56 protein-coding genes, 2 tRNA genes and 2 pseudogenes (2 of these 60 cut by a window edge) are annotated in these 57,224 nt (G+C 49.1%); 49 read left to right on the top strand and 11 right to left on the bottom strand.

The window, feature by feature from the left end:
• The 8 genes from xseA to BUB13_RS19015 form a co-directional block, all read left to right on the top strand.
• Positions 1-1,185, top strand: partial view of an exodeoxyribonuclease VII large subunit gene (xseA, locus tag BUB13_RS00540; RefSeq protein WP_072904798.1) — the 3' portion only. 18 nt of this gene lie to the left of the window's left edge; only the last 1,185 of its 1,203 coding nucleotides appear in the window; the start codon falls outside the window, past its left edge; it ends in the stop codon at positions 1,183-1,185.
• Positions 1,186-1,265: 80 nt separating this feature from the next.
• Complete coding sequence (gene xseB / locus BUB13_RS00535) at positions 1,266-1,496, top strand: exodeoxyribonuclease VII small subunit (RefSeq protein WP_072904797.1); 231 nt, start codon at positions 1,266-1,268, stop codon at positions 1,494-1,496.
• Positions 1,486-2,388, top strand: a complete 903-nt coding sequence (locus BUB13_RS00530) for a polyprenyl synthetase family protein (protein ID WP_072904796.1) — start codon at positions 1,486-1,488, stop codon at positions 2,386-2,388. Before xseB ends, BUB13_RS00530 begins: the two co-directional genes overlap by 11 nt.
• 58 nt (positions 2,389-2,446) lie before the next feature.
• Positions 2,447-4,345 (top strand): 1-deoxy-D-xylulose-5-phosphate synthase, encoded by a 1,899-nt coding sequence (dxs, locus tag BUB13_RS00525; RefSeq protein WP_072904795.1) that lies wholly within the window; start codon positions 2,447-2,449, stop codon positions 4,343-4,345.
• 182 nt (positions 4,346-4,527) lie between these two features.
• Complete coding sequence (locus BUB13_RS00520) at positions 4,528-5,622, top strand: phosphotransacetylase family protein (protein WP_072904794.1); 1,095 nt, start codon at positions 4,528-4,530, stop codon at positions 5,620-5,622.
• A 14-nt stretch (positions 5,623-5,636) separates the two neighbouring features.
• The gene (locus tag BUB13_RS00515; RefSeq protein ID WP_072904793.1) at positions 5,637-5,858 is read left to right on the top strand and encodes a GSU3473 family protein; all 222 of its coding nucleotides are present in this window, start codon (positions 5,637-5,639) and stop codon (positions 5,856-5,858) included.
• A gap of 80 nt (positions 5,859-5,938) precedes the next feature.
• Positions 5,939-6,124, top strand: a complete 186-nt coding sequence (locus BUB13_RS00510; protein WP_072904792.1) for a GSU3473 family protein — start codon at positions 5,939-5,941, stop codon at positions 6,122-6,124.
• A 178-nt stretch (positions 6,125-6,302) separates the two neighbouring features.
• Positions 6,303-6,506 carry a GSU3473 family protein gene (locus BUB13_RS19015; protein WP_072904791.1) on the top strand — a complete coding sequence of 68 codons (204 nt, stop codon included), beginning with the start codon at positions 6,303-6,305 and terminating at the stop codon, positions 6,504-6,506.
• A 56-nt stretch (positions 6,507-6,562) separates the two neighbouring features.
• On the opposite strand, the gene BUB13_RS00500 is transcribed toward BUB13_RS19015, so the two are convergent.
• Positions 6,563-7,414, bottom strand: coding sequence for a DUF3014 domain-containing protein (locus tag BUB13_RS00500; protein ID WP_072904790.1), 852 nt, complete (start codon positions 7,412-7,414; stop codon positions 6,563-6,565).
• Positions 7,415-7,526: 112 nt separating this feature from the next.
• Between BUB13_RS00500 and BUB13_RS00495 the strand changes: the two genes are divergently transcribed.
• On the top strand, positions 7,527-8,429 hold the full coding sequence (locus tag BUB13_RS00495; protein ID WP_072904789.1) for a class I SAM-dependent methyltransferase: 903 nt from the start codon (positions 7,527-7,529) through the stop codon (positions 8,427-8,429).
• On the opposite strand, the gene BUB13_RS00490 is transcribed toward BUB13_RS00495, so the two are convergent.
• On the bottom strand, positions 8,421-9,386 hold the full coding sequence (locus BUB13_RS00490) for a response regulator (RefSeq protein ID WP_072904788.1): 966 nt from the start codon (positions 9,384-9,386) through the stop codon (positions 8,421-8,423). The two genes, BUB13_RS00495 and BUB13_RS00490, sit on opposite strands and share 9 nt — an antisense overlap.
• A gap of 144 nt (positions 9,387-9,530) precedes the next feature.
• Between BUB13_RS00490 and BUB13_RS00485 the strand changes: the two genes are divergently transcribed.
• Genes BUB13_RS00485 through BUB13_RS00465 form a run of 5 tightly spaced genes read left to right on the top strand, consistent with a single transcriptional unit; the run spans position 9,531 to position 13,401 of the window.
• Positions 9,531-10,334 (top strand): 6-carboxyhexanoate--CoA ligase, encoded by an 804-nt coding sequence (locus BUB13_RS00485; RefSeq protein ID WP_139249260.1) that lies wholly within the window; start codon positions 9,531-9,533, stop codon positions 10,332-10,334.
• Positions 10,331-11,512 (top strand): 8-amino-7-oxononanoate synthase, encoded by a 1,182-nt coding sequence (gene bioF, locus BUB13_RS00480; protein ID WP_072904787.1) that lies wholly within the window; start codon positions 10,331-10,333, stop codon positions 11,510-11,512. The genes BUB13_RS00485 and bioF overlap by 4 nt, the downstream gene beginning before the upstream one ends.
• On the top strand, positions 11,481-12,326 hold the full coding sequence (locus tag BUB13_RS00475; RefSeq protein WP_084091618.1) for an alpha/beta fold hydrolase: 846 nt from the start codon (positions 11,481-11,483) through the stop codon (positions 12,324-12,326). Before bioF ends, BUB13_RS00475 begins: the two co-directional genes overlap by 32 nt.
• Complete coding sequence (gene bioC / locus BUB13_RS00470) at positions 12,323-13,120, top strand: malonyl-ACP O-methyltransferase BioC (RefSeq protein ID WP_161947600.1); 798 nt, start codon at positions 12,323-12,325, stop codon at positions 13,118-13,120. The genes BUB13_RS00475 and bioC overlap by 4 nt, the downstream gene beginning before the upstream one ends.
• A gap of 8 nt (positions 13,121-13,128) precedes the next feature.
• The gene (locus tag BUB13_RS00465; RefSeq protein ID WP_279625943.1) at positions 13,129-13,401 is read left to right on the top strand and encodes a tautomerase family protein; all 273 of its coding nucleotides are present in this window, start codon (positions 13,129-13,131) and stop codon (positions 13,399-13,401) included.
• Between the two features lie 84 nt (positions 13,402-13,485).
• On the opposite strand, the gene BUB13_RS00460 is transcribed toward BUB13_RS00465, so the two are convergent.
• Complete coding sequence (locus BUB13_RS00460) at positions 13,486-13,779, bottom strand: ArsR/SmtB family transcription factor (RefSeq protein WP_084091686.1); 294 nt, start codon at positions 13,777-13,779, stop codon at positions 13,486-13,488.
• Between the two features lie 275 nt (positions 13,780-14,054).
• Between BUB13_RS00460 and BUB13_RS00455 the strand changes: the two genes are divergently transcribed.
• Together BUB13_RS00455 and BUB13_RS00450 are read left to right on the top strand one after the other, a co-directional pair.
• Positions 14,055-14,897, top strand: coding sequence for a DUF3108 domain-containing protein (locus tag BUB13_RS00455; RefSeq protein ID WP_084091616.1), 843 nt, complete (start codon positions 14,055-14,057; stop codon positions 14,895-14,897).
• Positions 14,898-14,952: 55 nt separating this feature from the next.
• On the top strand, positions 14,953-16,608 hold the full coding sequence (locus BUB13_RS00450; RefSeq protein ID WP_072904782.1) for a putative manganese-dependent inorganic diphosphatase: 1,656 nt from the start codon (positions 14,953-14,955) through the stop codon (positions 16,606-16,608).
• 238 nt (positions 16,609-16,846) lie between these two features.
• Here BUB13_RS00450 and BUB13_RS00445 read toward each other — a convergent pair whose 3' ends face one another.
• On the bottom strand, positions 16,847-17,170 hold the full coding sequence (locus BUB13_RS00445) for a cytochrome c3 family protein (RefSeq protein WP_208610100.1): 324 nt from the start codon (positions 17,168-17,170) through the stop codon (positions 16,847-16,849).
• Between the two features lie 244 nt (positions 17,171-17,414).
• Between BUB13_RS00445 and BUB13_RS00440 the strand changes: the two genes are divergently transcribed.
• Positions 17,415-18,323: a helix-turn-helix transcriptional regulator gene (locus BUB13_RS00440; RefSeq protein WP_161947599.1), complete on the top strand. Its 909-nt coding sequence runs from the start codon at positions 17,415-17,417 to the stop codon at positions 18,321-18,323.
• Positions 18,324-18,845: 522 nt separating this feature from the next.
• Positions 18,846-20,597 carry an autotransporter outer membrane beta-barrel domain-containing protein gene (locus BUB13_RS00435; RefSeq protein ID WP_161947598.1) on the top strand — a complete coding sequence of 584 codons (1,752 nt, stop codon included), beginning with the start codon at positions 18,846-18,848 and terminating at the stop codon, positions 20,595-20,597.
• Between the two features lie 142 nt (positions 20,598-20,739).
• Here the strand turns inward: BUB13_RS00435 and BUB13_RS00430 are convergent, their stop codons facing one another.
• Entirely contained in the window at positions 20,740-21,279 is a 540-nt protein-coding gene (locus tag BUB13_RS00430) for a tyrosine-type recombinase/integrase (protein WP_072904779.1), read from the bottom strand.
• A 69-nt stretch (positions 21,280-21,348) separates the two neighbouring features.
• On the opposite strand from BUB13_RS00430, the pseudogene istA reads away from it, so the two are divergent.
• Positions 21,349-22,914, top strand: a pseudogene (gene istA / locus BUB13_RS00425) (IS21 family transposase).
• Positions 22,847-23,588 (top strand): annotated as a pseudogene (gene istB, locus BUB13_RS00420) (IS21-like element helper ATPase IstB). The pseudogenes istA and istB overlap by 68 nt, the downstream one beginning before the upstream one ends.
• Here the strand turns inward: istB and BUB13_RS00415 are convergent.
• From BUB13_RS00415 to glgP, 4 genes are all read right to left on the bottom strand, one after another.
• The gene (locus tag BUB13_RS00415) at positions 23,560-24,855 is read right to left on the bottom strand and encodes a DUF6538 domain-containing protein (protein ID WP_072904778.1); all 1,296 of its coding nucleotides are present in this window, start codon (positions 24,853-24,855) and stop codon (positions 23,560-23,562) included. The pseudogene istB and the gene BUB13_RS00415 sit on opposite strands and share 29 nt — an antisense overlap.
• An 87-nt stretch (positions 24,856-24,942) precedes the next feature.
• Positions 24,943-25,029 (bottom strand) — tRNA-Leu (locus tag BUB13_RS00410).
• 61 nt (positions 25,030-25,090) lie between these two features.
• Complete coding sequence (gene secG / locus BUB13_RS00405; protein WP_072904777.1) at positions 25,091-25,420, bottom strand: preprotein translocase subunit SecG; 330 nt, start codon at positions 25,418-25,420, stop codon at positions 25,091-25,093.
• A gap of 88 nt (positions 25,421-25,508) precedes the next feature.
• A complete protein-coding gene (gene glgP, locus BUB13_RS00400; RefSeq protein ID WP_072904776.1) occupies positions 25,509-27,218 on the bottom strand; it encodes an alpha-glucan family phosphorylase in 1,710 nt (569 codons plus the stop codon).
• A 139-nt stretch (positions 27,219-27,357) separates the two neighbouring features.
• Between glgP and BUB13_RS00395 the strand changes: the two genes are divergently transcribed.
• From BUB13_RS00395 to BUB13_RS00385, 3 genes are all read left to right on the top strand, one after another.
• A complete protein-coding gene (locus tag BUB13_RS00395; protein ID WP_072904775.1) occupies positions 27,358-29,046 on the top strand; it encodes an ExeA family protein in 1,689 nt (562 codons plus the stop codon).
• Positions 29,043-29,645: a hypothetical protein gene (locus BUB13_RS00390; RefSeq protein WP_072904774.1), complete on the top strand. Its 603-nt coding sequence runs from the start codon at positions 29,043-29,045 to the stop codon at positions 29,643-29,645. The genes BUB13_RS00395 and BUB13_RS00390 overlap by 4 nt, the downstream gene beginning before the upstream one ends.
• A gap of 99 nt (positions 29,646-29,744) precedes the next feature.
• Positions 29,745-33,188 carry a PAS domain S-box protein gene (locus BUB13_RS00385; protein ID WP_072904773.1) on the top strand — a complete coding sequence of 1,148 codons (3,444 nt, stop codon included), beginning with the start codon at positions 29,745-29,747 and terminating at the stop codon, positions 33,186-33,188.
• A 4-nt stretch (positions 33,189-33,192) separates the two neighbouring features.
• Here BUB13_RS00385 and bioD read toward each other — a convergent pair whose 3' ends face one another.
• Both bioD and bioB read right to left on the bottom strand, forming a co-directional pair.
• Entirely contained in the window at positions 33,193-33,927 is a 735-nt protein-coding gene (gene bioD, locus BUB13_RS00380; RefSeq protein WP_072904772.1) for a dethiobiotin synthase, read from the bottom strand.
• A complete protein-coding gene (gene bioB / locus BUB13_RS00375) occupies positions 33,914-34,900 on the bottom strand; it encodes a biotin synthase BioB (RefSeq protein WP_072904771.1) in 987 nt (328 codons plus the stop codon). The genes bioD and bioB overlap by 14 nt, the downstream gene beginning before the upstream one ends.
• A gap of 215 nt (positions 34,901-35,115) precedes the next feature.
• Here bioB and BUB13_RS00370 point away from each other — a divergent pair, with 215 nt between their 5' ends.
• The 26 genes from BUB13_RS00370 to BUB13_RS00245 form a co-directional block, all read left to right on the top strand.
• Positions 35,116-35,676, top strand: a complete 561-nt coding sequence (locus BUB13_RS00370; RefSeq protein WP_072904770.1) for a helix-turn-helix domain-containing protein — start codon at positions 35,116-35,118, stop codon at positions 35,674-35,676.
• A 37-nt stretch (positions 35,677-35,713) separates the two neighbouring features.
• Entirely contained in the window at positions 35,714-36,280 is a 567-nt protein-coding gene (locus tag BUB13_RS00365; RefSeq protein ID WP_072904769.1) for a helix-turn-helix domain-containing protein, read from the top strand.
• Between the two features lie 130 nt (positions 36,281-36,410).
• Positions 36,411-36,686 carry an HU family DNA-binding protein gene (locus BUB13_RS00360; protein ID WP_072904768.1) on the top strand — a complete coding sequence of 92 codons (276 nt, stop codon included), beginning with the start codon at positions 36,411-36,413 and terminating at the stop codon, positions 36,684-36,686.
• 86 nt (positions 36,687-36,772) lie between these two features.
• Positions 36,773-37,276 carry a gamma carbonic anhydrase family protein gene (locus BUB13_RS00355; protein WP_072904767.1) on the top strand — a complete coding sequence of 168 codons (504 nt, stop codon included), beginning with the start codon at positions 36,773-36,775 and terminating at the stop codon, positions 37,274-37,276.
• Between the two features lie 42 nt (positions 37,277-37,318).
• On the top strand, positions 37,319-37,801 hold the full coding sequence (locus tag BUB13_RS00350) for a Crp/Fnr family transcriptional regulator (RefSeq protein ID WP_072904766.1): 483 nt from the start codon (positions 37,319-37,321) through the stop codon (positions 37,799-37,801).
• Positions 37,802-37,939: 138 nt separating this feature from the next.
• Entirely contained in the window at positions 37,940-39,628 is a 1,689-nt protein-coding gene (locus BUB13_RS00345; protein WP_072904765.1) for a Na/Pi cotransporter family protein, read from the top strand.
• A gap of 1 nt (position 39,629) precedes the next feature.
• The gene (locus tag BUB13_RS00340) at positions 39,630-40,550 is read left to right on the top strand and encodes a Ppx/GppA phosphatase family protein (protein WP_072904764.1); all 921 of its coding nucleotides are present in this window, start codon (positions 39,630-39,632) and stop codon (positions 40,548-40,550) included.
• Positions 40,551-40,626: 76 nt separating this feature from the next.
• Entirely contained in the window at positions 40,627-42,378 is a 1,752-nt protein-coding gene (iorA, locus tag BUB13_RS00335; protein ID WP_072904763.1) for an indolepyruvate ferredoxin oxidoreductase subunit alpha, read from the top strand.
• Between the two features lie 2 nt (positions 42,379-42,380).
• Positions 42,381-42,959, top strand: coding sequence for an indolepyruvate oxidoreductase subunit beta (locus BUB13_RS00330; RefSeq protein WP_072904762.1), 579 nt, complete (start codon positions 42,381-42,383; stop codon positions 42,957-42,959).
• A gap of 24 nt (positions 42,960-42,983) precedes the next feature.
• Complete coding sequence (locus BUB13_RS00325) at positions 42,984-44,291, top strand: phenylacetate--CoA ligase family protein (RefSeq protein WP_072904761.1); 1,308 nt, start codon at positions 42,984-42,986, stop codon at positions 44,289-44,291.
• Positions 44,292-44,307: 16 nt separating this feature from the next.
• The gene (locus tag BUB13_RS00320; RefSeq protein ID WP_072904760.1) at positions 44,308-44,739 is read left to right on the top strand and encodes an ACT domain-containing protein; all 432 of its coding nucleotides are present in this window, start codon (positions 44,308-44,310) and stop codon (positions 44,737-44,739) included.
• Positions 44,740-44,781: 42 nt separating this feature from the next.
• Positions 44,782-46,095 (top strand): phenylacetate--CoA ligase family protein, encoded by a 1,314-nt coding sequence (locus tag BUB13_RS00315; RefSeq protein WP_072904759.1) that lies wholly within the window; start codon positions 44,782-44,784, stop codon positions 46,093-46,095.
• Positions 46,096-46,142: 47 nt separating this feature from the next.
• Positions 46,143-46,219 (top strand) — tRNA-Pro (locus BUB13_RS00310).
• A gap of 158 nt (positions 46,220-46,377) precedes the next feature.
• Positions 46,378-47,466, top strand: coding sequence for a lipase family protein (locus tag BUB13_RS00305; protein WP_072904758.1), 1,089 nt, complete (start codon positions 46,378-46,380; stop codon positions 47,464-47,466).
• Between the two features lie 45 nt (positions 47,467-47,511).
• A complete protein-coding gene (locus BUB13_RS00300) occupies positions 47,512-48,012 on the top strand; it encodes a zinc ribbon-containing protein (protein WP_072904757.1) in 501 nt (166 codons plus the stop codon).
• 33 nt (positions 48,013-48,045) lie between these two features.
• Positions 48,046-48,279 (top strand): hypothetical protein, encoded by a 234-nt coding sequence (locus BUB13_RS00295; RefSeq protein ID WP_072904756.1) that lies wholly within the window; start codon positions 48,046-48,048, stop codon positions 48,277-48,279.
• A 1-nt stretch (position 48,280) separates the two neighbouring features.
• Positions 48,281-49,012, top strand: coding sequence for a metallophosphoesterase family protein (locus tag BUB13_RS00290; RefSeq protein WP_072904755.1), 732 nt, complete (start codon positions 48,281-48,283; stop codon positions 49,010-49,012).
• 98 nt (positions 49,013-49,110) lie between these two features.
• Positions 49,111-50,088 (top strand): calcium/sodium antiporter, encoded by a 978-nt coding sequence (locus BUB13_RS00285; protein ID WP_072905312.1) that lies wholly within the window; start codon positions 49,111-49,113, stop codon positions 50,086-50,088.
• A gap of 16 nt (positions 50,089-50,104) precedes the next feature.
• Positions 50,105-50,737, top strand: a complete 633-nt coding sequence (locus BUB13_RS00280; protein WP_072904754.1) for a hypothetical protein — start codon at positions 50,105-50,107, stop codon at positions 50,735-50,737.
• A gap of 75 nt (positions 50,738-50,812) precedes the next feature.
• On the top strand, positions 50,813-51,280 hold the full coding sequence (locus tag BUB13_RS00275; RefSeq protein WP_072904753.1) for an Lrp/AsnC family transcriptional regulator: 468 nt from the start codon (positions 50,813-50,815) through the stop codon (positions 51,278-51,280).
• A gap of 20 nt (positions 51,281-51,300) precedes the next feature.
• On the top strand, positions 51,301-52,563 hold the full coding sequence (locus tag BUB13_RS00270; protein ID WP_072904752.1) for a diaminopimelate decarboxylase: 1,263 nt from the start codon (positions 51,301-51,303) through the stop codon (positions 52,561-52,563).
• An 11-nt stretch (positions 52,564-52,574) separates the two neighbouring features.
• Entirely contained in the window at positions 52,575-53,888 is a 1,314-nt protein-coding gene (rlmD, locus tag BUB13_RS00265; RefSeq protein ID WP_084091612.1) for a 23S rRNA (uracil(1939)-C(5))-methyltransferase RlmD, read from the top strand.
• Between the two features lie 13 nt (positions 53,889-53,901).
• Complete coding sequence (locus BUB13_RS00260) at positions 53,902-54,516, top strand: ferredoxin domain-containing protein (RefSeq protein WP_244151815.1); 615 nt, start codon at positions 53,902-53,904, stop codon at positions 54,514-54,516.
• Positions 54,517-54,764: 248 nt separating this feature from the next.
• The gene (locus BUB13_RS00255; protein ID WP_072904751.1) at positions 54,765-55,103 is read left to right on the top strand and encodes a P-II family nitrogen regulator; all 339 of its coding nucleotides are present in this window, start codon (positions 54,765-54,767) and stop codon (positions 55,101-55,103) included.
• 69 nt (positions 55,104-55,172) lie between these two features.
• Positions 55,173-56,582: a type I glutamate--ammonia ligase gene (gene glnA, locus BUB13_RS00250; RefSeq protein WP_072904750.1), complete on the top strand. Its 1,410-nt coding sequence runs from the start codon at positions 55,173-55,175 to the stop codon at positions 56,580-56,582.
• A 188-nt stretch (positions 56,583-56,770) separates the two neighbouring features.
• Positions 56,771-57,224, top strand: the 5' end (the start) of a protein-coding gene (locus BUB13_RS00245; protein WP_072904749.1) for an ATP-binding protein. The gene runs 2,099 nt beyond the window's last position; the window shows 454 of its 2,553 coding nt (coding positions 1-454); it begins with the start codon at positions 56,771-56,773; its stop codon lies beyond the right edge, outside the window.

Below are 57,224 nucleotides of genomic sequence, written 5' to 3'. Positions count from 1 at the left end.
GTCACCGTTTCTGCCCTGGTGGAATTGTTGCAGGAGGTGGTGGAAGACAATTTTGTCGAAGTTCTGGTGCAGGGAGAACTGGCGAATGTCTCTCGGCCCGCTTCCGGACACTGTTATTTTACGTTGAAGGATCAAAAGTCGCAGCTGCGTTGTGCTATTTTTCGCAGCCACTTGCGTGCCTTACGCTTTCGCCCGGAGGAGGGGAGCGAGGTTGTTTGTCGCGGGCGCGTATCAATTTATCCGCAGCGCGGCGATCTGCAGTTAATCGTTGAGGGAATGGAGCCGGTCGGTGTCGGTAGCCTGCAACTGGCGTTTGAACAGTTACAGCAAAAACTTGCAGCGGAAGGTCTGTTCGATCCGCATCGCAAAAAAAATCTGCCCGAGTTCCCTCAAACAATTGGTGTTGTGACCTCTGCAACAGGTGCTGCGATCCATGATATTCTCACGGTTTTGCGGCGTCGCTCGGCCGGTGTGAAGGTTTTGTTGCGTGCGGTTCGCGTTCAGGGCGAAGGCGCTGCAGAAGAAATCAGTGCAGCAATCGCTGATCTTAATCGTGAAGCAAGCGCGGATATTCTGATTGTTGGTCGAGGTGGCGGCTCACGTGAAGATCTCTGGGCGTTCAACGAAGAGGTTGTGGCTCGTGCGATTGCTGCATCGGAAATCCCAATCATTTCTGCCGTTGGGCACGAAGTTGATATTTCGATTTCCGATCTGGTTGCCGATTTGCGGGCAGCTACACCAAGCGCAGCAGCAGAACTAGTTGTACAGAACCGATTGGATCTCGAACGGCATCTCGACCAGCTGGTGTTGCGCTTGGGACAACAGATGAAGAGCCGACTGCTGCTGCTGCAAAGCCGATTGCAGGGTTTGGAAAAGCGCCTGAAAGCTCCTTTTGAAGAGATCCGTTTGCAGCGGCTGCAACTGCAGCAGTTATATTTACGTCTTGATCAGGCAATGAAGGCAATTTGGGCTGATTGTCATGAACGGTTGGCGATTGCTTCCGGCCGGCTCGATGCTCTTTCACCTCTGGCTGTGCTGGCACGTGGATATGCCTTGGTGAAACAGGCAGAGACAGGGGCGCTTGTGAAAAGTTTTGAGCAGGTTGAGGCTGGTGATCGGCTGCAGATTCAGCTGGCCGCTGGTGAGCTGATTGCAACTGTGGAGAAGGCGGCAAAAAAGCTTTAATTTCGGGGGAAAGGGCTTGACTGGGGTTTGCTCCACTAGCGATAATCTAACTTTTGACATTAATGAATGGAATGACTGGGATGGCAAAAAAATCGGGCTTCGAAACTGCACTGAAACAACTGGAAGACGCTGTGACTCAGCTTGAAAGCGGGGAGTTGTCGCTGGAGCAGTCTTTGAAAGTTTTCAGCACAGGTGTTGAACAAGCAGATGCCTGTCGCAAATCTCTGCAGGATGTGGAACTGCAGGTTGAGCAGTTGCTGAAACAAGCTGACGGCAGTTTTACCCGCGAGGCATTTCTCGATGAAGACTGATTGGCAGCTGGAGACCTATCTGCAGGATCGGATTCAACTGACTGAGTCGGCCCTTGATCGCTATTTGCCGGGCGCTGACACTCTTCCTGCGAAATTGCACGAAGCGATGCGATATTCTGTTTTTGCTGGGGGGAAGAGAATCCGCCCGGTGCTGATGATCGCCGCTTGTGAAACCTTGGGGGGAAATACGCAGCATGTGTTGCCGGCGGCCTGTGCCATAGAGATGATCCATAGCTATTCATTGATCCATGATGACCTGCCAGCAATGGATGATGATGATTATCGTCGTGGTGAACCGACGAATCACAAAGTTTTTGGAGAAGCGAATGCGATTCTGGCGGGAGATGCGCTCCTGACAGAAGCTTTCATTCTATTATCGAATAAATCAGTTTGGCCCGAAGTTGATGCTGAAAAGCGCAATACCGTCATCAGCTTGCTGGCGCGAAGTGCCGGTTCGCGCGGAATGGTTGGCGGCCAAGTTGTCGATATGGAGTCCGAGGGGAAAGAGATCGACCTGCCGACACTGGAATATATTCACACTCATAAAACCGGGGCGCTGATTCTGGCTGCGATTAAATCGGGTGCGATCATCGGTGATGCCGATGAGGACCAGTGGCGGGCACTTTGCCGCTACGGCGAAGCTGCCGGACTGGCGTTTCAAGTGGCAGATGACATTCTTGATATCGTTGCGGATCAGTCGGAACTGGGTAAGGATGTCGGTAGCGATCAGGAACGGGGCAAAGCGACCTATCCAGCTCTGCTCGGCTTGGAAGGGGCTCGTGTGAGGGCTCGCGAGCTTCGCGACGTTGCTTTAACGGCGCTCGATATTTTTGGCGACAAGGCACGACCGTTACGAGAAATTGCACATTATATTGTTGATAGATCATTTTGAGAGAAAAGGCATTTGTCGTATTTGACCGACGCTTGCAATGACGTGAGGAAGAGAGACAATGGGTGAAATTCTTTCACAACTGAAAACTCCGGCTGACATAAAACAGCTGCAACGCGAGCAGTTGGACCTGCTTGCCGCAGAGTTGCGTGAAGAGATTGTTGAAACAGTATCGGTGAACGGTGGTCACCTCGGCAGCTCACTGGGGGTTGTTGAACTGAGTATTGCGCTGCACAAGGTTTTTGACTCTCCCAATGATAAAATTATCTGGGATGTCGGTCATCAGGCTTATGCTCACAAACTTCTGACCGGGCGCCTCGATCGCTTCCACACTCTGCGTCAACTTGATGGCATCAGCGGCTTTCCGAAACGTAAAGAGAGCGAACATGATGCTTTTGATGTTGGCCACTCGAGCACCTCGATATCGGCTGCCCTGGGTATGGCGGCAGGCAAGGATATCTTGGATAAAGATCAGAAAATCATTGCCGTTATCGGTGATGGCTCACTTACCGCCGGGATGGCTTTCGAGGGGTTGAATCACGCCGGCCACCTGAAACAGAAAATGGTCGTTATTCTCAACGATAACGAGATGTCGATTTCGCCGAATGTCGGTGCGCTCTCTTCCTTTTTGAGCCGCAAGCTTTCTTCTGATGCTTTTATCCGCTTCAAGAAAGATACAGAAAGTATTTTGAGTATTGTTCCCGGATTCGGTAAGGATCTGGTCAACATCGCCAAAAAGGCAGAGGAGTCACTAAAAGGTTTCATGACTCCTGGCATGCTTTTCGAAGGCTTTGGTTTCGATTATTTCGGTCCGATTGATGGCCATAATATCGACGAGTTGCTCGAAACTCTGCAGAATGTCGCTAACATTAAAGGCCCGGTCCTGCTGCATATTGCGACTAAAAAAGGCAAGGGTTACGCTCCCGCAGAAGAAAACCCGCCAAAATATCATGGCGTTGGCCCCTTCGATAAGGTTACCGGCAAGGTGAACGGTGCGAAACCGGGCAGTGCTGCGTCCTACACGGGTGTTTTCGGAAAAACACTGGTCGAACTCGCTAACGAAGATGATCGTGTGGTTGCCATTACTGCCGCGATGGCAGAAGGGACTGGCTTGAATGCATTTGCCGCTGCTCACCCTGATCGGTTTTTCGATGTCGGTATTGCGGAACAGCATGCAGTGACATTCGCAGCTGGCCTGGCCTGCCAGGGCTTGCGGCCGGTTGTTACAATTTATTCAACCTTTATGCAACGGGCTTACGACCAAGTTGTACATGATGTTTGCCTGCAGAACCTTCCGGTCACCTTCGCGATGGACCGGGGTGGGCTTGTCGGTGCAGACGGGCCGACTCACCATGGTGTGTTCGATATGTCTTTTATGCGTCATGTTCCCAATCTGACGTTCGCTGTGCCGCGAGATGAAGTTGAAATGCGTAAAATTATGAAAACTGCAGCGCAACATGATGGGCCTTTTGCTTACCGTTACCCACGCGGTAGCGGCGTCGGGTTGCCGTTACCGAATGAAATCGAAACTGTAAAGATTGGCACAGGCGAGTTGTTGCGTGAAGGGGCTGACGTTCTGATCATCGCCATCGGTGTGATGGTCGGCGAAGCGCTGGAAGCAGCAAAGCTGTTATCGCAGCAGGGAATCGATGCGGCTATTGTTGATGCGCGTTTTATCAAGCCACTTGATCGCGAGCTGCTGATTTCGCAGGCGGAAAAATCTCCTTTGGTTGTGACCGCCGAAGAAAATGCACTCCAAGGTGGTTTTGGCGCTGCTGTGTTGGAGCTACTTAGTGATGCCGGAATGACAGTGCCCGTAATACGTGTTGGTATCCCTGACAGCTTTGTCGAGCAGGGAAGCCAAGCAGAGCTGCGGGCTCAACTTGGGATCAATGCGGATGGTTTGGTGACGACTGTTCTTAAATCGTTGAACGCCAAGCAAGCAGCCTCGGCGAGTTAGGCTTGTTTCTGGCTGGGCTGGAATTGCATTTGATCTTGTTTTCTTTATACTCAAACAAAAGCGTTCTTTGTAAAGGGCGCTTTTTTTGTAACTTGTGCGACTGTATACATCATCTGCCGCGGGTTTAGATTTTTTCTTTACAAGAAATATTGTACTATTCGGGACTCTGATAAGGAGATTCTATGGCCCGAAAAATTTTTATTGCAGCAACAGGTATGAATAGTGGTAAGACCACAACGAGTCTGTCGCTTATGCATATGGCAAGGAAGAAATATGACCGGGTCGGCTTTATCAAGCCGATTGGTCCGAAACCTGTAAAATTTAATGGTCTTGTTGCCGATAAAGATGCAATCCTCATTGCCCGGATGTTTGGACTGGAAGAGGACCTGCCGCTGATGTCGCCATTTGTGCTCGGTCAAGGCGATACCCGTAGGGTTATGGATGGTGATCTGCCCCGTGAACAGGTGGCGCAGGAGATGTTTAATGCCATTGCAGAGCTGGATGCAAAAAACGATTTCCTGATAATCGAAGGTGCAGGCCACACCGGTGTCGGTTCTGTGATTGGTTGTAATAATGCGCGGATCGCCAGAGAAACTGGTGCTTCTGTGTTGATGGTGACCGGTGGTGGATTGGGAAATGTTGTTGATTCGGCAATGATGAATTATGCATTATTCCAAAAGGAGCGTGCAGACGTTAAAGCGGTTTTGGTCAACAAAATTATCCCGGAAAAACGAGAACAGACTCTGCGTTATCTGCGGAGGGCGTTTGAACCGGAGGGGATTGGTGTGATTGGTGGTTTTAATTACCAGCCAATCCTCGCAAACCCCACCCTACGCAGGATCGCAAATGTGCTGGGGATCAAGTTGCACGCAACAGAAGAAGAGCAGCAGCGCATTGTCCACAACATTCAGATCGGAGCTGCTTCAGCCCAGCGTGTAGCCGAATTGCTGAAGGATTCATCCCTGGTTATCGTCAATAGCAGCCGTGATGAGCTCCTGGTGACGATGGCCAATCTTTACCGGATTGGGGAGTATAGGCAAAAACTGGCGGGTATTATTATCCCGGGTGTAGGCCAGATTAGTCATATCACCAAGCAGATTATTGATGACAGTGGTATTCCCTATATGCGTGCAGGGCGAACTACATCCGATGTTTTTGAGATCCTTAAAGATGATGTCTCGAAGATTACTTACGAAGACAAGCATAAATTACATTTGATAACTGAACTTGCCGAGAAACGATTTGACTTTGAAGCGATAGATGCTTTGCTTGACTAGCCGGAGGTGGAAAAATGTTGATTCGGGTGCGTTATAAAGATGGCAGAATCGATTTAGTCCCATCACGTAAGCTTGACGAGTTGATTGTGATGAGTGAAATCGAACAGTTTGAACGTTCCACTGGTTGGGTGACTCTGGGTAAAGATCCGATTCGCAGTTCACTGCGTGGGAATTACCGGGGTCCAGAGCGTCGTGGCGGGCTCCTCTATGAACTTGAAGGGGGGAAAAGAAAATAGCTGGTGTCGTATACGCAGGATTTGCTATTCTGCCATTCGCTGGAAATATTTTCTAGGCACTCAATTGAAAAGGGAATGGAATGTTGATACGGGTACGTCACAGCACCGGTAAGATAGAACAGGTGCCACCACGTAAGCTGCAAAAGCTGATTGATAAAAGGAAAATTATTCAATTTATGCGCTCAACCGGTTGGGTGACCGTCGGTTTTGACCCGATCCGTAACGGGGGGGATCACGCTTACGCAGGTCCCGAACGCAGGAGTTGAGAAAAGACTGATTTAGCCCGGCTATCGCCGGGCTTTTTGCTGCTTTGATTTTGTGTAATGATTTTTATCGTGTCCGTTAGTAAGAGTTAAGTGTCTAATTCGTAGTTGTTTTTTCCGCCGCATGGTTTGCCTCAAACTATCTGAAGTGGTATTATTGAAATCTACAAGGAGGTGCGCAATGAGAGAAGTTCCTGTAGTTTATCAAGATGGCATGATGGATATGGTGGAGACTCAAGCACTGCAGAACTTGATTGAACAGGATAGTATTGTTAAGTTCCAGCGGGCAGATGGATGGGTTTACCCCGGCATTGATCCTGTCCGCCGCTTTGCACACCGTAACTACAAAGGCCCTGAGCGGCGTTTGGCCGATATGATTTATTGATAACGAAAAGATGTTGTGAAAAAGCCCATCTTCTCAGTCGAGAAGGTGGGCTTTTTTTATGGGTGAAGATTGATCAGCTTGTCTCGGTAGCTTGCTAGTATTTTTTTTGCTTTGCTGCGATTTTCAGGACCAATGCGCAACAGCATCTTCTGGCCGGTTGACAACTGTTCCAGTAAAGGGTCTGCGTATTTGTAAACGATAACCGGCTGGGTCAACGCGATCGGTTCATTCGGCTCCGGTGTTTCCAGCAGGTGGCCGATAACATAAACCAGACGGTCATTAAAATAAGCATTGTTGTAACCAAGCTGCTCATACGCTGTCTGGAACAACGGGTAGAAATGGATGTAAAGTTTCAGTGCCAGTGAGCTGTCAAGGGTTTCCAATAGCTTGACATGATTTGCATAACGGGCGAAATTGCGCCGACTGGTTTGTGGTGAGTCTTCGGTTCCCGCAACGATAAAGGGTGGCTTCGGCGGCACGATCGGCAGATGCGCCCGTGGCAACTTTTTTTCTGGCAGGTTATCGATGGTCGTCACCAAGCGCTGGATAAAGTTCTCCAACAGAATTATCCGCGACAGAGAGTCCCCCAGCTTCAGATTTTGCAGTGCCTCTTCAATTGTCTGATCGCTCTGCTCAATAGGCGGCAAGGTTTTCGGAAGTTCTGGTTCTTTGACTTCTGGAGCGGCGGATTGCTCTTGTGTCTCCTCATCCGGCACCTCGGTGACAGGCGGCGGTGTTGGAACCGGGTAATGGACAATCGGTTTCTTTACTGGCTCAGGTTGCTCAACAACTGCAAGCTCCTGCTGTACAGGGACTGGTGGCTGAGTGGTTTTTTGCATGAAAATGGTGAGACCAAGGACTGCGATTATAATGACGAGAATAAAAATCAGGAGATTGATTTTTTTCATCGGATTCCTCCAGTTTCTGTGGAGTTCTTATTATGACTCTAAATTCTGATCATTTCTACTTGATAATATGGATAAAGTTTAAAATGAGAAATCATCTGCAACAGGAGATTTGATGAAGTGTGTTTTTCAAGAGATAGAGGGTCGATTGCCTTTGTCCACGGAATCGAAACGTCTTTTTCATGGCCGAGGACACTGTTTTCCCGGCTATGAAGATATCTTGATTGACTGGTTTGCGCCAGTGGTCCTGATAACTCTTTATTCTCCTCGTGATCAGTCTGAATTAGGGCAATTGAGTCGATATCTGCAGCAGCAGATTAGTCGGCTGGAAGCGGTATTGGTTCAACAGCGTTACCAACCTGACAGCCCGGTCGCTTGCCTGGCAGGTAACCCGCCTGATAGCGTTGATGCTGTGGAAGATGGTAGGCATTTCCGGTTGCGTCTTGGGCAGGCACAGAATATCGGATTTTTCCCTGATATGGGTGTCGGTCGCAACCTGATCGCTGGTTTGGCGCCAGGTAAGAGGGTGCTCAACCTGTTTGCCTATAGTTGCAGCTTCTCGGTTGCTGCCCTCACCGCAGGTGCTGAGGAAGTTGTGAATGTGGATATGAATCGTGGTGCGCTGGAGCTTGGACGTTTAAATCATCGGTTGAATGATATTGATCTGCGGAAGGCCAGCTTCCTGCCGTTGGAAGTTTTTCGCAGTTTCAAGAAGCTTTCAAGCCTCGGCCCATTCGATCTGGTAATTTGTGACCCGCCCGCTTATCAAGGGAAAAGCTTTAAAGCTGAACGAGATTGGCCGAAGCTGTTACGCAAGCTTCCTTCCTTGTTAGCTGGGAGCGCCGATGTGCTGGCCTGCTTGAATGGCCCTCATCTCAGCCCTGATTTTCTGCAGGCCATGTTTGACGAACTGCTGCCGCAGATGATGTTGATTGCTAAATTTCAACCAGGTGAGGATTTCCCGGAGGCGGAAGAGCATCGTGGTGTCTGGGGATTTCACTACCGCAGGTCAGGCTGATACGGCGCAGTTACGGCGCAGCAGATGAATTTGACCAGCTTTTTCCAGTAGCAACTGAGAGTGAACCGCCAGTTGCCTGAGGTAGAGCAGGTCGTGTTCGGCGAACGGCAATTTTGGCGGATGACCACTGAGCAGCATCAGCCCCGCAGAACGATTATTGATCTGCAAGGGAACCGATACCAGTCCCGGTAGCTTCAACAGTTGATCTTCTTCATTGTGTTTTAGATTTGCCAGCCCCTGTGGCAGGCGCGAGGGGATCAACACCGGTTTACTGCGTTTAGCAATGACCTGGATCAGCCCATCTGGAAGTCGACGGGAAAAATTCCCACAGGTTTCTGCTGAAATTTTTTCTCCCATTTTTAATGCTAAACTGCTGTTGTCACGGTTGAACAGGGCGATAAGCCCATTGCCAGCATGAAGTTCGGTTGTCGCTGCATGCAGCATAATCCGAAAAATCTCTTCGACTTGATCCGACTCAGCCATTTTCTTTATGTCTTCCGTCAGCGTTTTTAATCGGTGGAGAGCGCTGTTCAGCGATCGGTTTTTACTTTCAAGTTCATGGAGCAGGTTATCTCGTTCTGCCCGCTGACGAATGTGGTCAAGGGCACGGCAAAGTGTATTGAAGAGAATTTCGCTACTGTCGATTGGGCGCAAGATAAAATCGTAAGCACCGTGGCGGATTGCTTGAAGTAATGTGAAAGAAGAAGCGTTGTGAGTCAGCAGAATGACTTCGGTTTGAGGTTGGATGGATTTGGCTTCTTTGAGGAGGAAAAGACCGCTCTTTCGCGGCAGGTCGGTTTCGCTCAAAATGACAGGGAAGCTTTTTTGACGCAACAGGTTCAAACAATCTTCGCATGAAGATGCCTGGGTTACATCCAGGTCCTGCTCTTGCAGCATCGAGACTAAATGCTCACGACGATCTTCAACGTGGTCGACGACAAGTATTGGCTCATCCATAAGATTGGCTCCCTATAATAAGATTCCTTTATATAAATAAATGTGATTCTTGTCAACCGGCTTAATATCCGAAGGATGGCATGCTTGTAAACTTGTGGTTTTGTCCTGGTTGACAAGTAGGTGTGCTGGTGATACCGTCCCGGCATGATGAGACAACTGAATAGCATCAGGATGCGTGCCGAGCGTGATTACATGCATATTTCTGGAGCTGAAAGACTGGTGCCCACAGATCAACTGGGTGATGTGGCGGTTGCAATGCTACAGCGTGCTCTGCAGCACCCTCGGGGGCCGGTTAGCAAAATAAAGCTGCAAGTGGACGCTGTGAATGCACAGGATATTGATATCGGGAGATTGCCGAATCTTTATTCAAATACCGTTATGGATTGGCAGGAAGGGCGGAAGCTTGCTCTCAAGCTTTTGGTGACGGCTGGCGTTACAGCTAATTCAGCAGAAAAAGCAATGCAGGCTCTTGCTGATGGGGCTGCGCCAGGCGGACAGAGTATGCGTGGTGCGATGTTAGTTGATGCCGATAGTGGCCAGCGCTTGGAAAAAGATTTTTCCCGAGGAGTTCGCGCCAGTCGGATGGATTTGTCAGTGGCTGCTCGGAAAGAGTTGATCGAAAAGTTAAAACCTCATGGGCTGGAGAACCAGCATGTTGTCGAGGCCATGACTTTAGCGGCAAAAGTTGTCGCCGCACCTGAAATTGTGGCAGAACTCTGCTGGTCAGATGACCCTGATTATCAGGCTGGCTATGTCGCTTCAGCAAAAGATGGATATCAGCGGATCAACCTGTTGAAACCTTTTGGGGAAGAACGCGGCGGCCGGGCATTTTTTGTGCGCTGTGGGCGAGAGCAGCTTGCGTCCTTGGTCGATTGGCTTGAACAGCGGGCCTTTTTGATCGAGACCGTGGGGGATATATACCCAGCAGTGGATAGGACGATAGGATGAAACAGTTTAAAGGTCATCTGGCCACTCTGGCCGAGCAGGGGATGTTGCGTACCCTGCGTGAAATAGAGTCTGCGCAGGGGCCGAGGGTCAGGATCGACGGAACGGATCATCTGCTGCTTTGCTCGAACAACTACCTGGGACTGGCCAACCATCCGGTTTTGATCGAAGCGTCATGTCGGGCGGCAAAAGATTTTGGTGCAGGTTCGGGAGCGAGCCGACTGATTTCGGGCAGCATGTCGTTGCACCATCGTTTGGAAGAGCGGATTGCTGCTTTTAAAAGTACCGAGTCCGCACTGGTTTTCAACAGCGGTTATGCTGCTAATAACGGAATTATCCAGGGTCTTTTGGGACCTGAAGATACAATTTTCTCCGACAGTTTGAATCATGCCTCGATCATCGATGGCTGTCGTTTGTCCGGTGCTCGTACCTGTGTCTATCCGCATAACGATGTGCAGGCACTTGCTGAGTTGATGGCGAAGGAGCAGTCAACGCGGAAAGGACGCTGGTTAATTGTCACCGATGGTGTCTTCAGTATGGATGGTGATATCGCCCCATTGCCGGAGTTGGTCTCTTTGAAGGAACGCTTTGACGCTTGGCTGATGGTCGATGATGCCCATGGCGGAGGCGTACTGGGAGAACATGGGCGAGGAACTGCGGAGCATTTCAACTGCCTCGATAAAATCGATCTGCAGATGGGCACTTTTGGTAAAGCTTTCGGCAGCTTTGGAGCTTATCTGGCTGCCACCCGTGTTGTGATCGACACCCTGATAAATCGATCGCGCAGTTTTATTTTTTCGACCAGTCTACCGCCCGCGGTTCTGGCAGCAAACCTTGCTGCGATCGATCTGGTTGCGAGCGAAGAAGGCGAACGCCGTAGGACTCAACTGAAAGCAAATCGGGAGCTGTTCAGCTCGATCTTATCCGGTGCGGGTTTTGACCTCTGTGGCAGCAGCACGCAGATAGTTCCCGTCCTGATCGGTGAGCCGGAACCGACCATGCATGCCGCATCTCAGCTGTTCCAACAAGGAATTTTTCTCAGTGGAATTCGGCCGCCGACGGTTGCTCCCGGAACCTGCCGGCTGCGGGCGACCTTAATGGCAGATCATACGCCGACTGAGTTGCGACAAGCTGCGCAAGCCATTGTGCATGTGGTTAAAAGGGGGCTTGCCGGTGAGTGACCTGCCTGATTTGCAGTACAGTCTCTTGCAGAGTGGTCGGAAATTAGCGTGGCGGCACTGGGGCGAGGGTCCCCCTCTTGTGTTGTTGCACGGTTGGTCAATGAGTTCTGTCGTCTTCAGCGAAGTGGCTCCGTTATTGGCAGGAAATTATGCGGTCTTCTGTCCCGATCTGCCAGGGCATGGATATTCTGAGCCTTGCGGTCAATACAGTTTGGAAGGAATCGCCGAGGATATCGCTGACTGGGCTCAGCAGTTGGCGTTACCGTCTTTTGCCTTACTTGGCTGGTCGCTAGGAGGGCAGGTCGCCTTGCAGCTTGCCCTTGAGTCACCTTTGCTGCTTGAAAAACTGTTGTTGGTTGCAACAACTCCTTGTTTTTGCCGGACCGATGGCTGGTTGCACGGCCTGCCCAAAACCCAGGTGAAAGCATTGTCGCGAAATATCGATCGTTGCTATGAAAAAACCATGGGTGATTTTTTTCAGTTACAGTTTACTGGCGAAGAATTGGACCGTCGTCGTTACCGTGAAATTATCGGCTTTGCTGTTCGGCCCGGCAAACTACCGGAAAAAAAACAGGCCAAAACCCTGCTCGATGTTTTGTCACAAGCCGATTTGCGAGCACAGTTGCAACAAGTTCAACTTCCTGTTCATATTCTCCATGGCGAGCTTGACCAAATTGTTCCTGTTGGGGCAGGGGAGTTTCTTGCTGATACATTGCAGGAAGCACAGCTTCAGCGAATGTCAGGGGTTGGTCATGCACCTTTTTTCAGCCGCCCACAGCAGACCGTTGCTTCATGGTTGGAGTTTTTGAAGTGACACTTGAGACAAATATTAATAAAGCATCTGTTCGTAAGAACTTTTCTTCTCAAGCCAAAGACTATGATCGTTACGCTGTTGTGCAACAGGTCGTCGCAAAACGCTTGGCCGAATTGCTGAAGGCCTATCGCCAGGACTGGTCGTTCGGTTTGGAAATCGGTTGTGGAACCGGACTGCTGACACAACAACTTTTGACATTGCAGCCCGAGTTGCAGTTGATGCTGTCCGATATCGCTCACGGAATGACGCAATATATCAAAGAGTCGTTTCCACAATTTGTCGCATGTGATGCCGATGCCGCAGCTTTGCCTTTTACGGCAGGTTCTTTTGACCTTGTTGTGTCCAGCTCTGTTTATCAGTGGCTCAACGATTTTCCCAATGCGTTCCGACAGGTTTCCCATGTCTTGTTGTCGAACGGAATCCTGGCTCTGGCGCTGTTTGGCGAAAAAACGTTATATGAACTGCGCGATTCACATCGCTCTGCTCTGGTCGACAGGGAGTCTCACGTACAGAGCTTTCCATCGCGGCAGGAAATTTCTGCTGCACTCGGTGAGCAGTTAGAAATTGTCGAGTTACGGTCAGAATTCGAAGTCGAATGGCACGAAAACGTACCAGCATTACTTAAAAGCTTGAAAAAAATTGGTGCCCAGAATGCCAGCAAAAAGAAACCTCGTGGTTTGGCTTCCCGGAAAACCATGCATGAGATGATTGCTCATTACGAGAATAGATATCGAACAGCACAGGGAATCCCGGCAACTTACGAAGTGATCTACCTGATCGCGCGCAGGAGGTAGATCTATATTTGGCTATTGATTCTTTTACCGGTCGGGCTATACTTGAGCCTCATTATTTATATCGAATGAAAGGAGGCCGTCAGATGCCTGTTGTAACCGTTCAAACTGTCGGTGGAATCAGTAATGAAAAAAAAGAGGAACTGATGGATCGCATTACCCAGGCGATGAAAGAGGTTCTGGGAAAAAATCCTGAAGCGACCCACGTTATTATTGAAGAGGTCCCGGCTGAAAACTGGGGGATTCGTGGTAAAACTGTCGCAGCAATCCGCTCTGGAAAATAGTAGGAGCAGTACATTTAATACAGCAATGAAAACGGCCACTTCTAAGAAGTGGCCGTTTTTTGTCAAAACTGAAATCTATAATCATCAACTGCAGCTGAATGAACCAAAGATCGCACCAACGATTCGCTTGGCTTCAGGCGAGGTGACTTGATAGAAGACTTCAACACCCTCTCGTCGACCAGAGATGATATCTTTGTTTTTCAGAAGGGCCAGGTGCTGTGAAACAGTCGCCTGGGGGAGATCGAGACATTCCCAGATCTTTTTCACATTGCAGGACTGAGACATGAGACCGGCAACAATTTTCAAACGAATCGGATGACCTAGAACTTTGAGGATTTCAGATTCGCGATCGTAATCCTGATTCTTGTCAAATGGCAATTTTTCTGCAGTTTCAATCATATGACCCTACCTTGTCTGAATTTTGAATATATGGATATTAATGGTATCTTAACCGTTCGTCAAGGATGTTATTACACAGAGCTGCAGCTTGACTGGTGTGACGGTGATGATTTGTTGAAACGCTAATGAGTTGCCCGCCCAAATGAAATAGTAGAGTTAGCCGTGTAGTTTAGTCGATAAAGTCTCTAGGTTATTGTTAATTATATAAAAACTAAAGAGATAACTTTTAATTTCTACCACTCTGGAAGATAGAAATGTCTATACGATTGCGAATGATAAAACCTTTTTCCGTGGGCATGTTTTTTTTAATCTTTCTCCTTCCGCAGGTGTCATTCTCCGCAGATCAACGGACCGGCCACCCGGTCGAGACACTTGTTGGGGAGCATTTGCTGTACGATATCTCTTTCCTCTGGTTTGAACATCTAGCAGAAGGTTCAATCCGCTTGGAGAAAGGTGAAAAGGATGGCACCTACCTGGCTGTGATGGAAGCTAAAACCCTTGGTTTTGCCGCTTTCGTTACAAGACAGCGCGAGGAAAAACACCAGACTTTAATGGAAATTGGCCCCGGTGGTCTATTGCGACCACTGCGCCATAGTTCGCATACTTTTAAAGGGAAGGGTGATAAGAAAAAAGAAAAGCGAGTCAGTTATGATTACGATCATGATGCCAGAGAAGTCCATTATAAAAGGGTTCGAGATGGCCGTGTTTCTAAAGACGAGCTGGTCGCATTAAGTGGTGATGGCCCGGTTTTCGATTTCGTCAGCGCCTTTTATAATTTACGGCTTGGTTTGTACGGTCTGTTGAAGAATGAACGGAAGCTATACGTGCCGACCTTTTATCGTAAAGAAATTGAGGAGATTGTTATCGAGCCGCTGACTCGCCCAGAGAAAGGCGATAAAAAGTTCTTTTCCAAACAGGGGCAGGTTTGTAAAGTACTGCTCGATCCCTCGGTTTTCAAAACCAAAGGACGTGATGTTTATATCAGCATCGACGACCAGAACCGTCTGGATCGGGGCATTATTAAAAATGTGATCGGCTTGGGTGATGTCAAAGGAGTACTGCGTCAGTTACCGAATTTGGCTCGAAGCGACGATTGATCTTTTTTTCGATTTTGTCTGCTGCCGAAATGTCTCTGGCAGTTGAGGAGTTTACATGAAGAACAACGCAAGGGTTTACGTCGTTGGACACCGTAACCCCGATACCGATTCGATTTGTAGTGCCATCGCTTATTCCGAGTTGCGGCGTTTGCAGGGGGTTGAGAATATTCAACCGGCGCGTGCCGGGAACTTGAATCAGCAGACTGAGTTTGTCCTTGAGCGGTTGAACATGCCCGTGCCTGAACGTCTTTCTGATGTCCACCCACGGATCAAAGATGTGGTAACAGAGGAAGTGGTGACAATCCACGAATCTGCGCCGATGTCCAAAGCGATTGAGCTCTATCACAAACACCATATCCGCATGTTGCCGGTTGTCGATGATGAGTTTCATCCTAAAGGGATGCTGTTGCTGAAGACGGCTACGGAAGTTTTTCTGGTGCCGAGCGAACCGGATAAGTTGCGCCGTGTCAGGGCATCGTTGGCGTCAATTCAGCAGTGTCTTTCGGCAACGGGACATCATCTGCGTGAGCCCGATCAGGTTGAGAATTTTAATCTTTACGTCGGCGCTCGTTGTGAAGCGAGTTTCAGTCGCTGGGTCGAAGAGATCGTGCCGGAGAAGACCATTCTGATTACCGGTGACAGAAGCGGAATTCAGAAAATGGCGATCGACGCAGGCGTTCGCTTGTTGATTGTTTCCGGCAAGTCGGAGATCTCGACCGAATATCTCGAAGAAGCACGGGAAAGAGGTGTTTCTATCCTGATCAGTCCTTATGATACGGCCAACAGTGTCTGGTTAACGAGGATGGCGACACCTGTCGGGGAGCTGGTCGATGATGATTTTCTCCGGGTTTCACCCAATGATTTGCTCGATGATTTACGGTTGAAGTTGCTTCATAGTAAGAATCCGGGGGCTATCGTTGTTTCGCCGGATGAGCGCGTTTGGGGGATTGCGACGAAAAGCCATTTGATCAAAAGTTCGCCGGTTAAATTGATGCTGGTCGATCATAACGAACTGTCGCAGGCTGTGCCTGGTGCCGAAAAGGTTGAAATACTGGAGGTTGTTGATCATCACCGGTTGGGGAATTTTCACACTGATACGCCGATACGCTTCATCAATCAACCGCTCGGCAGTACATGTTCTCTGGTGGCAACTCTTTTCCAACAGGCCGGGATCGATCCACAACCGAAAATTGCCGGATTGATGCTTGCAGGTCTGTTGTCTGATACTGTCATCCTCAAATCGCCAACAACAACGGAAATCGATCGACAACTTGTTCCTTGGCTTGAATCTTTATCAGGTCTTGACCATCAGTTGTTTGGTGGTGAGCTGTTTGCTTCCGGTAGCCCGATGGCAAGTGGTGCACCTGCACGTGAACTTCTTTTGACTGATTTTAAAGAATATACGGTGGGAGATCATTTGTTGGGATTAGGGCAGGTGGAGGTTGTTAATTTCCATTCGTTTTACCAGCGCCATGTTGAGCTGCAGAATGAACTTAAGACGATAAGAGATGAAAAGGGATATGAATTGGCGGCTTTGCTTGTCACCGATATCGTGATGGAAACAAGCCTTTTATTAACAGCTGGGCCGAACGAGCTTCCCTACATCATGGGTTACCCTCAGCAGGATCAGAATCTTTACCGGCTGGATGGTGTTCTGTCACGGAAAAAGCAGTTGGTGCCTCATTTGATGAAAGTTTTTAAGGCGGGTTGAGTGATAGTGCAAAAAAATAGCCCCGCGTCAGGAGGGAGAACACGGGGCAAAAAGTTGGTTTAGAGAGAGTTTGTTTTCTCTTTGTGTTTATGATTATAAATAAATAATTATTAATGTCAACTAAAAATAAGAAATTTTTTATAAATAATTTTAAAAACATATTGCTGTCAGAACAGTATGCAAAAAAAAATCGGCTCCTTAAATTAAGGAGCCGATTTTTTTTAATTATATTAAATGGTTATTTAATGTGACATTCTTTGCACTTCGTCGGGCCAGCTTCTTTTTTGTGACAATCTTTACAGAGCTTGTGAAAAACTTTTTTTGCTTTTGGGGCATCCGGCTTACTACCGTGGCAACTTTTGCAACTTGGATCATCAAGACCGGTGTGGTGGCAGATCGCGCAGTCACCGACCATTTCCTGGTGCTTTCCATGGCTGAAAGTAACATCACCCATGTTGACCGGCATTTTGATTTCCGCTGGCCCTTTGTCTTGTGCAATTGCTGCAAAAGCAAAACCACTCACCAGCGCTACGGCGACAAACAATGTCAGCATTTTTCTCATCATGACCTCCTCGTTTTCTGGTTAGATTAAAGTTCGTGGCTGACTGAATCTTTTCATAGTTTACTCACTGATATCATTAGACATCGGGTCCAATATCGGAAGATGTCGACGAGTATTTATGTGATATCAGTGAGTTGTCTGTTAAATGTCGGGTCGGGTTTCAGTCTTTCTTGGTTGTTTACAGGGTCAGCAAAGCTCTGCTAGACTCGTGAGCGAAGATGACATTGTAATGATCAGGGGAGCTATGGATATCGATTCTAGACAAAACGCATCAGTTTCAATCGATGGTGCTGCGATTCGTGAAATCCGTGAGGAAAAACGTTTAACTCAGCTATACGTTGCTAAGGTCGTTGGTGTTACCACCGATACCGTTTCGCGCTGGGAGAATAATCGTTACCCGACAATTAGACGAGATAATGCTCTTAAACTGGCCGAAGCTCTTGAAGTGCCGGTCGAAGAAATTCTGAAACGAGAGACAGAAGAGACTGAGAGCGTTGAAAGGGAAGAGAAGAACAGTCGCTTGCCTTCTGTCATCCTCGCTGCTATTGCAGTATTGATTGCTGTCGTTGGGATCGTTTACTTTTCCGGCAACGAAGTCCGTAGTGTCAAGTTGTCAGCTGAACGTTTGGTGCCAGCTTATGCTGCTCCTGGTAACCGAATTCTGGTTCGAGTTCATTTGACATCAGATAAACCCTTGAAAGGAATGATTTTGAGGGAGGTTTTTCCTCCTGAATGGAATTTGGTGGCATCTGAACCTGCAGCCTCAGGGATTGACAACGAAAAGGGGAAGGCACGCTGGATATTCCGTAAGCCTCAGATGTTACAGTCCGTTGCCTATATTTTACAGGTTCCCCAAAACGCTGAGGTTGGTTCAAAGGTTGCTCTTCAAGGTGAGTTGATCGCAAATCCCGATGGGCAGCGAACGCAGGCAGATGTCGTCACTGTCGGCAAGATGGAGGTTCAGCCACTGCATTGGGCTGACAGAAATGGCAACCAGATTATTGAAGATCACGAGATCCTAGAGGTTTCTGAAATGCTGGAAGAGACCGGTCAATTGAATCTTGACTGGGATTTTATCGAAAAAATTTGGGACGCAGGAGGATATACCTGGGACCAAGAAAGCTCTGTCTTTAAACCTGTCGGGGCAATCTGATTTGCTGCTGTGACAGGGGAGTGTATCGACACATTGAAAAGAACAGATTTCGCATCTGATAACCGTTAAGTAAGATAAGCTCCCCCCCTTTATCCTTAGCGTTTTTTCATAAAATATTTTTAGAAATCTTTTCCGTTGAACAGAAATTTTTTCATTCTGTAAGTTCTATATAGTATTGAAGTTATGCAGTTATGATGCGTCTGTGAGAAGAGAGTTGGTTTTCGTTCATGAAGATTGTACGGTCGAAGACAGAACACCACGGCTTTAGCCGTGGTTGAATGAGTCCTTTTCTCGGGTGCCGCTGCAGATGCTGTGGCATCTGGGAAATCTGATCCGAAGGATCTGTGGTGTTAACTGATTGCAACAGCAATCAGTTTGCGGAACATCAGGACCCCGGGTTTGCCCGGGGGTATCTATTCACTGGGGAAACTGACGCCGAAAGAATTTTTGGCAGCGCAATAGGCAACCGGAAAATTCTATTAAATGATGGCCCTAAAAGAGGGATCTTTACAGGAGGCAAATGTGAGGAAGTTATGCTTTTGTGGGTCTGTTCTGGCCTTAGTTCTTATTACGTCTCAGTTATTTGCGTATGACCTTTATAGCGCTGGAGGGTCTAGCGGGGGAGGGACTCCTTTTCCTGAGCCGTACAAAACTATCACGAATGAAGCAACGGCTTTAATTCCTCAGGATACCTTGGCATTAGACAGAATCGGGTCGCCAGCCTTTGCCGTTGGCGATACTGTTGAGATTTCCTTAAGTGGCGGGGCCACCTTTGCTGATACGAACTATGTTTTCGAGCCATCTATTGGTGGTGCTGGTATAGGTGATTTGACATGGGCAACGCTTCAAACAGTTTCTCCCGCAGGCAAGCCTTCCATTACTTTTATCCTCAAAGAGACTACATTATCGCTACCACCTCCATTCTCTCGTACTATTTCTGCTGATACCTTCATTTTAAGTGGTAACGCTTTTGCTGGGCAGCCAGTCAATATTAACCTTCCACAGGTTGATGGATTAGACGTTTATATAACCTTTACTGTCCGGGATTTGGGAGGCACCCTAAAAGGGAGTGTCCAACACTTGTTATTTGATAGCACACTTCCGCCTACTCCCTCAGAATCAGATTATAAAGGTGCTATAAGGAACATCTTGTCCGCTAACCTGCGAGCTATAGCTTCGCAGAGCCCCAACCTTTCAGGCTTGATGACGGGGCAAGGTTTCGGCAACAGCAATGTAAGTGATTTGATAAATGGCTATATACCTATACCTGAAGAATTACTGGCCAACCTTACTGAAGAGTCTTTACTTTCTTTACCGTTTTATGTGGGCATAAAAAGTGGACAAGGCTCCTTTGCTGCAAGTATGAGCCAGTTCAATGACGAACCAACTAACGCAAACTTTTGGGTTAAAGGTCGTTGGCAATACACGAATGATAAGCGTGGTGGCAACGAGGGTGATTCGGACTTCGGGCTTCTCATGGTAGGTGCAGACTACCGTTACAGTCTGGATACTCTGTTTGGTGTTCTTGCACAGTATGACTTTTACGAAAGCTCTGCAACAGGGCTGTCCGCTGAAGGTAAAGGGTGGGGCTGGATGATGGGCCCATATTTTGTGACTCGCATTGATGATAGTCTGATATTGGACGTTCGAATTGCTTGGGGAAGGTCTGACAATGAAATTAATGTTTCAAACAAAGGTTGGGATAGCTTTGATGGTGAGCGTTGGCAGGTTGAGGCAAACCTAACTGGAGACATGACGTATGGTGAATGGTATGTCGCCCCACGGTTAGGTTTCAGCTACATTGAGGAAGAACAAAAAGCTTTCACTAGTTCCAAACGGCTGACAGCAACCAACAAGACCGTAGGTGCACAAACAGTCTCACTTGGCAATCTTAGTTTTGGGCCTGAAATTAGTCGCTCTTGGAATATTTCCGAGGAAGCTACCATGCGTTCATTTGTAGCTGCTGTTGGCTTATGGGAGTACGATGCTCCAGATATTATCCACATTGATGGAAGAAGTATAAATACAGAAAAACTGCGTGCTAGAGCTGAGATTGGTAGTGAGCTCACCTTTAATGATGACAGTAGTGTATATGTTAAGTATGCCTTTGATGGTATTGGGCTCTCAGGTTACGAAGCTCACAGTGTAGAGGTCTCCGCAAGAAGACCGATTAATGTTGGTTTCTTGCCGAACAACAGTTATGCAAGCTTGAGGTATAATGTATGCGACGCTGGAACGAGCACTGGTAATATAAAATATGAGTTTGATTTCTAAGTAGTTGTCCTTGGGAAAGCTTAGCCTGCTGCAAAATTAAGCTGTAATCGCAGAAGGTAACGTAAGCTTCCCCGGTAGGAGAAGCATTCAGCTTTCTTATATAAGTGAAGTTTTTAATAAAAAAATGACGAAGTAGAGAAAATTATTCACAAATTAAAAGCAGAGGAAATACGCCCCTACTAAAAAAGCTATATAACAAACTAATCAACCGGACGGAAAATACGTCTTTAAGTAAGGCCTTCGGTCTATGCCGTTTGCCATACCTCCCGGTAGTAATCTGTGGATCATCGTGACCAAGTAGCTCAATGATTAACGTCTCGTTCACACCTGCTTGTTTTAGTGTGTCAGCTACCGTATGGCGGAACGAGTGGAAGCACTTCTTGGTGTCAGGTATCAGCTCTCTGTTGATCTTTCCGTACTTGTTGCCAAAGACCTTACCGTATTTACCGTACTTGTCAGGTGAGAGGTTGGGCCACAATCGCAAGCCTTTGATGGACTTGATGTAAGACATGATGCCATTCTCGATAAGTCCTTGATGTATAGGGATTAATCGTTCCGATGATGATGTTTTTAACTTCCTGTCTCCACGGTCGTTCATGTCAAAACAAGGAATGCCGTCAATAACCTTAATTGTCGGCCGGCATGCAAAAATGACCCACTTTCGGGGGTAATCGGCGTCCAAAATTGACCCACCTCAGCACATCCTCCAAGCTCTTTGCTTTTTGCAGAGAGAGGAGCTTTTAGGAAGGAGATGCTGATTGTGGAAACCATTGCTAAAATCCGACGAGCCTACCACCGGGACAAGAAGTCGATCCGACAGATTTGCCGGGAAATGAATCTGGCCCGCAATACCGTCCGGAAGATCATCCGCTCCGATGTCACAGAGCTGCATTACGAACGTAAAATCCAACCTCGGCCTAAGCTGGAACCATACAAAGACCAACTGATTGAGGCGCTTGAGGAAGATCAGAAGAAGCCGCCGAAACAGCGTCGAACAGCTTTGCTGTTGTTCGAGATGCTACAGCGTGAAGGATTTGAAGGTGGTTACGATACGGTCCGGCGCTTCGTTAAGAAGTGGCGCGAGCAGGATACGGGCACAAGGGCTTTTATCCCACTGGTTTTCGCTCCGGGCGAGGCGTTTCAATTTGACTGGAGCTATGAGCAGATCGAACTGGGTGGCTCAAACGTCAAGATCAAGTTGGCTCATTTCCGTCTCAGTCACAGCCGTGCTCCGTTCTGCGTCGCTTACATGCGCGAGACACTGGAAATGGTTCTGGACGCCCATGTTCAGGCATTCTTGTTCTACGGCGGTTCTTGCCGCAAAGGGATCTATGACAACCTGAAGACCGTGGTCAGCAAGGTACTGATGGGCAAGGAGCGGGTGTTTAACCGGCGCTTTCAGACCTTGGCTTCCCACTACCTGTTCGAGCCGGTCGCTTGCACTCCTGCTGCCGGTTGGGAGAAAGGACAGGTGGAGCGGCAGGTCGGAGTGATCCGTCAGAAGCTGTTCGGCAAGCGGCGTAAGTTTGCCGATCTGGATGAGTTGAACCAATGGTTGCGAGACGAGTGTAAGGCGCTGGCCGCCCGCCAAAAGCATCCCGACTACCCAAACCAGACAGTGGCCGAGGTCGTCGAACAGGAACGGGAATCGTTGGTCCAGACTCGTGTTGCTTTTGACGCCTATCAGGAAAGCACTGCGAGAGTAACGCCAACCTCGTTAGTCAGCTTCGACCGCAACCGTTACAGCGTTGAAGCCCGTTGCGCCGGCAAGATTATCACTGTTCGCGCCTATGCCGACCGCATCTCTTTCCATTACGGCAGCAAGTTGATCGGCCTGCACCGTCGTCAGTATGGCCGAGACCGAACCATCTACACCCCGTGGCACTATCTCGATGTTCTCAAGCAGAAGCCGGGGGCATTGCGTAACGGCGCACCGTTTCGTGACTGGGAGCTGCCGCAGGCCTTACAGAAGGCACGGGAACGACAGGGGTGAACAGATGACGGAGATAAACAGTTCGTCGTCATTCTCGCGGTTATTCCGCGCTACGGGCTGGGCGCCGTTGAGCAGGCCTGCAAGGAAGCGTTGCTATCAAGAACCATCAGCCGCGATCTGGTGCTGAATATTCTGTCACGAGCAACTGAACCGCAGACGACAACCGATTATCAAGCCCCGGAGAATCTACCGCAATTGAGCCTGTTCCCAACAGCCGATTGCAATCGCTACAACCGTCTACTCTCTGGAGGTCGCCGTGCTACGTCAGCAACTGTTGACAGCTTTGAAAGAACTGAAACTGCATGGGATGCGCAGTATCCTTGATGAAGTGTTGGTCAACGGCACTCGGCAAAAATCGATCCCGGAAAAAATCTTGCTGGAACTGCTCAATGCAGAGCAAGTTGAACGCAAGATGCGCAGCATCCGCTATCGGATGGGACAGGCCAAGTTCCCGGTGTCTAAGGATCTCGATCAGTTCGACTTCAGCGTTTCGCCGGTCAACGAAACCCAAGTCCGAACTCTTTACGAAGGGCAGTTCCTCGTCAACCAGACCAACGTCATTCTGGTCGGCGGCACCGGAACCGGAAAAACCCATCTGGCGATTGCCATCGCCCGACATATTGTTCGTAGCGGCAAGCGATGCCGCTACTTCAACTTGGTCGACCTTGGTCAATCAACTTGAGCAGGAGAAACTTCTCGGTAAAGGCGGAAGACTTGCTGCCAGTCTGGGCAGAGTCGATTTGGTGGTACTTGATGAGCTTGGCTACCTGCCGTTCTCCAAGAGCGGCGGGCAGCTTCTGTTTCACTTGATCTCAAAGCTGTATGAGAAAACCTCGTTACTGATCACCACCAATCTGACCTTCGGCGAATGGCCCCAGGTTTTTGGTGACGGCAAGATGACCACGGCCTTACTCGACCGGGTGACGCACCACTGTGAGATTATCGAAACCGGGAATGAAAGTTGGAGAATCAGGACCAGGAAAAACGACCAAAACTAACCCGCTGAGGTGGGTCAAAATTGGACGCCGATGGTGGGTCATTTTTCAATGCCGATTGACACCCAACCAAAGACAAGGCTTGAAGCAATGTTCCAACCTCATAATTCTTCCCATACCTACCCGTTGTGATGCTTTCATTTTTATGTCCGAGTATCTCGGCAATCAAGGAGTCCTTAACCCCTTTCTGTTTCAGTTGATTAGCCACAGTGTGCCGAAAAGAATGGAAGCACTTCTTGGGATTGTCAGTGATCTCTTTCCGGTTGAACAAGCCGTACCACTTCCCGAATTTATGCCCCCATCGACCATACTGATCAGGCTCCAGATTTTTCCACAGCTGTCCACCTTTGATGCCGTCCACGTAACGAAGAAATCCGAGTTCTATCAGATTAGGATGAACAGGAACAATCCGTGAAGCGGAAACAGTCTTTAAGTGTTTGTCTCCCGAAGAATTGATATTGACACAGTAAGCACCATCTATGGTCTGAACGTCTTCCTTCTGAAGTTGACAGATCTCATCCAATCGTAAACCAGAGTACATGGCAATCATTGGAATCCAGTATTTTTCTGGCTCTGAAGAGCTCCTAGGGAGTTTCTTTTGAATTAATGATATGTCATCGACTGAGTAAGCATCTCTCTCTTCGGAGGCTAATGTTTTAACCGAAAGAAGAAGCTCCTCAGAGGGGTTCTGTGAGAGCAAATCCTGCTTGATGCACCACTTGAAGAAGGAGGAGAGCAGAGTAAGGAATTTGTTTACCGTCTTAGCACTGAGATGAACCGTTTCATCGTTGCTCTCAGCAATTGCCTTTACGCTCATCCCCTTGTATTTCTTCTTTTTGGTGAAATTGGGTGGAAGCTTTCTGAGCAGATCCCGACAAGCAAGACAATCAGCCCGAGAGATGGAGGCAGGAGGTTTGTCACCGATTAAATTAAGGAGGACTGACAGATACTGGACAAATTCTATCTTCGTTCTCTCTGTCCAATGAGGGGATCGATCCTGAACATATTGATCAATGAGAGTGGATAGGTTTTGGGACTTCTTTTCGGCAGGGAATAATTCTTCCAGAGGGTAACGGGCTCCCGACCGAAGAAGAGCAAAGCTTTGCTGGAACTTCCCTTCCCAGTGAGAGCAGAGAATTTTGGCTGCAGACAGATCTGCCGTCTTCAAGGACTTTCTTACCTCGGTACGCTGGAAGTGATCGATCAGATCTGAAGGGATACGGATACGGAAGTAATAAGAACTGTTGCGCTTAACGAGATGAAAAGACAAAACCCAACCTCCCTTTGTGGTACAGATTGTGTACCAGCTATGAAGATTGGGTCTTAAGTTCTTGAATTAACAAGAAGTGTTTTTTGTTGGTGCCGAAGGCGAGACTCGAACTCGCACGACCATGCGGTCACCACCCCCTCAAGATGGCGTGTCTACCAGTTCCACCACTTCGGCAAGCGGGTTGTATATATACTGAAAAGCCTTCTCTACTGTCAACCAATAATCTTTACTGAATTTACTTTTTTTCTTCCTCTGCGGCAGGTGCTGCTGGAACTGGTGCCGGGGTTTCTGCTGCCGGGGCGGCAACGCTGCTCGGCATGACGCTCTGCGAGCTTGGGGAACCGTAAAAGTAGGCCAGGGACAAACTGGTCAACATGAAAATAACTGCGGCGCCGGCTGTCACTTTACCCATGAAGCTGCCACCACCGGACGCACCGAATACGGTGTTGCTGGCACCGGCACCGAAAGAAGCACCCGCTTCTGCACCTTTGCCCATCTGCAGCAGGACAATGATGATTAGTGCGATACAGACAATAACGTGAAGTGCGATCAGGATTGTAGACATCAATATTTCTCCTTTAAACAAACGCTATCCTAGAACCGCAGCACATTAACATAGAGCTTTTTTTTTGCAAAGGAGTTTCTTTGCCGCGTTAATGGATGTACGCGTCAGTGACGTAACGCCGCATCATGACATGGGTATTAAAGTAATAGGCATTTTTCCCGATGGCGTTTTTCATCACTTTTATCCAGCCTGGACGGTCTTCGTAATAGAGTGGAATAATTATATTTTCCAGCTTCTGGTAGATATCTTCCAGGTCTTCTGGTGCGCGTCCGATCTCCTGGTCTATTTCGGCCGGGGACGGTCCGATCGACCAGCCAGTGACGCCTTCGATATGTCCTTCGATCCACCAGCCATCCAGTACGCTGAAATTTGGAACGCCGTTAAGTGCCGCCTTCATTCCACTGGTGCCGGAAGCTTCGAGAGGCCGCATCGGGTTGTTCAGCCAGACATCTACCCCGGGGATGAAATATGAAGCGACTTCCATGTTGTAGTTTTCCAGGTAGACCATTTCAATGGCACCGTGCATCTCCTCAGCCTTCTGGATGATACGTTGAATGACCTTTTTTCCTTCGTCATCTTTCGGGTGAGCTTTGCCACCGAAGACGAACTGCAATTTACCGCGACCAATGTCAATCAGGCGTTCGAGGTCATGCAGGATCAGATCGCCGCGCTTGTAAGTTGCTGCGCGACGGGCGAAGCCGATGGTTAAGACATCTGGGTTGAGCTCTCTTCCCGTCTTTTCTTTGATGTATTGGAGGAAAAAAGCTTTAGCGCCACAATGGTTGTCCCAGATCTCTTCGTCGGGAATATTGTCGACACGGACCAGTAGCTCCGGTTCATTTGCCCAGCCGGGGAGGTGTTTATCGAACAGGTTGACGAAAAAAGGGGAACACCAGGTAAATGGATGGATGCCGTTGGTGATCGCATGAATTTCAAAGCCGGGGAACAGGTTCTGAGAAACTTCTCCATGCCGTTTCGCCACTCCGTTGATGAAATGGCTGAGCTTAAGAGCGAGGAGAGTCATGTTCAGTGCATCGGGGCCTGAAATCTCTTTGAGAAGGTCGATCGGAACTTCTGGTGGCATGATTCGCTCGACCAAATCGTAGGGGAAACGATCGTGTCCAGCTTCAACCGGCGTGTGGGTCGTGAAAACACACTTTTTCATGACCTGTTCCATGTAGCCGTTATTGTCGATATGTAGTTCATGGATTGGCACGCGGGTGTTATTCAGGAGCTCCAAGGTCAGCAGGCTGGCATGCCCTTCGTTCATGTGATATTTCTTCACCGCAAAATTCAGTGCAGCGAGGATACGGGCTCCACCGATGCCGAGGATTATTTCCTGCTTCAAGCGCAGTTCCAGGCCTCCGCCGTAAAGATGGTCAGTCAGGTTTCGATCTGCCGGGTCGTTGCCGGGAATGTCAGTGTCGAGAAACAGGATCGGGACCTCACCACCGGTTGGGCTTTTCACATTGTAGAGCCAGGCCTGAATCTTGACATCGCGGTTTTCTATTGTTACCAGGGATTTCGTCGGCAGGAGCTGCATATGTTTTTCTGGCAGCCATTCGATATCGCTTTCCTGTTGCCAGCCGTCGTGGCCGAAGTGCTGCAGGAAATATCCTTTACGATAGAGCAGGGTGACAGCAATCATTGGGATTTTCAGGTCAGCTGCGCTTTTGATCGTGTCACCTGCCAAAACGCCGAGTCCGCCACTGTAAGTCGGAATTTCCGCTTTCAGGCCGATTTCCATCGAAAAATAGGCAATCCGTTCTTTTTGCGTAAAACGTTTCCAGGCGCCCATGAGGAACCTCCTTTTTTCATCAAATTGGATATCAATAGTTTAGCAGAGAGAGTCGGATACGCATCGATTTCGCTTGAAAAACAAGGGCTTTGTATGAAAGATTACGGGAGATAGAAACTTTCTAATTTTAGGGTTGCGCATGTATCTTAAAATGTTCGGTTTCAGTGAGAAACCGTTCCATATAACACCGAATCCACGCTTTATTTTTCTCAGCAAAAAACATAAAGAGGCATTTGCCCATCTGCTCTATGGTGTTCAGCAGCGGGTCGGTTTCTTTGCTCTGTCCGGAGAAATCGGGACTGGGAAAACAACTGTGCTGCGCACTTTGCTGGGGCAGTTGGATGAGGCTGATTACAGGGTGGCGTTAATCTTCAACCCATGTCTCAGCGCCATTGAGTTATTGCAGGTAATTCATCGTGAGTTTGCTATCGACTACAATTCTGAGAAGAGCAACCTGGTTGATCTTTTCGATTCTTTGAATCGCTTTTTGTTAGTACAGCGTGAAGAAGGCAAAACTGTTGTCCTGGTCATCGATGAGGCCCAGAATCTCGACCCGAAGGTGCTGGAACAGTTGCGTTTGCTTTCCAACCTGGAAACAGAAACTGAAAAGCTGATTCAGTTGGTTTTGGTTGGACAGCCGGAATTGGATGAAATCCTTCAGCGCAAGGACCTGCGTCAGTTGCGGCAACGCCTGGCCGTCAGTTATAAGCTCGAGGCAATGGATGCTGAGGATACGCGTGCATATGTTTTGCATCGTTTGAAAATAGCTGGTGCAAAAAGCCACGATCTGTTCCAGGAAAGCGCTTTGGCGCAGGTTTATCGTTTCAGCAAAGGGACGCCACGGCTGGTTAATATTCTCTGCGACCGTGCCTTGCTGGTTGCTTACGCTCGAGACGCTCGTTCAGTGACAAAGGCCGATGTACAAACTGCGCAGAAAGAACTGCAGCATCAACAAAAAACATCCAGGTTCACGTCGAAGAATTTAGTCGCTATCGGGTTGGCTGCCTTGGTTTTGATTATGTTGACGACCAAGCTGCTGCTCAGTCCGCCACAGCTCGCTTCACAGGAGGCGGTGCCTGATCAAGCAGTGCCCTCCGTTCACGCTGACGAACCTTTGCCTCCTGCACCAGTAACTGTTGAGAAATCACAGTCAGTAGAGCCTGTTGTTGATCAGCAGCGGGTCGAGCTGTACAAAAAGCGGATTGTCACTATGCCGGTTGAAGAAACTGGCCTGCAGGCGATGATGCAATTTGCCGAAAGCTGGCAACATGACCTACCGAAAGCGGTTCCGTCGATCAGCAACAAGCGGCAGATGGTCACCGCACTGGAGAAGCTCGACCTGGTCGTTCTGGAATATGATGGAAGGATCGAGGATTTGCTGCATTACGATGTCCCTGCAATTCTTGAAATTGCTTTACCGGGGGTCGCACGGAAAAGATATTTGAGCCTGACGGGGCAGCGAGACGGGTTTGCTAAACTCTGGCCGCAAATTTCTGAAGATGGTTGGGTTGCTCTGCCGGAACTGGAGCGCATCTGGTTCGGCAAGGCTCTGCTGGCGTACCGTAATTTCGATTCGATTTCGATGGTCAATCGTCCCGGGAAGAAAGGGCGAACAGTTGCCGCTATTCAGGAATTACTGATTCGCAATGGTGCTGATAATGTGCTCGTTTCACAGGAATATGACCCCCCGACGATTGCTGCAGTTGCAGATTTTCAGCAGAAAAAACGACTGGCCCCGGATGGCAGGGTTGGTGCCTTCACCCTGTTCTGGCTGTATCGTGATGCCGGTTACGCCATGCCACGGTTGACAACGGAGACTGCGCAATGAGTTCGATATTGAAGGCACTCCGTAAGGTTGAAGACGATAAGGCATCACTTGGAGAGGGCAGCGTCGATCTGGCTCACGATATCCTGAAAGGTAATTACGAGCAGCCGAAACCTGCTTTTGCCATGCTGCCTATTGTTCTTGTTTCTGTATTTTTGCTTTTTGCTGCAGTGCTTCTATTTGGGGTTCTGTCGAGACTGCAGCCCGTTGCGGATCCTGTTGTCGTGATTCCTAATGTCCCGCGGCAGGATGAGGTTGTGTCTCCTCCTCTTGAGCCATCCATGGAACAGCCTCGCCAGGCGGAGATCACGCAACAGCCTGTAGACAAACAGGTCTCTGGAAGTTCTTCTGTGGAAGGTTCTAAATCGGGTGAAATAGAGAAGAATAATCAGCTTCGTGCTTCAATCATCATCCCGGAGCTGCTTGTTGAAGAGATTGTTTACCATACCGATTCTTCTTCACGTTTAGCTGTGATCAGCCAGCTACCGGTTATGGAAGGGACCTCTATTGAAGGTGCACTGGTCGAAAAAATCTACCCCGACCGAGTCCAGTTTTCTTACCAGGGGGTTCGCTTCAACAAGTTTTCCCGGAGTGACCGCTAGTTATGGGTTTTAGATAACTGTTGAAAATAACAGATTACCTTCCTATACTCACGCGCGAGGTTCCGCTTTCTTTTAACTCTTTTCTGACTGTGTGCGCTGATGAAAATCGACTACAGCCTGAAAGATGCCCTGAGTTGGCGGTTCGTGGTTGTCTCGATCCTTCCTTTGCTGATCGTCAGCATCGTTTCTTTCGATTTTTTCTCCCGTGAAACCGAACATCGACTGACACATGAAAATCAGTCGGCAGCTGAATCGATTGCCGCGAAGATTGCTCTCGACCTACAGGAACCCCACGTTCTTGTTCGTGAAATAGGACGATTCTGCAAATTTTTTCCTGCAAAATTAACAGGCTGTAACTCTTATCTCGATCAGATTGTCAATGACAACCATAGTATTGATTCCGTTTTTGTTCTGAACGCGGTCGGGAGAGTTGTTGCGACCGGTTTACCAATCGATTTCAGGAAAAGTCCTGCCGATTATATCGGGCAGGACTTTTCCTTGTTGCCCCAGGTCAAAAACGTACGTAGTGGCTCTGGCGTGGCTTGGTCGGAAGCTTTTTTTTCCCAAGAAGATGGCCGGATTTCCGTTGCCCTGACCAATAAAATTGACGAGGGGCTGATCGTCGCATATGTCAATGTCGATCATCTGAATCAACGTTTCATGCCCCTGCCGGGACAACAACCAGCTCACTTGTTGCTACTGGACCATTCAGGTCAGCTGGTCTTTCAGTTTCCACAGGCAGCAGCACCTGAATTGCTGGACCTGCAGCACTTGGAACCGGCCAAAAGTGCATTGACGGGAGGACAGCATACGGCCCATTACGAATTGGGTGGTAAAGACTATCTTGGTACGGCCATTCAGATGCCAGATGTCGGCTGGGTTGTGTTGTATGGACAGGAATATTCCGGCCTGCTTGGAATTGTCTGGCGGTTGAAAATTATTCTGGTCAGTTCGCTGATGCTAGCTTTCGTCCTTGCCTCTTTATGGTCGAGGACGCTGGCGCGGAAGATCGTGCGACCAATTTCCGATCTGGCGCAAAGCGCTGAATCCTTTGCCGAAGGGGATTACCGTCACCCATTGCCTTATGGTAATCACCTGGAAATTGACTGCCTCTCAGACAGCTTTCGCTTGATGCGGCAGACGATCGATGAACGAGAGAAATTACTACTGCAGAACAAGGAGTATTTCTCACGTTTGTTCAATGGTGTGACCGATGCCATCCTGGTCTCGAAACGCTTCACCGATGGAACGCCCGGTTCTTTTGTTGAAGTGAATGATGTTGCTTGTCGGCTGCTTGGTTATTCGCGTCAGGAATTGTTGGAAAAAACGCCGTATAACCTTAACCGCATCAGCCAGGATGATCCTGAAGAGTTTCGGCGGGTGCTGGATGAGATTACGGAAAAAGAGCAGGTTCTGTTTAAAACCGAGTTGCTGACCAGTAACGGAGACTGGCTGCCGGTAGAAATTGGCTGCCAATTGTTTGAGCTGGACGGCCAGCAGGTTTTTTTCTCGGTTGCCCGCGATATCACTTTACGTGAGAAATACGAGTCTTCAATCAAGACGCTGGTTCGCAGTACCGTCGGTTTGACCGGCCAGGATTGTCTTGATGAGATTGTTCAAAACCTCTGTGACTGGTTGAATGCCGACGGAGCGAGTATCGGACTAGTTTCAGGTGAGCGGATGAAAATTCAGGCCGGTTGCCTGCATGGGGAGCTGAAGAACCCTTTTTCCTTACAGTTGGCCGGGACCCCCTACAAAGAAATTCTCGATGGCAACTATATTTTTCACACTGAGGATGCAGCGTCCCGCTATCCTGCTCTCAGCCAGTTCAAACTCGCCGGTATACAGAGCTTTATCGGTATTCCGATGGTTGGCCATAACGGTCAAATTCTTGGTGCGGTCAGCGCATTTTCGCGCAACGCGATGATCGCTGTCCCCCATGTTGAAGAGTTACTGTCGGTCATCGCATCACGGGCTGCGGCCGAATGCGAACGCCTCGACTATGTTCGCGAGCTGGCACACAGCGAGGAGATGCTGCGGACCCTGTTCAATTCCACGGCGGAAGCAATCGTTGGAATCGACCTCTCGGGCGAGTGCGTCTTCTGTAATCCTTCGACCCTGCGTATGCTTGGCTACGACGACGAAGCAGAGCTGATTGGCGAAAGTTTCTGCGAACTGGTCGATAACGAACGGATGCGCGAGTTGATAGGCAGCGACAGCACCTGCCCCTTTATGACGGCCATCGAAAGCGAAGAAAAGTTGACCGGTTCTGACGGAGTCCTTAAACGTAAGGATGGGCGGGAAGTGCCGGTTGAATTTTGGGGGCACAGGATGATGCGCGACGGCGAATTGATCGGAGGTGTCATCACCTTTATCGATATCTCCCGCCGCCGCACCTTGGAGAAACAGCTGCAGCACTCGCAACGGATGGAGGCTGTCGGCACTCTGACCGGTGGTATTGCCCACGATTTTAATAATATTCTGACGGTTATCTCAGGTTATGCCGGTTTGTTGCAGTCACTCTATGCGGATGATAGACAGCTGTTGCCGAAGATAAGTAAAATTGCCGAGGCTGCAGATCGCGGTTCCAAGCTGACCCACGGTCTGCTTGCTTACAGCCGCAAGAAAACCGGACCGTTAACACCGGTTGACCTGAATCGGCTGGTGCTGAATGTACAGGACCTGTTCGGCAAGGCGATCGGTGAACATATTGAAAAGCAGCTGACTCTCTCGAAGCAGCAGCTATTCGTTCAAGCCGATACCTCGCAGCTGGAACAGGTGCTGGTCAACCTGGCAACCAACGCGCGCGATGCAATGCCGGGTGGTGGGGTGCTGAAAATCTCGACAGAACCAGCGTCGATCGATAAGGATTTCTGCCAGGTCCATGGCTACGGCGAACCGGGGAACTATGCCTTGATCAAGGTTGAGGATACCGGTATTGGCATGAGTCCGAACGTATTGCAGAATATTTTCGACCCCTTCTTTACCACCAAAGATACCGGCAAAGGAACCGGGCTAGGGCTGGCAATCGCCTGGGGTATCGTCAAGCAACATAAAGGGTATATCCTCGTCGACAGTAAGGACGGGGAGGGGAGCTGTTTCAGTATCTACCTGCCCCTGACCAATAAACGTCCATTGCAGAAACCAGCGGTCGATACAGGTCATCTGCCTGGCGGTACGGAAACTGTCTTGCTGGTTGAAGACGACCCTCAGGTGCTGGAAACCACTTTCAATATTCTGCATTCCGTAGGCTATAAAGTTCTCACCGGGAACTGTGCTGAATCGGCGTTAGCAATCCTGGATGAACGAAAAGAAGAGCTCGATTTGATCCTATCGGATGTCGTGATGCCTGGCATCAAGGGAATCGAGTTTTACCAGGAAATCCGTAAGAGAACTGAATTGCCCGTGATTTTTATCAGTGGATATACCTTCGATGCTTTGCGAGATCAGGGGTTGGTCGGTGACGACATCATCCTGCTGAATAAACCGATCTCTCCCTTTTCGTTGCTGACAAAAATTCGTGATGTGATTGATCTCAAGTAAGCAATCAGAACACGTCAGGCAGGCAGGATTTCAGTAATGGCATGGTGCGGAGATTGGTGATCTGTTCCGCCAGTTGCTCCACTTTCTGCTTGTCATCACCATCAACCTGATGCAGGACCGCAAGTAATTCATCAGTAGTCAGCGTCGCCAGGGTATGGGCCGCTGTTTTTTCTGCTGTTGACTGCTTTTGCTCTTCCGGCATGTTGTTGATCATGTAGCCTGCGATCGGTAAATCCATGTTGCGGGCAGCAAACAGGGTCAATAGTGTGTGGTTGATGGTGCCGAGACCAGGGCGACAGACGACCAGCAAGGGCAACTTGAGAAATGCGGCAAAGTCGGCCATCAGGAAACCACCGGAGAGCGGGACCATCAGCCCTCCTGCGCCTTCGATGATAGTAAAATCGTGGTTATCGATGATTTCATTTGCCTGTTGCAGCAGCCGATTGTAATCGATCCGTTTTTTTTCTTGCGAAGCTGCAACGGAGGGTGACAGCGGCGCGAGCAGGCGATAAGGGCAGATCTGGTCATCGCTTAATTTGCTGTCCGCGGCCCATTTCAGCAATTGTCCGTCAGGCCCTAATTTTTCCGGATCATCGACTCCTGATTCCGCTGGTTTCATGACACCGACGTTGACTCCGCGCTCGCGCAGGACTTTCGCCAGTGCTGCACCAACCAGTGATTTGCCGACGCCGGTATCGGTGCCAGTAATGAACAGTCCTTTGGCTTTAGCTGCAGACATTTATTCTGACCTCCGCATCTTTCAGTAATTGCATATCTGTTTCATGGCTGCGTCCCGTTGTTGTCAGGTAGTTGCCGATCATCATTCCGCTTGCACCAGCAAAGAAAATCGCAGATTGAAACTCACGCAAGTTCTTTTCGCGTCCTCCGCAAATGGTAATTTTCTGTTTTGGTAGCATGTAGCGGTAAAGACAGATGATGCGCAGACAATCAAGGGGAGACAGCAGGTCGCTATTTTCCAGAGGCGTGCCTGGAACCGGCGAGAGAAAGTTCAGGGGAACCGAATCAACATCCAGTTCACGCAGTGTTTGAGCCATCTCAAAGCGTTGCTCCGGTGATTCGCCCAGTCCGAAAATGCCACCGCTACAGACTTTCATCCCAGCCGCTTTTGCGCAACGGATAGTTTCAATATCATCTTCATAATCGTGTGTCGTGCAGATTTCTGGGAAAAATGACCGGGCTGTTTCCAGATTGTGATGATATGTAACACAGCCTGCAGAGGCAAGGGCTTCTGCGTAATCTTTAGTCAGCAGGCCAAGTGATGCCGAAGGGGCAGTGTTGCTCTGCTGACGAATTCGTCGAATTGCTTCCAGGGTCTGTTCAAACTCATCCCCCGGCTCGATACTAGTACCGCTGGTAACGATTCCATAGCATGCCGTTCCGTTTTTCTCTGCTGCAAGGGCACCTGCAACTATTTCATCAATCGATTTCAACGGGTAGGACGGCGCATCGGTCTGGTGAAATGAGGATTGCGCGCAAAAACTGCAGTTTTCTGCACAACGTCCCGATTTGGCATTGATGATCGAGCAGAGATCTATGTTGTTGCCGCAGAACTGTTCCTTCAGGTGATGGGCGCCAGCCATAAAAGCTGTCAGTTCAGCGCCTTGGGCCGTTAGGATGTGAATCGCAGTTGACTGATTCAGCTGTTCGCCTGCAACGATCTGCTCGATGAGTTGCTGTACTTTATTAAACATTGAAATTCCTTTCACAGATTTTGCGCAGGTTAGCTTTTGTCGGCATTTCTTGTCAACTCTAGTTGTTGGTCTGGTTTACAATTGATAACTATATTGAAATAAAGGGAGTTTAGGAGCTGCTACCATTTGGTGCTTGTTCTATCTCATATAGTATTGACTTGACGTAATCAGAATGATAAAACGTGATTTTAAAATTCAATAGAGGTGTTTCTGTGATGGTCAAGAAATTAATTGGTAGAAAGCTAAAATCTTCACGCTTGAAGAGGGATAAAACGATTCAAGAACTTGCTGAAATGTCAAAGGTTTCGTCAAACATGATTTCACGAATCGAACGCGGTTTGACAACGCCTTCAGTTGAGATCCTGATGAAGTTGGCAGATGCTCTCGGGTTGAGCATCAGTTACTTTGTTGAAGAGGCGGAAAAAGGCAGTACCGTTGTCTATACCCCCGCTGAGCAGGGAGAGCCTATTTTCTTTTTTGAAGACAAGCATCAGATCAACAGCTTGACCCAGGGCCTGCGGGATCCTGGATTTTCCGTGTTCGTTGATACTCTTGAGCCGCACTGTGATAGTGGTGAGGGAGGGATGGTCCACACGGGCGAAGAATTCGCCATGGTGATCGAAGGCTGTCTCGAATTCCAGATTGATGGCGACACATATATCCTCGACAAAGGTGATTCTATCGGTTTTAAGGCCTCAATCCCCCATAGTTGGCGTAATCGCAGTAATTTGCAGGCTAAAATTCTTTGGGTAGTTTCTCCTCCACCAAATGTGTGATTTAATAATATAGAAAGACTTTTTATTAGAGGTTGCAATGCAAGTAAAAAAGATTGTTGGCAAAAAATTAAAGGAAATCCGCTTGAAGCAGGATATGACCATTCAGATCCTGGCAGAAAAATCTCAGGTGTCTTCAAATATGATTTCCAGAATTGAGCGTGGCCTGACGATTCCATCTGTAGAAATTCTCATGCGATTGGCGACTGTTTTCGATAAAAGCATCAATTACTTTGTCGAAGATGTTTCCACCTCGCATGAAGTTGTCCACACAAGGCCGGGCGAACGCGACAAAACCGTTTATGACGATGAATATAATATGCACACCGAGTCCTTCACTTCTGGTCTGCGTGATCCTCAATTCATGTCCTTCTATTGTACGGTGCAAAAGGGCGGTAGCAGCGGTCAACAAAACATGTATCATCCCGGTGATGAGCTGATTTATCTGCTTGAAGGCAAGCTGCGTATGACCATTGTCGATGAGGTTTATAATCTTGAGGCGGGGGATAGCCTTTGTTTTAAATCTCATCTACCTCACCGCTGGGACAATGTTGGTGATAGCGATGCCAAGGTTATCTGGACTCTTTCCCCCTTTACGATAATTTAAGAAAAATGTAAGGAAAAGTGGCCAACTGCTTGAATTTTTTGCCACTCTTGTTGACACGCACTGATCATATTGTATAGTCTTCAACAATAAGTCGAAATTCTGCGAGTCATTTCCACCTTTTGGGGGCACTATGAACAAGTCAGAACTGGTTGAAGCACTGTCGATTAAAAAGAACCTGACCTATAAGAAGTCTGAGCAGATCGTCAATCTGATATTTGATTCCATGTCTCAGGCGTTAATCGATAAAGACCGCATTGAAATTCGTGGCTTTGGCAGTTTTATGGTGAAAGACTATAAAGCCTACATGGGGCGAAATCCTAAAACTGGTGAGGTGATTGAAGTCAAAGAAAAGATGCTGCCGTTCTTTAAGGTTGGAAAAGAGTTGCGTGAAAGAGTCGATAGTTGAACGATCGATCTGATTAATTTGAAAAGCCACTTGCGGAATCCTGTGAGTGGTTTTTTTGTGTCCGTTTTTTATAAGGTGAATAAATAATGCTCCATCCGTTTAAGGGAATAACGCCACAACTCGGCAACGATGTTTTTCTCGTCGATTCGGCAGAGGTAATTGGTGATGTTCATATCGGCGAACAATCGAGTTTGTGGTTTAATGTAGTGGTACGTGGTGATGTTAATTTTATCCGTATCGGCAAACGGAGCAATATTCAGGATGGCAGTGTTGTTCACGTTACCCATAAAAAAAATCCGACCTGGGTTGGTGACGATGTCACTGTTGGCCACAATGTTACCCTGCACGGGTGCCGTATCGGCGATCGTTGTTTGATCGGGATGGGCGCAGTAATAATGGATGCCGCTGTCGTAGAAGACGATGCCATGGTGGCGGCGGGTGCCTTGGTCACTCCCGGAACCCTTGTCCGATCCGGGACCCTGTTTGCCGGTTCACCAGCACGCTTTAAGCGTGAATTGACAGCTGAAGAAATTGCGGGTTTGAAGCAGTCGGCAGAAAATTACCTGAACTATGTTGCCGCTTATCGTTGATGAACCTGTTTTTTCGAGTTTGGTCTTTTAGGAGATGGTGATATGAGTCAAGTCGATTTTAGTGGCCTCCATGACAGCCCTCTTTTCAACGACATGTCGTCAGACGAAGTTAATAAGTTGCAGCAGCTCTTTACGATGAAGAAGGTCGAGGAAGGTAAAACCATTTTCATCGAGAACATGCCGGGGGAATCGCTCTACCTTATAAAGCAGGGTACAGTACAAATTTCACGCATGCTGGCCGAAGGGGATGAACAGGTTTTGATTGTTCTTGGCCCCGATGATATTTTCGGTGAGATGGCCGTGCTCGATGGTGGCAGCAGATCGGCAACGGCGCGTATTGCTGAAGATGCCATCCTCTATGGTTTGAACCGCAAGACTTTCGATGCGCTCGCAAGTAAAAATGCGTCACTTTGCCTGAAGTTAGCCTTGAATATCGTACGTATCTTCAGTGAGCGGATACGGAATTCGCAGAAGGATTACCGGGCTATGCTGCTGGCCAGTTTGAAAAGGAATAAATCTGCATAGCAGCTGCCTTATTCACGATTCTTTGAGAAAAATGTGCACTAAAAATTTTTTGAGCGTTTGTTTGAGCGGTAGATTAAAATATATCTACCGCTTTTTTGAATTCAATACTCTGGGATTTTCCAGGAAAGAGATTCATAAATGTCCGTGTTTATAAGCCAGCAATTTTTATTCGGTTTACTTGGGGGCCTCGGATTGTTCCTTTTCGGCATGAAAACCATGTCGGAAGGGCTGCACAAGGTTGCCGGGGAAAAAATCCGGAGAATTTTCTCAGCCCTGACAAATAATCGTCTTGCAGGAACTTTTGTTGGTATGGCCGTAACGGCGATCCTTCAATCATCGACCGCAACGACCGTTATGACCGTCAGTTTTGTCAATGCCGGTTTGCTGTCACTGGTTCAAGCGATCGGCGTGATTCTCGGGGCGAATATCGGGACAACGGTTACGGCGCAGTTGATTGCCTTCAATATCACGCAATTCGCTTTGCCGTTGATTGCCCTCGGGGCTGCATTCAAGTTATTCAGCAGGATGAAAAAGCATGTTTATGCTGGTGAAATCATCCTTGGTTTTGGACTGCTACTGTTTGGCCTGGCCACGATGAAACAAGGATTTGAGCCGCTGAAATCGAGTGAAGACTTCAGACAACTGCTTGTTTTTGTCGGTCAATATAAGCTGGTGGCTGTTTTGATCGGGGCCTTGTTGACTCTTGTCGTCCAGAGTAGTGCGGCAACTGTTGGCGTGACACTGGCCATGGCAACAGTGGGGTTGATTAACTTCGAAACCAGTGTTGCTTTGGTGCTTGGTGAAAATATTGGCACCACGATTACTGCGAACATCTCTGCGATCGGTGCAAATTTGGCCGCTCGGCGGACTGCTTTTGCGCATTTCCTGTTCAATGTTGTCGGCACTGTGCTTGTTTTGCTACTTCTGACCTTCTATCTGAAGCTGGTCGCTTTTCTCACTCCTGGAGATGCTGACTTTGTTATCCAGACTCAAGCGCAGGCAGAAAGTCTCTCTGCCGCGATCGGTGACAAACCATATATAGCACGGCATATTGCCAACGCTCATACCCTGTTCAACATTATCAATGTCCTATTATTTTTACCCTTTGTCGGTATCTTGGCCAAAATCTCAACCATCGCTATCCGCGGGAAAGATGTCTCAGAAAGTATGCAGGTCAAGTATATCGACAACCGGATTTTAAATACGCCGCCGATCGCGATCGGGCAGGCACGGCGGGAAGCACAACGAATGGCGGTTGTCGCCCTGGAGATGCTGCAGGAAACAAATTATTTTCTTGAGGATGAGGATACCAAGAGGATCAGTGAACTGGAGCGGCGGGAAGAACTGGTCGATATGCTGCAAAGAGAAATCACCAATTTTCTGGTTCAACTGTCTCAGCGCTCCATATCTTCACAGACGTCCGCCTCAATCGGTAACTTGCTGCATATCGTCAACGACTTGGAACGGATTGGCGACCATTGTGAGAACTTGTGGCAACTTGGGCAGAAAAAAATCGAAGCGAAAATCATATTCTCAGATATAGGCGAGAATGAAATTTCCATCATTGGCGAGAAAACAATGGATTTCCTTCGGTTTGTCGTCGAGGCGATGGAAACGGGGGATACAACGATTGCGGTTGAGGCGATCGAATTTGAAGACTGCATCGACGAAATGGAAAACAGAATGCGACTGAAACATATAGCACGATTGAATACCGGTGAGTGTGCGGTACAACCCGGTTTGCTTTTTATCGATATGCTGCATAATTTCGAAAAAATCGGCGACCATACCTATAAAGTTTCCGAAGCGGTCATCGGAGAAAGATAAGATGTACGCAGCTATTGATATCGGCAGCAACACCGTCCGAATGCTGATTGGTGAATGCAAGCAGAATGGGCTGCAGCCGAGATTATATCAACATCAGATCACTCGTCTTGCCGGTGGTTATCAGCCTGAAATTGGGCTGGCACGAGAAAGTATCGATCGAACTCTTGCCGTTGTTTCTGAATTTGCCCGGATCGCAGCAGATTACGGAGTAGAAAAGATACGTGCTGTCGGTACAGCAGCTTTACGGCGTGCTGAAAACGGTCAGCACTTGGTCAACCTGGTTAAAATGAAAACCCGCCTCCCTCTCGAGATTATCAGCGGCGATGAAGAGGCACGACTCAGTGCTACTGGTGTGTTGTCTGTGTTAAAGCCGACTCCTCAGACGGCCCTGATTGTTGATATAGGTGGCGGGAGCACCGAGCTTGTTTTTCAGGATTGGCATGAGGTTGTGCATTCGTGCAGTTATCCTGTCGGGGTTGTCCAGCTTAGCGAAGAGATGCCCCATGCAGAGTCGAGACGGCAACATGTCAAAAATTTGGTGGTGAAGTTCTCCACCGATATGCTGCGCTCTGGTGTTTCTCCTTTGCAACTCGCTGGAGTTCAATTGATCGGCACGGCTGGGACTTTCACCACCCTCGCAGCACTTGACCTGAAAATGTCTGAATACGATCGCAGTCGCATCAATAATCATCAGCTTAACCTTGATTGGCTGTTGGCGACACAGGATCGGCTGGATGGAATGAGCATTGCCGAGCGCGAGCAACTCCCCGGTTTCGAGCCGGGAAGGGGTGACGTGATCATGCCTGGGTTAGAGATGATTATCGCTCTTTGCCAGTACCTAAAACAGCAATCGATTCGGGTCGCTGATTCCGGTTTACTGGAAGGTCTTCTCCTCGATTTCTGCGCCGACCGATCTGATTGACAGAACCTATCCAATTGCCTATTATTCGGGCTTCGCTTTACCGATATTTCAAGTCATTAAATTCACAAGGACTGTTATGCAGAAAGTTATTCTCTCTGGCAATGAAGCCATCGCTCGAGGTGCGTATGAAGCAGGCGTATTAGTTGCTTCTGCCTATCCCGGTACTCCCAGTACCGAAATCCTGGAAAATACGACCCAATATAAAGAGATTGACGCCTCCTGGGCACCGAACGAAAAAGTGGCGCTGGAAGTTGGCATCGGAGCCTGCTTTGGCGGCGCTCGTTCGCTGGTGACTATGAAGCATGTTGGTGTCAACGTCGCTGCTGATCCGCTGTTCACTCTGTCTTATACCGGTGTTCGTGGTGGCCTGGTGCTGGTTGTGGCCGATGACCCGGAACTGCACTCATCACAGAATGAGCAGGACAGCCGCAACTACGCCAAGTTTGCCAAAGTGCCGATGTTCGAACCGGCTGACAGCCAGGAAGCGCTCGATTTTACCAAGTTGGCGTTCGATGCCGGCGAGAAGTTCGATACCCCCATGTTTCTGCGCAGCACGACACGAATTTCCCACTCCAAGTCGATTGTCACCCTGGGTGAACGCAGGACAGATTTGCCGACTCCGAGTCTTGAGCGCAACGCTGCCAAACTGGTTATGCTGCCGGGCAATGCCCGCAAACGTCACTACGATGTCGAGCAGCGCTTGATCGACATGGAAGAGTGGTCCTGCACGCAGCCGTTCAACCGTATCGAAAAAGGCGCGGGCAAGGTTGGTGTGATCACTGCCGGTGTCGCGTACCAATACGTCAAGGAAGCCATGCCGGACGCGGATGTGCTCAAAATCGGCCTGGTTTACCCGCTGCCGAAACAGTTGATCCGCGACTTTGCTGCCAACTATGAGACGCTTTATGTCGTCGAAGAGCTCGACCCCTATATTGAAGAGCAGGTCAGGGCGATGGGGATTAACGTCGTCGGTAAAGACAAGCTGCCGATCTGCGGCGAGTTGACTCCGGGTCGGGTACAGAAGGCCCTGTTCGGCAAAGATGTGCCGACTGAGGACAACTCTCCTGAACTGCCACCGCGTCCCCCGAACATGTGCCCTGGCTGCCCGCATCGCGGTGTTTTCATGGAGTTGAACCGCGCCAAGGCTTATGTCACAGGCGATATCGGCTGTTACACTCTCGGCTTTCTGCCGCCGTTGTCAGCGATGGATACTTGTGTCTGTATGGGAGCGAGTATCGGTAATGCAACCGGTATCAGCAAAGTTATTTCCGAAGAAGAGCAGCGTAAAGTTGTTGCCGTCATCGGTGATTCGACCTTTCTGCACACCGGTATCAACGGCCTGATGGACATGGTTTACAATCAGTCCGCTTCAACCGTTATTATCCTCGATAACCGTATCACCGCGATGACTGGACGTCAGGAAAACCCGACCTCCGGCTATATGCTCAATGAGCAGGAGACCTACCGGGTCGATATGGAGCAGCTTTGCCGTGCTGTTGGCGTTGAGCATGTCAAGGTGATCGATCCCTACAATATCAAGCTGACCCGCAAGATTATCCGTGAAGAAATGGCTCGTCCGGAGACCTCGGTCATTATCACCAGCCGCCCTTGTATGCTGGTGCCGCGTGACAACATGGACAAGCGGATGCCGCTGTATGTCGATCACGATAAGTGTACCGGTTGCAAAGCTTGCCTGCGACTCGGTTGCCCGGCGATTACCTGGGATGAAGAAAACAAGAAGTCGAACATCGACAAGATCATCTGTGTCGGTTGTAAGGTATGCCAGCAGACCTGCGGTTTCGATGCTTTTATTGAGTATGGTGAATAATTATGAGTGATGTGAAAAATATTCTGCTGGCAGGTGTTGGTGGACAGGGAATTCTGCTCGCTAGTGAGGTTCTTTCCGAGGTCATGATGATGGCCGGGATGGATGTCAAAAAGAACGAAATCCACGGCATGTCGCAACGTGGTGGCAGCGTTACCTCACACGTGCGCTATGGCGAAAAGGTCTACTCTTCGATCATCCCGGAAGGGGAGGTCGATATCCTCTTCAGCTTCGAGCTGCTGGAAGCAAAACGTTATCTCCCGCTGCTGCGCAAAGAGGGCCAGGTAATCGTCAATAACCTGAAAATTGCACCTCCGTCTGTTGCTCTTGGCAAGCAGGTATACCCGGAAAATCTGGCTGATGAAATCGGTAAGCAGTTTCCCGCAACCAAGGTGATCAATGGACTTGACCTGGCACTGGAAGCGGGCAATCCGAAAACCGTCAATACGGTGCTGCTCGGTGCGCTGTCGAAAGTTCTCGATGTCGACTATCAACTCTGGATTGACGCTCTGAACAAGATGGTTCCGGCGAAGCTGCTCGACATCAATCTCAATGCATTTGAGCTCGGCCGCAACGCCGTATAGAGTGATTCTCTCGAGGAGGCACTGATGATATGGAATGATGAATTTGAGACTCTGCCGCGTGAAGCGATCGAGTCGTTACAACTCAAGCGACTGCAACAGGTCGTAGAGCGTGTTTACGCTACGGTTCCTTTCTACCAGGAATCGTTTAAAAAGGCGGGCATTACCCCGGCCGATGTCAAATCGCTTGATGATCTGCAGAAGCTGCCGTTCACGCTGAAGCAGGATATGCGTGACAACTATCCGTACGGTTTGTTTGCCGTGCCCCTGGAGCAGATTGTCCGTATTCACGCTTCGTCCGGCACCACCGGCAAGCCGACTGTTGTCGGTTATACCCGGCGCGATATCGAGACCTGGACCGAGCTGATGGCGCGCTCTTTCGTTGCCGCCGGCGCTAACAAGGGCGACGTGATCCATAACGCTTACGGCTATGGCCTGTTTACCGGCGGCCTCGGTGCACACTACGGTGCTGAGCGGGTCGGTGCATCGGTTATCCCGATGTCGGGTGGCAACACCAAAAAGCAGCTGATGATCATGCAGGATTTCGGCTCCACCGTGCTGACATGCACCCCGTCCTACAGCCTATTCCTCGCCGAGGTCGCAGCGGAAGAGGGGATCGACATCAAGAACCTGAAGCTTAAGGTCGGTATCCTCGGCGCCGAACCCTGGAGCGAGAAAATGCGTCAGGAGATCGAGGAAAAGCTTAATATCAAGGCGATCGATATTTACGGACTGTCGGAGATCCTCGGGCCCGGTGTCGGCATTGAATGTGTCGAGGCGCAGAACGGCCTGCATATCTGGGAAGATCACTTCATCCCGGAGATTATCAATCCTGAAACAGGTGAAGTTCTTCCGGTCGGAGAGAAGGGCGAGCTGGTCATTACCACCATCACCAAGGAAGGGATTCCGTTGATCCGTTACCGGACCCGCGATATTACCCGGCTGATCAAGGAACCGTGCATCTGTGGGCGGACTCATGCCCGGATCGAACGTCTGAGCGGCCGTAGCGACGACATGCTAATTATCCGTGGCGTCAATGTCTTTCCGAGCCAGATCGAATCGGTGCTGTTCAATATTGAAGGTGTCGAACCGCATTACCAGCTGATTGTCGAGCGCGAAGGGAATCTTGATACCTTGGAAGTTCAGGTTGAAGTCAACGAGCAGACCTTCTCCGACGAGATCAAAGAGTTGCAGAACCTGTCAAACAAGATCCGTAAAGATATTAAGGATCTGCTCGGTGTCACCTGTAAGGTTCGCCTGGTCGAGCCGAAAAGCATCACTCGCAGCGAAGGTAAAGCCGTGCGGGTGATCGATAACCGTCAAAAATCATCCTGAGAAAAGGGGACTGACAATGAAAGTTGAACAAATTTCGATTTTTATTGAAAACAAATCGGGCCGCCTGGCTGAGGTCTCCGGCGTTCTCGGTGATGCCGGGGTAAATATCCGCGCGCTATCGTTGGCCGACACTTCAGATTTCGGCATTCTGCGTTTGATTGTTAATGATACCGATCTGGCTTTCAAAGTGTTGCGCGAGCAGAACTTTACTGTCAGCAAAACAGAGGTCATCGGTGTTGAGGTTCCGGATAGCCCGGGTGGACTTTCCTCGCTGCTGCAAACCCTCGACAAAAACAATATCAATGTTGAATATATGTACGCATTTGTCGAGCGCTCCGGTGACAATGCCGTTATCATTTTCCGTTTCGATGATGTTGATGCCGCCATTGAGGTGTTAAAAAACAACAATATCAAGATTATCGAAGGAAAGAAACTAACCTCGATCTAACAGTTAGTTAAATAGAAACACTTGATTGGATAGTTGAGCTTTATGGACCCACAAACGGCCATCTGGAATGCGGCGGCCGAATGCATGCCGCGTGAGCAATTATTGCAGTTACAACTGCAGCGTTTGCAACAGACTCTGCAGCGGGTAGCGGAGAATGTTTCCTGCTATCAGGGTAAATTTAAAGAGACCGGCTTTCAGCCAGGCGACCTGAAGGAGCTGCCTGATCTTGCTTCGCTCCCTTTTACTACGAAAGAGGACTTGCGGCTCAACTATCCTTACGGCATGTTCGCCGTACCAATGCGCGATGTCGTACGCATCCATTCCTCTTCCGGTACAACGGGAAAACCGACGGTTGTTGGTTACACCAAACAGGATCTGACGAATTGGACCGAACTGGTCGCCCGCTTCATGACCGCAGCCGGTGTTACCAACGAAGATATCGTTCATATCGCCTTCGGCTATGGTCTTTTTACCGGTGCTTTCGGCCTCCATTACGGATCCGAAGCGATAGGGGCATCGGTTATCCCGATCTCTGGCGGCAATACCGACAAACAGCTGATGATCATGCAGGACTACCGTTCCTCAGCGTTGGTCTGCACGCCGTCTTATGCGCTGACGATTGCCGATCGATTTGAAAAACAGGGAATTGATCCGGAATCGCTGGCGCTCCGTGTCGGTCTGTTTGGTGCTGAGCCCTGGAGCGAGCAGATGCGGACCGAAATCGAAAAACGTCTTGGCCTTATTGCGACCGACAACTATGGGTTGTCGGAAATCATGGGACCCGGGGTTGCCGGTGAGTGTCTCTGTAAATCCGGCATGCATCTGGCGGAAGATCACTTTATCGCCGAGATTATTGACCCTGATAGCTGTGAGGTGTTGCCGCAAGGTTCTGTTGGCGAACTGGTGCTGACCAGCCTGACCAAACAGGCCTTCCCGATGATCCGTTACCGCACCCGCGATATCACCCGCCTGCATTACGAGACCTGTGACTGTGGACGGACCTTCGCGAGAATGGAAAAGACCCGTGGCCGCAGCGACGATATGCTGATTATCAAGGGGGTCAATGTCTTCCCGACCCAGATTGAAGAGGTGCTGTTCCAGATTGAAGGCTGTGAGCCGCATTACCAGTTGGTTGTCGAACGGGAGAATAATCAGGACAAGCTTGAAGTTCTGGTCGAAGTTAACGAGAAGATTTTCTTCGATGAAATGAAGCAGCAGCGTGCCTTTGTTGTCAACGCCGAAAAGAAACTGCAATCGGCTCTTGGCCTGAGCGCAAAAGTGAAACTGGTCGAACCATCCAGTATAACTCGACACGAGGGGAAGGCCTGCCGGGTTTTCGACAACCGCAAGAACTAGCTTGACAGACAGGGGCAAATACAACATAATCCGCGACGCTGATTTGACGGGGCGTAGCGCAGCCTGGTAGCGCACGTGCATGGGGTGCACGGGGTCGGAGGTTCAAATCCTCTCGCCCCGACCATCAGCGTTTAAAAGCCGATTCCGATAAGGGATCGGCTTTTTATTTTCTCTTCTTTGGCGGATTTATCCTTCCTTGTCATCAATCAACTGCGTGCTAAAATTAATGAATTAATGCTTTTTCGATAAGCCTTTGGAATTGTTTAGCGCGGGGAGAAATTGATGGGCGATAATACTTATTTTGTAGATCAGAAGCTTTTGTCACCACCGATTAAGCGAGCTGCGTACAGCGATCGGATGGCGTATGTATTGGGTGAGATGTCAGGACTGGCTTATTTTCCGTTTGAAGGCGTCGACGGTCTTTTAAGTGAGGCTGCCATTGAGGCTGCTAAAATCGTAACCAACAAGTCTGACGAGAGCCTGGAACGTTTCCTCGCCGATTTCGCCGAAAAGCTCTATCACAACAAGGGGGCAAACCTGACGGCTTTCAAGGAAATTCTCAAGATTGCCGGTTTTCAGTATATTGCTCACTTCGACCGGGCAACTTCTCAGGGTTTTCTCTGCAAAAGAATTTCGCCGGGTACGGATCCGTACCTGGTGCTGGCGTTCCGCGGTACAGAAAAAAAGATCAATGACTGGTTGACTGATGCTGATGCAGTGCCAAAGCAAAAGGATGGCTACCGGGTACACAATGGTTTCTATAAGGCTTTTGATCTGATCAAAGATGATATTCGTTCAGCCTTGAAAAAAAAGGCCTGCCTCGATGCTGATGGCAATCTGCTGCCCTTGTTTATCACAGGTCACTCGCTCGGTGGCGCGCTGGCTCTTCTGGCGACCAAATACCTTGCTCGCAACATCGATGGTGCCTGTTACACCTATGGTGCCCCACGGGTCGGCGATTACGAGTTCTTTTTTGACATCAAGACCCCTGTTTACCGGGTGGTTAATTCCAGTGATATTGTTCCGCGTGTTCCCCTGGGAGCAGCAAATCAACTGGCGATTCGGTTGGTAAAGGGACTGGCGTGGGTGTTCGACAGTATCGCACCACTTAAATCTCTTTTCCGATGGCTTGAGCAGGAGCTTGATAAACTCAACGGATATCGTCATTATGGGGACTTGCGATATTTAACCGATGTGCAAGGGGGACGCTTTCACGAAGCTCGATTGGTGCTCAATCCTCCTGGTCTGGATCGCATGCAATGGTTCTGGAAACATCTTAAAGCATCTATTTTTACACCGGTGAAAAGTCATAGCTCGCTTCTCTATCGTAAAAAGCTGGTCGAAGTCGCGAACGCACGTCGAGAAATATGACTTTTCATCCATAATTCGTATGTAATTTTACCTGGGGAGGAGAAAATGACTGAAAAGAATCAGCAGACGCCGGACCATGAAGATGTCGGCCTTTATCAGAAGCTGGCCGGACAGGCGAATGAATTTCTGCACGGCGGCCGTAAAAATATAGAGGAAGCGCTGAAAAAAGCTGGAGAGGAAGTTTCAGCACGAGGTGAATATACGCGTGAGCAGATAGATAAAATCAGCGGCTATGTGCGTCGTGATCTCAACGAAGCAGCCAAAAAAGCACAGGAGGCAGGCGATTCGGTTTTCAGTGTTGTTGACCCACGCCGGGTGACTGCTGGCTTGCAGAGTGGTATCGCTAAAGTTCTCGGCAACGCGGCAGCTTTTTTTAACGAGCTGGCAGGAAAGTCTGAGCAGGTCCTCGAAGTAAAAACCGGGGAGGTGACCAGCCCCGGTACTTTGACGTGCAAAGAGTGCGGTAGCCAGATGCATTTCAAGTCCGCGGTGAAGGTTCCACCTTGCCCACAATGTCACAAAACTGTTTTTCGCAAATCTTATTGATAGATGTTTGTTTGTTGAGGATCTAAACAATCGATGGATTTTATCCGTAGCCTTCCATATTCGTTCCTGGTGCCGGCGGCTCTGTTGCTCGGTTTGTCGCCTTTTGTCCCGGAACCTCATCTGGTTGAAAAGGTCCGCATGTTGATGGCCGGACAGTTGGTCCGGCCTATCGATATTTTTGACCTCCTGATGCACGGAGCACCGGTTGCTCTTTTGTTGCTGAAAGTGGTGCTGCCTGCAAAAAAGCATCCGGAAGACGGGGGATAGAATGAGCCGATTGATCGCTGTCGGGGATATCCATGGTCAATATCAGATGCTGCAGAGCCTGATGGAGGACGTTGCTCCCACCGATAAAGATCAGTTGGTTTTCCTTGGCGATTACGTCGATCGTGGTCCGCAGACGCCGGAAGTGATTGATTGGCTGATCGATTTCCAGAAACGTTATCCGCAGACCGTTTTTCTGCGCGGTAACCACGAACAGATGTTGCTCGATGCCGTTGTCGCAGCCGACCGGAAACAATCGGGGAGAAACACTTTTCTGGATGACTTTATGGCGCTGAAAGGCCGCGGCTTACCCTCCGCGGTCTTTTATTTTGTGTCCTGCGGGGGCCAGGAAAGTCTGCAGGCGTACAATGGCGGAGATATTGTGGAAGACCCCTGTGCAGCGTTGCAAAGAATACCTGCCGAGCATGTGGAGTTTTTCAGCAGTACCGTTTTTTATTGGCAATACCAGCAGTATTTTTTCGTACATGCCGGGGTTGACCCGAAGGATCCAACTGGGGAAAAGCGTCAGAATGAGGCTTTCTTGTGGCAGCGCAAGCCCTTATGGAAGAAGGTCAAAGGATGGGATAAGATAGTTGTTCACGGGCATACTCCCGTCAGTGAGCCCTATATCAGTCAAACAGAAATAAACATTGATACCGGAGCCGGGTACGGGGATTGTCTGACAGCTTGTGATGTCTTGCAGATGCGCTTCTGGCAATCTGATGGAGCAAGCTGAGTCTTCTCCTGTTTTGCTTGACAAGTGTTCTTGAATACGTGTCTATTTCTTCCTTTCTGTGAACTGAAACGGATCTTAAACGGATATATTTTATGAGTTTGACTCTTGCAGCGATTGCGGTTCTTGGTGGCTTGGCTGTGTTGGTCTGGAGTGCCGATCGCTTTGTTGATGGTGCGGCGGCAACTGCTCTGCATGCCGGAATGCCAACACTTCTCATCGGCATGGTGATCATCGGCTTCGGAACCTCGGCACCAGAGATGGTGGTGTCGGCCTTTTCTGCTGCTCAAGGAAACCCCGGGTTGGCTCTTGGCAATGCCTACGGTTCTAACATTTCCAACATCGCTTTAATTCTTGGCTTGACGGCGCTGCTCAGTCCGATTGCGGTGACATCAAGGGTTGTGCGTAAAGAGTTGCCAATACTGCTGTTGATTACCGTGCTGGCAGTCGGCCAATTGTTTGACGGCTTCATCAGTCGGATGGACGCCTGGGTTTTGCTCGGTGTTTTCTTTGTTTTGATGGGCTGGTCAATTTTTCAGGGTATGCGTAGCCGGCACGACAGTCTTGAAGCCGATGTCGATGTCACTGTCGATGTTGAGCCGATGCCGTTGAGAAAAGCGCTGTTCTGGACAGTCTTCGGTATGCTGCTGTTGGTGGTCAGTTCGAGAATTCTGGTTTGGGGGGCGGTTGAGATTGCTCGCGCTTTCGGTGTCAGCGACCTGATTATCGGTTTGACGGTGGTTGCTATCGGCACCTCCTTGCCAGAGTTGGCATCGGCCCTGGCTGCAACGCGTAAAGGCGAACACGACCTGGCGCTTGGCAACGTTTTGGGCTCAAACCTGTTTAACACCTTGGCGGTTGTCGGCATTGCCGGAGCGATTCATCCAATGCCGGTCGACTCGATCGTGCTCTGGCGGGACTGTACTGTTATGGGAGGTTTGACCGTTGCGCTGCTGGTTTTTGGTATCGGCATTCGCGGCAGTGGCGGTCGTATCAATCGACTTGAAGGGGCAGGGTTGTTGGTAATTTACCTTAGCTACAACGCCTATCTGGTTTCTCAGGTGTTGGCAGCCGTTTAAACGCTTGGTACTCGTTGTGTCTGATTTCTACCGCTTTAAAAAAGTTCAGGTCATCGATAACCGTCTGCTCAAAGGGGAAACCAGTTGGTATGAAATTTATGCTCGCAACGACAGTTTGCTTTATCGAGTCCACGTAGTTGGTAGCTGTTTGGGTGGTACGACGAAATTCTATCGTCCTGATAATGATCAGAAGGTTGTTTTCAGTCTGCGTCCTAAACGTAAATTTCTGAATTTAACTTTTTTTGTTTTTCAGGGTGACGATGGTGCCAAACTGGCAACTCTGCATTTGAAAACAACTCGTGGTATACGTGTCTGTGATGATGCTGATCAGCAGCTTTACAGCATTGTTGACCCTCGTAAAATTAAAGAGCAATTCATCGAGGATATCCTGGGCGGATGGTGCGGTGAATACGCACTTTTGGCTGGCGATAACTTGCTCGGTCGTTTTGATCGACGCGCCCGTGAACAGCAACCTGAACCTGAAAAAAGTGGATTTTTAAACCGATTGCGTAGAGGAATCCTTAAAGGGATTCTGCGTGATTGGTGTCTTGAACTTTCTCCTTCAGCGATCACTCTCTCCCCTGAATTTCTATTGCCTGCAGCTATCCTGCTTCAGGAGCAAAGTATCCGTCTCGATCAAACTCATTGATGCGCAGAAATTTCACCAATAAAGTTAACTGTAAGGGTTGACTTTCTGCTTGGTACAGAATTATATTCTGAAGCTATGAAGAACGAGAGAACGATCGACGAAATAGACCATAGTATTCTGGAGATTCTTCAGGAGAAGGCGCGAGTTCCTAACGCTGAGGTGGCTCGTCAGGTCGGTATGGCACCGTCTGCCGTCCTCGAACGTATCCGCAAGTTAGAAGATCGCGGATTTATCGAAGGATACGAGGTCCGCTTGAATCCTGTTGAGTTCGACCAGGGGCTGGCCGCTTTTGTTCACATTCGTGTGTTGCCGCATGCGAACGGGGCCTTGGCTGCCAAGTTGACCGAGGTGACCGGAGTGCAAGAAGTGCATCAGGTTGCTGGAGAGGATGGCTACCTGCTTAAATTACGGGTCGCTGACAATGTTGAACTGGGAACCATTTTGCGAGATGAACTGATGATGCTGGACGGTGTTGAATCGACCCGCACCAGCATTGTGCTCAACACAATCAAAGAAACCAGAAAAATAGATCTGAATCGTTAATTATTTACAGGAGTTATGCCATGCCCATGTCACAATCTTTCAAAGACCGCCTTTTTCCCGTCGTCGACCAGATCGCTGAGCACTACGGTACCCCGTTTCATATTTATGACGAAGTTGGTATCCGCGAAACTGGAGAGAAGCTGAAGCAGGTGTTTTCCGGTATCGACGGCTTCCGTGAATATTATGCGGTTAAAGCTCTGCCGAACCCGAAAATTCTTGCGCTGATGTTCGATATGGGTTTCGGTGCCGACTGCAGTTCGATCCCGGAACTGATCCTCAGCCGTCAGCTGGGTGCTAAGGGTGAAGATATCATGTTCACTTCGAACAATACCGACCCGGTTGAGTTCGCTGCCGCTGCCGCCGAAGGTGGTTGTGTGTTGAATCTTGACGATATCTCCCTGATCGACAAAGTTCCTGAGTTCCCGGAGCTGATCTGTTTCCGTTATAACCCTGGCCCACGTCGCACTGGTAATGTCATAATCGGCAACCCGGTAGAAGCCAAGTATGGTGTCACACACGACCAAGTCATTGAGGCTTATCGGAAAGCACAAGAAAAAGGCGCCAAACGTTTCGGACTGCATACCATGGTTGCTTCCAACGAGCTTGACTATACCTATATGGTCGAGACCGCGCGGATGGTCCTGGAAATTGCCGAGCTGGTCGAAGCTGAACTGGGTATCCGTTTCGAGTTTGTCAACATTGGAGGCGGCTTTGGAATTCCGTATAAGCCGGAGCAGAATGCCCTCGATATTGAAACCATGGCGACAGAAATCGCTGCGCAGTTCGATGCGTTCAAGTCAAAGCATGGCTATGCGCCTCGGATGTACATGGAGAGTGGCCGTTTCATGACCGGGCCGCACGGTTGCCTGGTGACTACGGCCATCAACCAGAAAGAGACCTACCGCAAGTATGTTGGCCTTGATGCCTGTATGTCGTCGTTGATGCGGCCAGCCTTGTACGAAGCGTACCATCACATCGATGTCGTTGGTAAAGAAGGACAGGAAAAGACAGAAATCTACGATGTCGTCGGTTCGCTCTGCGAGAACAACGACAAATTCGCGGTTCAGCGTGAGCTGCCGCAGATCGATGAAGGGGATCTGGTCGTTATTCATGATAGTGGTGCTCATGGGCATGCCATGGGGTTCCAGTATAACGGTCGTCTGCGTCCAAAGGAGCTGCTGTTGAAGGCAGATGGCAGTGTTGAACTGATCCGCCGTGCTGAAACTGTGGACGACTATTTTGCAACGTTGAAGTTTGACGCTGACGAAATGGCTCCAAAGTAAAGGACAGGTTTTTGTCAAAGCAGCAGCCGAAAGAAAAATTGATCGGGCCTCTGAAAATTGAGGCGCTGGCCAACGGCGGTAAAGGAATTGCTCGTACGGATGGTCGGGTCGTTTTTGTTGCCGGAGCCTTCCCTGGAGATCGCGTTCGCTGTCGACTGACAAAAATAAAGAAAAACTACGCAGAAGGTGAGGTTGCAGAGCTGCTGCAACCTTCTCCTCTACGCCGTACTCCTCCCTGCCCGGTTGCCGATGAATGTGGTGGCTGCCAGTGGCAACAGCTCCCTTATGCTGAACAGTTGAAATGGAAACAGCAGCTGTTTGTCGATACACTCACCCGTCAAGTTGGCGCCGATTCTTCTGTCATTAAGCTGATTGTTCCTTCGCCGAATGAATTTGGTTATCGCAGCCGGGTACAGGTGAAGTGTTTTTTCGCGCCTGAAGGGTTTATCACAGGTTTTTTCCGCTCGAAGAGTAAATACGTCATTGGCGTTGAGCGTTGCCCGTTGATGCCGGATGCATTGAATGATTTGCTGGTCGCGTTGCGGCAGGTGATAGCAGGCAGCCGTTTCGGCAAGGAGATCCCGCAGCTCGACTTGTCGATTGGTTCGGATGGGAAACGTCGGGCTGTGGTTCACTTTTTAGGCCGGGATGCGGCGCCTCTCAGCGAACTGTTGCTTCCTGTTGCTCAGAAGATTGGTTTTGATCTGGCTGTGCAAAGCGGACGAAAAAGTAATTTGCAGGCAGTTGTTGGCAATGGCGATCTGCAGATCGCGGTCGATGATCCCGAAATATCTTTAACCTATGCTGCTGGCGGTTTTGCGCAAATCAATCTGGCGCAGAACAGGGCACTGGTGGAAACTGCAGTTGCTGCAGCTGAGTTACGAGGAAATGAGAATGTCCTCGATCTCTATTGCGGAATGGGGAATTTTTCTCTGCCTTTGGCGCGACGGGCTCGATCGGTGACCGGTGTTGAAGATTATGCTCCATCGATTGAAATGGCAAAGCGTAACGCCGCTGATAACAGAATTCAAAATGTCGACTTTTATGCAATGCCTGCAGAGGATGCCTTGAGTCGTTTTGCTGGGCAGTTTGATTTGCTTGTACTCGATCCCCCTCGCATCGGGGCATATGATGTCGCTAAACAGCTCGCAGAGAAACCGGTGCCGAAGATAATCTATATCTCCTGCGATCCGCAAACACTGGCACGTGACCTCAAAGTGTTGTTGAGCAGAAATTATCGGCTGGTTTCCAGCCAGGCCTTCGATATGTTTCCACAAACACACCATGTGGAAAGTTTATCGGTTTTAACGGCAGAACCTCAGTAAACAGAAAACTTTCTTGGTTTCGCTTGCAGATCATCTGAGGCGATTATATATTTATTTTTTCGATTATTTTGTTCTTTCCGGGTTGGGTTGTTTTTTCATGCTTATTATTGATCAGCAAATTGAAAATGAAGGGCTGCTGACCGCTGCACGACAGATTTGCATGGCAGCTAGAACAGCACCGAAAGGTAAAGGAAAAGACCTGCTCGTAACCGCGATTATCACCGGGGAGGAGAAGGATCGCGTCAGTCAACAGATGAAGAAAATCGGTGAAGAAAAAGAGATTCCTTTTTTTCTTCGCGACGCGGCGAATGTTGACGCTGTTGAGGTGATGGTTCTTCTTGGAAGTCGCAAAGAGCCACTTGGAATCCCAAACTGTGGGTTTTGTGGTTATGAAGATTGTGCCGCAATGTTTCAGGCAGGTGCCTGCTGCAGTTTTAATGTCGGTGATCTCGGAATCGCTGTCGGTTCAGCTGTGAGTATTGCCGCGGATATGCGTATCGACAACAGAATTATGTTTTCTGCTGGAAAGGCTGTTATTGATCTGGGCCTGCTTGGGGAAGACGTCCATATTGCTTATGGTATTCCGCTCTCCGTGACGGGCAAAAGCCCGTTCTTTGATCGTGGCTGATGCCTAAAATGTGGGCACAAAAAACGCCAGTTGTTTAAAAAATCAACAGCTCACTTTGTGGCTGATTGTTTTTTACTCAGAGTGATTACTCGACTCTTTGTAATATACTGTAATTTAAGTAAAAATTATTTCTCGAAATCAATGATTGTGAATGGCACGCTCTTCGCACAAGTGCTTAATCGCTCAGCGCCGGTACCTCCTTCAAGCAGGGATCGGCAAAACCCAAGTGTCTACGGAGGATAGCTGATATGCGTAAGGTTGAGGCGATCATCAAGCCTTTTAAACTGGATGAAGTTAAAGAAGCGCTGAATGAAATCGGAATTCAGGGTATCACCGTCAGCGAAGTTAAAGGTTTCGGTCGTCAGAAAGGGCACACGGAGCTTTATCGTGGTGCTGAATATGTTGTCGATTTTATCCCTAAAATCAAAATGGAAATTATTGTATCCGATGATCAGGCTGCCCAGGTTGTAGACGCTATCGCTGAGGCTGCAAAAACCGGTCGTATCGGTGACGGTAAAATCTTCGTTACCCCGATCGATGAAGTTATGCGTATTCGTACCGGTGAACGGGGTGAAGACGCCCTTTAATAGTTTTTTTTCGTTACTGTAGCGGATTTAATTTCGCGTGAACGTGGTCTTTCAAAGGAGAAAATTACAATGACCCCAGCAGAAGTAGTCAAGTTTGCACAAGACAACGAGTGCCTGTTTGTTGATTTCAAATTCCTCGATTTCGTTGGTATCTGGCAGCACTTTACCACTCCGATCAGCGAATTCGGTGAAGAGACTTTTGAAGAAGGCATCGGTTTCGACGGTTCCTCGATCCGCGGTTGGCAGCCGATCCACAACTCGGACATGCTGATCATGCCTGATCCGACAACTGCGAAGATCGATCCTTTCGTTGAAATGACCACCCTGAGCCTGATTTGTAACATCATCGATCCGATCACCCGCGAAGGTTACAGCCGTGACCCTCGTTTTATCGCTCAGAAAGCTGAAGCTTACCTGAAGTCTTCCGGTATCGCCGACACCGCTTACTTCGGTCCTGAGCCGGAGTGCTTTATCTTTGACGATGTCCGTTATGCTTCCGGCCCGAACGAGTCTTTCTACAGCGTTGACTCGGTCGAAGGTATCTGGAATACCGGTCGTGAGGAGTTCCCTAACCTCGGTTACAAGCCTCGTCACAAAGAAGGTTACTTTCCTTGCGCCCCGACCGATAGCATGATCGACCTGCGCAACGAGATGATGATGGTTCTGCAGGAGAACGGTCTGCACATCGAGTGTGGTCACCACGAAGTTGCCACCGGTGGTCAGTGCGAAATCGACATGCGTTTCAATAGCCTGCTGCAAATGGGCGACGACCTGCAGTGGTTCAAGTACATCATCAAGAACGTTGCTGTCCGCAACGGTAAGACCGTCACCTTCATGCCGAAACCGATCTACAACGATAACGGTTCCGGTATGCACTGCCACCAGTCTTTGTGGAAAGATGGCAAGAACCTTTTCGCCGGTGACGGCTACGGTGGTCTTTCCAAGATGGCGATGTACTACATCGGTGGTATCATGAAGCACGCCAAGGCTCTCTGTGCTTTCACCAACCCGACCACCAACAGCTACAAGCGCCTGGTTCCGGGCTTTGAAGCTCCGGTTAACCTGGCTTACTCCAACCGTAACCGTTCCGCGTCCCTGCGTATCCCGGTTACCAATAACGAGAAAGCCAAGCGTGTTGAGTACCGTACTCCGGACGCATCCGCCAACGGTTACCTTGCTTTCGCAGCTCAGTTGATGGCCGGTCTTGACGGTATCGAGAACAAGATTGATCCGGGCCAGCCTCTGGACAAGGACATCTACGGTCTCTCTCCTGAGGAACTGAAAGATATCCCGAGCGTAGCAGGTACCTTGGAAGAAGCTCTGAACTGTCTTGAGGCAGATCATGACTGGTTGCTCAAGGGCGACGTCTTCACCGAAGACGTTATCGACATGTGGATCAGCTACAAGCGCGAAGCTGAAGTCGATCCGGTTCGCATGCGTCCTTGCCCGGAAGAATTCGCTCTCTACTTTGACTGCTAGTTCTTCTGCAGCATATTGTTGCATCAAGAGCCCCCGACATTTTGTCGGGGGCTCTTTGTGTATGGAGCAAATTGACAGTTCTAGAAAATAAGATACATTTAATATGCTTGTTTGGAAATATTGGAGGGGGTCTTCTTGTCGGGGTTGTCAAGTCCCTGACTTAGCTTAAGGATTAGGAAGCAGTCTCCATGAATGCAAAGTGGAAAGTCATTTTGCTGGTCATGCTGATCATTGTCAGTATTTGTACCTTTTTTATCTATCTTCTTATCAAGGATAGTCGTGAAAATCTCGAGCAATTTGTTGCGCGTGAAATTGCCAGCATTCGTGCCGTCGTACAAACGATTGAACAGAACAGCAGTCGCAATTATCGCAGCCGGGTAAAAAGCTTTATTGACTATAAAAAATTTCCCCAAAGAGAACCTATCATAGCGGCTTTCAGCCGGCAGGACCGTGAGATCTTGCTGAAGACCTCACGCCCTTTCTATCAGATTCTGAAAAAAGAGAACCCTTATTTTTCGACACTCGGTTGGGCGACACCCGACAACCAGGTTTTGTTACGTGTCCATCGGCCCCATGAGTTTGGTGACAATATTGTTAAAATGCGACCGGATATTGCGGCCGCCAACAAAACGCGCAAACAGG

The sequence above is a fragment of the Malonomonas rubra DSM 5091 genome (genome assembly GCF_900142125.1).
GTDB lineage: Bacteria > Desulfobacterota > Desulfuromonadia > Desulfuromonadales > Geopsychrobacteraceae > Malonomonas > Malonomonas rubra.
Note: the sequence above shows the minus strand (reverse complement) of the source record. Positions and strands in the feature narration are given on the sequence as shown.

Excerpts from the sequence above, each read along its gene's own strand:
- xseB (WP_072904797.1), top strand. The coding sequence starts at position 1,266 with ATGGCAAAAAAATCGGGCTTCGAAACTGCACTGAAACAACTGGAAGAC.
- BUB13_RS00530 (WP_072904796.1), top strand. The coding sequence starts at position 1,486 with ATGAAGACTGATTGGCAGCTGGAGACCTATCTGCAGGATCGGATTCAA.
- dxs (WP_072904795.1), top strand. The coding sequence starts at position 2,447 with ATGGGTGAAATTCTTTCACAACTGAAAACTCCGGCTGACATAAAACAG.
- BUB13_RS00520 (WP_072904794.1), top strand. The coding sequence starts at position 4,528 with ATGGCCCGAAAAATTTTTATTGCAGCAACAGGTATGAATAGTGGTAAG.
- BUB13_RS00515 (WP_072904793.1), top strand. The coding sequence starts at position 5,637 with ATGTTGATTCGGGTGCGTTATAAAGATGGCAGAATCGATTTAGTCCCA.
- BUB13_RS00510 (WP_072904792.1), top strand. The coding sequence starts at position 5,939 with ATGTTGATACGGGTACGTCACAGCACCGGTAAGATAGAACAGGTGCCA.
- BUB13_RS19015 (WP_072904791.1), top strand. The coding sequence starts at position 6,303 with ATGAGAGAAGTTCCTGTAGTTTATCAAGATGGCATGATGGATATGGTG.
- BUB13_RS00500 (WP_072904790.1), bottom strand. The coding sequence starts at position 7,414 with ATGAAAAAAATCAATCTCCTGATTTTTATTCTCGTCATTATAATCGCA.
- BUB13_RS00495 (WP_072904789.1), top strand. The coding sequence starts at position 7,527 with ATGAAGTGTGTTTTTCAAGAGATAGAGGGTCGATTGCCTTTGTCCACG.
- BUB13_RS00490 (WP_072904788.1), bottom strand. The coding sequence starts at position 9,386 with ATGGATGAGCCAATACTTGTCGTCGACCACGTTGAAGATCGTCGTGAG.
- BUB13_RS00485 (WP_139249260.1), top strand. The coding sequence starts at position 9,531 with ATGATGAGACAACTGAATAGCATCAGGATGCGTGCCGAGCGTGATTAC.
- bioF (WP_072904787.1), top strand. The coding sequence starts at position 10,331 with ATGAAACAGTTTAAAGGTCATCTGGCCACTCTGGCCGAGCAGGGGATG.
- BUB13_RS00475 (WP_084091618.1), top strand. The coding sequence starts at position 11,481 with ATGTGGTTAAAAGGGGGCTTGCCGGTGAGTGACCTGCCTGATTTGCAG.
- BUB13_RS00455 (WP_084091616.1), top strand. The coding sequence starts at position 14,055 with ATGTCTATACGATTGCGAATGATAAAACCTTTTTCCGTGGGCATGTTT.
- BUB13_RS00450 (WP_072904782.1), top strand. The coding sequence starts at position 14,953 with ATGAAGAACAACGCAAGGGTTTACGTCGTTGGACACCGTAACCCCGAT.
- BUB13_RS00445 (WP_208610100.1), bottom strand. The coding sequence starts at position 17,170 with ATGAGAAAAATGCTGACATTGTTTGTCGCCGTAGCGCTGGTGAGTGGT.
- BUB13_RS00440 (WP_161947599.1), top strand. The coding sequence starts at position 17,415 with ATGGATATCGATTCTAGACAAAACGCATCAGTTTCAATCGATGGTGCT.
- secG (WP_072904777.1), bottom strand. The coding sequence starts at position 25,420 with ATGTCTACAATCCTGATCGCACTTCACGTTATTGTCTGTATCGCACTA.
- glgP (WP_072904776.1), bottom strand. The coding sequence starts at position 27,218 with ATGGGCGCCTGGAAACGTTTTACGCAAAAAGAACGGATTGCCTATTTT.
- BUB13_RS00395 (WP_072904775.1), top strand. The coding sequence starts at position 27,358 with ATGTATCTTAAAATGTTCGGTTTCAGTGAGAAACCGTTCCATATAACA.
- BUB13_RS00390 (WP_072904774.1), top strand. The coding sequence starts at position 29,043 with ATGAGTTCGATATTGAAGGCACTCCGTAAGGTTGAAGACGATAAGGCA.
- BUB13_RS00385 (WP_072904773.1), top strand. The coding sequence starts at position 29,745 with ATGAAAATCGACTACAGCCTGAAAGATGCCCTGAGTTGGCGGTTCGTG.
- bioD (WP_072904772.1), bottom strand. The coding sequence starts at position 33,927 with ATGTCTGCAGCTAAAGCCAAAGGACTGTTCATTACTGGCACCGATACC.
- bioB (WP_072904771.1), bottom strand. The coding sequence starts at position 34,900 with ATGTTTAATAAAGTACAGCAACTCATCGAGCAGATCGTTGCAGGCGAA.
- BUB13_RS00370 (WP_072904770.1), top strand. The coding sequence starts at position 35,116 with ATGGTCAAGAAATTAATTGGTAGAAAGCTAAAATCTTCACGCTTGAAG.
- BUB13_RS00365 (WP_072904769.1), top strand. The coding sequence starts at position 35,714 with ATGCAAGTAAAAAAGATTGTTGGCAAAAAATTAAAGGAAATCCGCTTG.
- BUB13_RS00360 (WP_072904768.1), top strand. The coding sequence starts at position 36,411 with ATGAACAAGTCAGAACTGGTTGAAGCACTGTCGATTAAAAAGAACCTG.
- BUB13_RS00355 (WP_072904767.1), top strand. The coding sequence starts at position 36,773 with ATGCTCCATCCGTTTAAGGGAATAACGCCACAACTCGGCAACGATGTT.
- BUB13_RS00350 (WP_072904766.1), top strand. The coding sequence starts at position 37,319 with ATGAGTCAAGTCGATTTTAGTGGCCTCCATGACAGCCCTCTTTTCAAC.
- BUB13_RS00345 (WP_072904765.1), top strand. The coding sequence starts at position 37,940 with ATGTCCGTGTTTATAAGCCAGCAATTTTTATTCGGTTTACTTGGGGGC.
- BUB13_RS00340 (WP_072904764.1), top strand. The coding sequence starts at position 39,630 with ATGTACGCAGCTATTGATATCGGCAGCAACACCGTCCGAATGCTGATT.
- iorA (WP_072904763.1), top strand. The coding sequence starts at position 40,627 with ATGCAGAAAGTTATTCTCTCTGGCAATGAAGCCATCGCTCGAGGTGCG.
- BUB13_RS00330 (WP_072904762.1), top strand. The coding sequence starts at position 42,381 with ATGAGTGATGTGAAAAATATTCTGCTGGCAGGTGTTGGTGGACAGGGA.
- BUB13_RS00325 (WP_072904761.1), top strand. The coding sequence starts at position 42,984 with ATGATATGGAATGATGAATTTGAGACTCTGCCGCGTGAAGCGATCGAG.
- BUB13_RS00320 (WP_072904760.1), top strand. The coding sequence starts at position 44,308 with ATGAAAGTTGAACAAATTTCGATTTTTATTGAAAACAAATCGGGCCGC.
- BUB13_RS00315 (WP_072904759.1), top strand. The coding sequence starts at position 44,782 with ATGGACCCACAAACGGCCATCTGGAATGCGGCGGCCGAATGCATGCCG.
- BUB13_RS00305 (WP_072904758.1), top strand. The coding sequence starts at position 46,378 with ATGGGCGATAATACTTATTTTGTAGATCAGAAGCTTTTGTCACCACCG.
- BUB13_RS00300 (WP_072904757.1), top strand. The coding sequence starts at position 47,512 with ATGACTGAAAAGAATCAGCAGACGCCGGACCATGAAGATGTCGGCCTT.
- BUB13_RS00295 (WP_072904756.1), top strand. The coding sequence starts at position 48,046 with ATGGATTTTATCCGTAGCCTTCCATATTCGTTCCTGGTGCCGGCGGCT.
- BUB13_RS00290 (WP_072904755.1), top strand. The coding sequence starts at position 48,281 with ATGAGCCGATTGATCGCTGTCGGGGATATCCATGGTCAATATCAGATG.
- BUB13_RS00275 (WP_072904753.1), top strand. The coding sequence starts at position 50,813 with ATGAAGAACGAGAGAACGATCGACGAAATAGACCATAGTATTCTGGAG.
- BUB13_RS00270 (WP_072904752.1), top strand. The coding sequence starts at position 51,301 with ATGCCCATGTCACAATCTTTCAAAGACCGCCTTTTTCCCGTCGTCGAC.
- BUB13_RS00255 (WP_072904751.1), top strand. The coding sequence starts at position 54,765 with ATGCGTAAGGTTGAGGCGATCATCAAGCCTTTTAAACTGGATGAAGTT.
- glnA (WP_072904750.1), top strand. The coding sequence starts at position 55,173 with ATGACCCCAGCAGAAGTAGTCAAGTTTGCACAAGACAACGAGTGCCTG.